Source organism: Paenibacillus validus NBRC 15382, from assembly GCF_004000985.1.
GTDB lineage: Bacteria > Bacillota > Bacilli > Paenibacillales > NBRC-103111 > Paenibacillus_G > Paenibacillus_G validus.
The window spans coordinates 1-57,671 of record NZ_BIMH01000023.1 but is presented as its reverse complement, the minus strand read 5'-3'; the positions used below and the strand labels follow the sequence as shown (position 1 = coordinate 57,671).

Sequence of the window (57,671 nt, the reverse complement as noted above, 5' to 3'; positions counted from 1 at the left end):
ACAGTGGCCGCATACAAAGCGGTCTTGCTCAGGGCCGTCCAGAACTCCTCATTGGCGAATACTTCTTTGTAGTTATCGATACCTACAAAGCTCATCGGATTTAACCCGTCGTACTCGTGAAAGGAATATACAAAACCGATAAGCGTCGGGATCACAATAAACACGGAAAAAATCAAAAAGTTAGGCAAGACAAATAAATACGGAGCTAGTTGTAGCTTTTTTTTCGGCCGCGACTTTTTCTTCATCCCGGTATCCATAGCATGCGCTGACATTATTGCTTCCCCTTTCCTAATAAAAATCAAAGGCTGCCGCCTATCGCAGCAGCCTTCAACCTATTATTTTTTATCGTCTTTCTTATCGTCGCTAATGGCTTTGTCGATCGCTTTAGCTGTTTTATCCATAGCTTCTTTGGCCGTTGATTTGTCGGTGATGACCTCGACCAAATTATTTTTCAAATCGTTGCTGAATTTCGGAACGATGCCTTGCTTGGACCAATCTTCAGCTGCGGCTGGAGCCGTGTTATTCAACTCGTTAGCGAATACTTCGAACATCTCTTTGCCGAATGCATAATCCAGCTTGCTGCTGTCTTTGCGCGGACTCATGAACAAAGATTCTTTATTAAATTTCGAGTTCACTTCCTTGCTGGACAAGTATTCGATGAAGCTCGCCGCTTCTTTCTCTACACCGGAGTTTTTGAAGGCCATCACGAATTTACCGCCAGGAACGGAGGAGCGCTGCTTCGCCTTCGGCATATACGTTACGCCCCACTCGAAGTTGGTAATGTCTTTGTAGTTGCTGACCATCCAGTTTCCGGCCAAATGTGCGGCTACCGTACCGGAACGGAATAGGTTGTTCGGGTTTTCGCCGCCGAGCCAAACGGAAATCGGCATGACGCCATCCTTATGCAGCTTTTTGAAATATTCGGCCGCTTGAACGCCCGCTTCATTGTTAATCGTTGCTTTCGTGCCGTCTTGACTGATCATGCTGCCGCCGAACTGGTACAGCAGCGTGGACCAGCGATGTGGCGTGAAGTCCCATACCATCCCGTATTTGGCTCCGCCCTTTTCCATAACCTGCTTCAAAGCTGCACTGAATTCGTCCCAAGTCCATACAGCATCGGGAGAAGTAGGCACCTTCACTCCGGCTTTGTCAAAAAGCGTCTTGTTATAAATCAATCCGTTTGCCGTCACATCCATCGGAGCGGCAATAACTTTATTGTCGACCACGTAGTAAGGTTTAATGGAATCGATAAATTGCTCTGTAAATTTATCGACGCCTCCGACATAAGTTGCGAGATCCAACGCCTGATTGGAGAACGCCCCGATCTCAGTTGTGCTGATCCGCGCAAGTGCCGGCGGCTTTCCTCCGGCGACCATCGTCTTCATTTTGGTCGATAAATCCTTGTAAGCAATTTCAATTAAATTGATTTTAATGTTCGGATTTTTTCCTTCGTAATCTTTAATAATGTCCTTCATGACTCCGCCTTCGACGCCATCCGAGAACCATACGAAATCAAGCGTCGCATTTTTCTTGCCGTCCGAAGCTGCAGGATCGTCGTCTTTCTTGCCGCAAGCAAGAGACATCAAGGCTAACATAACCAAAACCAGAGTAACCGATACAAATTTGAAGCTTTTTCTCATTGCAATCAACTCCCTCTTATAATCAACATGGTCATTTGCTAACGCTTACTTTTCGAAAAATTTGCGGCGACACTCCGGCATACTGCTTAAACGAACGGCTGAAATGCACCGAAGTGTTGAAGCCGATTTTTTCTGCGATAGCACTAACCGGTTCATTCGTCGTCAGCAACAGCTTCTTGGCCTCTTCAATCCGCTTGCTCATCAAATAATTGTTAACCGTGTATCCCGTGACTTCCTTAAAAGAATGACAAATGTAATATTTGTTCAAATGGAGCGCTTTCGAAAGATCGGCCAGCGTGATGTTTTCTGTGAAATGCTGGTTAATGTACTGCAAAATTCGCCTTACATTCGCCTGACTATGGGACGGCTGTTCAGTAGGCGAAAATTCGACCAGATGCTTGGACTTCCTGTAAATCTTAATTAACAATTGCGCAAGATACGTCTTCAGAATCACTTCGTATCCGAACGCTTCGCGTTCAATTTCTTGCTGTAAAAGTCGGAAACCGCTCTCAATTTCACCTTGCTCGTCGAGTGTCCAGCGAATCAGCAAGCCGCCGGGGGCGTCAAACAACGATAACAATTTCTGATACATCTCGGGCGGTAATTGCTCCTTGAGAAACAATTCCGTAAAGTTAACATAACTCCGGACATAGGGAACGTCTTTCGCAGGATTCACTCTATGAATCGTGCTGCCGCGAAATAGCAGCATGTCACCTGGCGACAAATCATAAATATCCTCACCGATAATGTAATTGGCGCTCCCGCGAATGAAATAATAAATTTCAAAGCCTTCATGCGTATGAACCGGCCAATTATACTGCCATTCGCTTTGATCCGCTCGAACATAAATTCCATTTCTTCGGAGAGCAAGATTCGTCGGAGTGTGAATTATTAAAGAAATCAGTACCACCCCTCAATAGTACTATTTGTATATTTGATTCGACATAAAACGACTGCTACGTGATCAATAATACCACACATGTCAGCCATTGAAATAACGGATATTGCTGTTAATTTAATCAGAATTGCTGAAAATAGGTGAGATTTATTAAACGTTGCGCGCAATCCAAATCCAGTTGAAAGGGAACGCTATTGAAGCCGTATTAGCCATGCTTTTAATGATCCATATGGCCGGCTGGGCGCTTTCAACTTTCTACTACAATTTCAAGATTTAGAAATAAAAAAAACTTATGACCTCATGATCATAAGTTTTTTTGCTGTTCGAACAGTATCTTATCGTTGCAGAGATATTTCCTCGCCGCCTGTTTTTGCCGGTTTCGGCACCGCTTTATTCCGCTTGAAATAACGCCCTAGCCCAACCAGCCCTTTCGGCATAAACCGGATGATTAAGATGACGGCCAGGCCGTAGATGGTCAACTGGTAATCCTGGAAGTTTTGCAGCCATGCCGGTAAAAACACGAGCAGGATCGATCCCAATACCGGGCCGAGCAGCGTTCCCGAACCGCCGATGACAACGGCAAGCAGACACGCCATCGATGCCGCGACGTTGAAGGGCGCCGGGCTGACAAACCCGGTAAAATAGACGTACAAAACCCCGCCCACGCCGGCAAACAAAGCCGACAATACAAATGAAGCCGTCTTGTACACATACAGCGGAACGCCTACGCTGGCCGCCAGCCTGTCATTCGAGCCGATGCCGCGCAGTCCGTAACCGAGTCGCGACTTGCGCAGCCAGGCTACGAATGCGATTGCGAGCAGCATGACCGCCAGCACGAAATAATAGTAGGTCTCTCTCGGCCATGAGCTCGGGAACAAGCCGGGTACTCCGGAGATTCCGAGATTCCCGCCGGTAATGGCCAGATTATGAAAAAGCTCATCCAGAATAAGGGACATCGACAATGTCAGAATCGCAAAGAAATGACCGCTGGTCCGAAACACAATTAAGGCAAGCGTCAAAGCGATCAGACCATTGCCCGCGATGGCGATCAGTGCCGCGGACCAAACGTTCATGCCGAACGTAGTCGCGCAAATAGCCGTTATATAGGCTCCGACGCCGAACAGTCCGCCCTGCACCAGCGACGTATAGCCTGTAAATCCAAGAATAATGTTTAAGCCCTGATTCACCACGATCCATATGAACGTTAATATGAAAAGGCCCTGGTAATAAGAAGACGTGGTGAACAGAGGGATCACGGCGGCCAGAAGGACGAGGGCGATCGACAGCAGGGAGCCGCGGTTCAGGATCGTTTTCATCGCCTGACCTCCTTGGCAAACAACCCCATCGGCTTAAACACAAGAACCAGAATGATCATCACGAAAACCGCTACGGTTGAATAATGGCTCGAAATGTATCCGATGGTCAGAGATTGGAAGATGCCGATAATCAAACAGGATATGATCGTTCCCATGAGGTTGCCCATTCCGGCCAATACGAGCGCCGCAAAACCGAAAAAGATCAGATCGTTGCCCCGGGTCGGGACCAGGGAATACAATCCTCCATACAAGATACCGACGAGGGCGCCTACAGCCGAGGCAAAGCCAAATACAAATGCCGATATGCCTTTGATGCTGATGCCCATCAGCAGGGCTGCTTCACGGTTCTCGGCGACGGCACGAATCGCTGTGCCCAGCTTGCTCTTCTTCAAAATAACGGCTGTCGCCACCGTAATGCTGATTGCGGTCAGGATCAGAATCAAGCGCAGTTCGGTAAGCATAACGGGACCAAGCTTGATCATGCCGCCCGCGTCCAATTTGACCTGGAACTGGTCCGGCCCGAAGATCAGCTGCATCGTATTATTCAGGAACGTCATCAGTCCCAGTGAAATAATAAATATATTGAGGGGAGGCAGCTCATTCGCGTTCTTGTACGGGAGCCGCTCCAGCAGAATGCCCGCTGCCGTTGAAATCGCGATCGCCAGCAGGATGGATATCCAGATGGGAAAGCCCATCCGATTGATAAACACCAAGCCGAAATATCCGCCGAGCACCGCGACCGACCCGAATGCAAAATGAGGAATATGCAGAACCCCGAATACCAAAGACAAACCTAACGCAAGGAGCAGGTACAGGCTGGACATGACCAACCCGTTCGCCAACTGCTGCAAAAGCTCATTCAATATAGTCCCTCCGTTCGAAGCCTATGTTCGTTTGGCCGGACCCGTCCGAAGCGTATCGGCGGCCCGGCCATCCTCGCTTTTGTTTACTTGGACGCGTTTCTGATTTTGGCCAATCCTTCCGAGTATTCTTGGACAGGGCTGTTCATTTCTTTATGGACCTTCTTATCTCCGCCCGTCCATACGAAGCTTGCATTCGGCACATAGGCCTGATTGTTCTTGTCAAACATCTTGCCTTCCACCGGGATCCATTTCATCGTCATATGCTCTTTCGGAACCGGCATCTCGTTCAGCGCTTTCACGACCGCATCCGCGTCCGTCGTTCCAGCCTGCTCGATCGCCGCGGCCAGAATGTTCATCAGATCGTAACCGTAGCCGGTGCTTGGCGGCGCTTCCACGTTATATTCCGCTTTATATTTATCCAGGAAGGTCTGCGCGTATGGACCGTTGATCGAATGATCGGACGGATTGATTTCTGCCGGAATCATGTCGTAGATGCCTTCGAGCACATCGGCGGAAACAATTTTCTCAAACTGTGCCTTCGAGCCTCCGTTGAAACCGAGCAGTCGGCCCTTATATCCCAATTCTTTGGCTTGTTTATAGACGAACGCCGCTGATTCTACGTCGGCCCCGACGTAAATGGCATCCGGTTTCGTCGCGATTGCCGCTGTCAGCTGTGCCGTAATATCCTGATCTCCGACTTTGAAGCCCTGTACCGTTGTGATGCTGCCGCCGGTGGATTGAAGCCCCTGCTGTACACCCTCGATCAGGTCCTTGAAGAACCCTTGGGCGGTCGTACCGACCACAGCCATCGTTTTTACGTTCAGCTCTTCGCCGATAAACCTTCCGCTCGTCAGGCCCGTGAAGTCACTCGGCGGGCGGACGTGGAAGACGTAGGGGTTGTTCGTTGCCGTGATCGCTTTGTCGGGAGCTACGCCGACAAGGGTCGGAAGCTTATTTTCTTTAATGTAAGGAAAGGCGGGCATTACCGAGGAGCCGCTCATGAAACCGACGAGAAACTGGATCTTCTCGTGCTCCACCATTTTCTTGATATTGCTAAGTGCGGTTGTCGGGTTGAATTGATCGTCGAGCGAAACCAGCTCAATCCTATGTTTCTTCCCCCCGACGTCGATTCCGCCCCGCTCATTGATATGTTTGACGGCGAGCTTGATGCTGTTATTTTGCGGCACGCCATAAACGGCAAGCGGTCCGGAAAGCGGCTCGGTCTCCCCGATGACGATCGTCGGTTCGGAAGAAGACGACGACGAGTTCCCGCACCCCGCTGCAAATACAGAAACCAACATTGCTACAATCATAACCAGCCTTGTTTTTTTCATATGTTTGTTCCCCTTTAATGGATTTGTAAGGCTAGACACCCAGATAAACGCTTTGTACGATCGAATCCGTCTTCACCTCTTCGGTCGACCCTCCCTTCACGATGGAACCGGCATCCAGGACATAAGCGTAATCGGAAACCGATAAAGCCATATTGGCATTCTGTTCCACCAGCAGAACGGACGTACCTTCCTCGCGGATCTTGTTCACGATCTCTCCGATTTTCTCGACCATCATAGGGGCCAGCCCCAGAGACGGCTCATCCAGCAGCGCCATCCGGGGCCGCGACATGAGCATTCTCGCCACGGCAAGCATCTGCTGCTCCCCGCCGCTCAAGTTAGCGGCCGGCTGCGTCCAGCGATCCTTCAGAATCGGGAACCATTCGACAAGCCTTTCCACATCGCTCCGGATGGCCGATGCGTCCGACCGGAGATACCCGCCCAGCTCCAGGTTCTCTTTAACCGTAAGCGTGGGGAACACCTGCCTTCCTTCCGGACAGAGCGCAATCCCCTGCAGAATGCGTTCCCGAGGAGACATGCGGGTAATGTCCACGCCGTTGAATGTAATGGACCCCCGGGTGATTCGGGCCAATCCCAGTACCGCCTTCATCGTCGATGTTTTTCCCGCTCCGTTCGGGCCCAGCACAACCGTTGTCTGGCCTTCCTTCGCCGTGAAGCTGATCCCATGCAGCACCTCGAGGCTTCCCCAGGAAACATGCAAATTTTCAACCGTAAGCATGAGCTGCACTTCCCCTTCCCAGATAGGCTTCAACGACGACCGGGTCCCGCTGGACGATCTCCGGTTTGTCGTCGGCTATCACTTTTCCAAAGTTCAGCACAACCATCCTGTCGCAAATTTTGGACAACAAGCGCATATGATGCTCAACAATCAGGATGGAGATGCCCCGGTTTTTAATTTTCAGAAGGAGATGTTGAAAATCGTCGCGCTCCCCGACAATCATCCCTGCCGACGGTTCATCGAGCAGAATGAAGGCCGGATCGCCGACCATCGCCATCGCGACCATAAGCCGCCGCTGATCCGCCGTGCTAAGCTCCGATACGGACCGGTCCGCATAGGCGCTGTCGATCCCGACGAACTCCAGCAGCTCAAGCGATTTATGCTCGATGTTGAGCTGGCTTTGTTTGCGTGTCGTCACATTAAACAATGATCGCTTGTCCTCGAGATGGGAGGCTATGGACAAGTTCTCCAATACCGTACAGTCCTTAAAAAGGCTTGTTGTCTGAAACGTTCTCCGAATACCGGCACGGGCTATCTTCGTCGCGTTGTGACGCGTAATATCTTGGCCGTTGAATACGATGTGGCCGCTTGTCAGAGGGGTATGCCCCGAAATCAGGTCCATCATGGTCGTCTTTCCTGATCCGTTGGGCCCGATCAGACCTACGACTTCGTTCGGATAAACTTTGAAGCTCACCTTATCGACGGCTTTAATGCCGCCGTAGTGCTTGCTCACATCCGTTAACTCCAGCATGCAGGCACCTCCAGGTAATCACCGATGCAGTTCTTGCAGGCGATTATGCGTTTTGTCGTTATTTGAATACCAAATATAAGTCCTCGCCGTCCTGCTCCACGGGATATCCCCTGAGCTTCGTTCCGCTATTCACCAGATGCTCCCCTGTACGGAGGTCGAATTCCCATCCGTGCCAGGGACAGCGCAATATTTCCTGTTCGCGTCCGAATTCATATTCATACACATCTGACGGAAGGTGGGTACCGCACACCATCCCGACACATACCGGCGCGTAGGCATGCGGGCACATGTTGCGCCAAGCGAAGTATTGCCCGTTTACAAGAAAAATCCCGATTTCGATTCCATTCACTGTAACGACCTTCCGGCCGCGCTCCGCCAACTCGGCGACCTTGGCAGCTGCGTACTTGTTCATCTACGTCCTCCTCTACACGGTTGTTGAAACCGCTTCCTTCAATCCGTACAGCTCCATCGCGTTTCCGGCACCTATTTTCTCCCTCATCTCCCTGGGGAAGGGGGCAAGCGCTACCTTAGGGGGATCATAATCCCAATGCGCGTAATCCGAAGAATACATGACGACATCCTCCGCACCGCTCATTTTGTAGATTTGCACCAGATGTTCCGGGCTGACCGGCTCCTCGATCGGCTGCGTAGTCAGCCGGATATGCTCCTTGATATATTCGGACGGCAGTCTCTTCAGCCAGGGAACCGTATCCCGGAGCGCCTTGTAGTTTTTGTCCATCCTCCACATCAGATGCGGAAGCCAGGATACGCCGCCTTCAATGGCGACAAATTTGAATGCCGGGAATTTCTCGAATACCCCTTCGCAGACCAGGCTGTTCACGTGCGTCATAAAGTTGAGGGGAAGCACGTTTTCCCATTCCATAAACCGCGTCGGATAGCCGGATGGGGTAGGAGGATAGGTCGGGCCCAAGCCTTCCAAGCCGGGATGAACGGCGACCGGCAGTCCGTGCCGTTCGGCAGCTTCATAGATCGGATGGTAGAACCGCTGACCGTACGGCACTCTTGCAGCGCTGCACATAATAATTTGGACCATATCTTTATGGCCGGCCATCCGTTCGATTTCCTTGACGGCCGCAGCCGGATCTGAATGGTTCACATGAATGGAGCCTTTATAATGAGGGCTCGCCTTCAACCACGTTTCCACAGTCCAGTCGTTCAGCGCCGACGCGAGCACATTGCCATAGTCCGGATCGTAGCAGAGCGAAATCGCATTCATGTACGGGGTGCCGGTTAAGATCGCGTAATCGATGCCGTATTTGTATATATGGTCCTTCAATACGAAGTAAGGATCGCTTGCCACTGTACCGCCGTTGTCAGGAACGGCGTCTTTGCGCAGCACGCCTACAGGAGACCAGGTTTTGGAGCCTTCCATGCCGTAACCGTACTCCATCCATTGCTGATGCCACGCTTTGGGCAAATACGGAAGCAGGTCCTTCCTGTCGGCCATCGAATTGTGTACGTCCGTATCGATTAACTTAGGGGCTATGCTCATACTTGACATCTCCTTGTCCATTAGCTGCTGACAGCTTTCCTATTTTCGATCCATGCGGCCATCGCGCGGAAAATGATCCAGACGGAGGTGGCTCCGGCATCCTGGTGTCCGATCGCCCGCTCTCCCAGCGCTTTCGCCCGGCCAAACCTGGATACATACTGCTTGGTATTCTCCACGCCGACTCGCGCGCTTTCTTCCGCTGCCTTCAGCGCGTCTAGCAAACTGGCGGATTTATCCGCATATTTCCGCAGCGTGGCAACGGCCGGCTGCAGAGCATCAATCATCGTCTTATCCCCGAGATCGGCCTTTCCGCGTTCCTTGACCGCTTTCAACGCATTTTCCATGATGGTTGACAGCGTTTCCAAATCGATCCGGTCCATGACCGGCATGTTTTTCACGCCGCCTGTAAACATGGTGCCAAAGATGATGCCCGACGCGCCGCCCATGGAGTTGATCATGGACATGCCGATCGTTCTGAAAATATCGTTGATGCTCGTCATCTCGGTTTCGTTCAATTTCTGGATGGCCGCCGTAAAACCGATAGACATGCCGATGCCATGATCGCCGTCGCCGATGGCACCGTCAACCTCCGTAAGGATCGGTTTGCTTTCGATGATCCTCTCGCCGACAAACCGGAACAAATCACAGGTCATCTGTACGTTTAACGTGTTCTCCACGATCATCGCTCCTGTCTGTGCATGTTATGATAAAAAGAGGATTGTGCGGGATGGTTGTAATACCGTTTCAGCTCGTCGTCCAATCGGATCAGCGAGATCGAAACGCCTCCCATTTCCATCGTTGTACAATAATTTCCGATTACAGTGTCATGGATGGCAATGCCGCGCCCGGCCAAAACCCGGGACACTCTGCGATTGACGATCATAAGTTCGATAAGCGTCGTTGAGCCGAGACCGTTGACCAGCACGCAGACTTCATCGCCGCTGGCGAAGGGAAGATCATCCAGCATGTAATCCAGCATGTTGTCCGTCAGTTCGTCCGCCTGCATCAGCTTTGTTCGTTTGATGCCAGGCTCGCCGTGGATGCCCATGCCGAATTCGATTTCGTCGTCCGCGAGCGTAAACGACGGTTTAACCGAGCCGGGTATGGTACCCGGTGACAGCGCAACGGATACGGAGCGGGTGGCCTCGCTTGCTTTCCGGGCGATCCGCACGACTTCATCCAGGCTGTGTCCCTGGTCGGCTGCGGCTCCTGCGACTTTGAGGACAAACAGGAATCCGGCAACGCCTCTCCGGTCATGGATTCTTTCCGGCGGCGCGGAGGCCACATCGTCATATACAGGTACGGTTGCGGTTGTCAGCCCCTCCATGTCCAGCATCTCCGCCGCCATTTCGAAATTCAGCACATCCCCGGCATAGTTCACGATCAGAAACAGGACACCCCTGCCCGAATCGACCGCTTTGGCTACGCCTTGTATGGTGCTCGGAGTCGGCGCAGCGAACACATGGCCGATCGCCGCCCCGTCCGCCAAACCCTCACCCACATAACCGAGAAACAGGGGTTCATGACCGCTGCCGCCCCCGATGACAAGGCCGACTTTGTCTTTTTTGTGTTTAAGGACAATTCCGTTAATGCCGTCCACTTTGGTATAATCGTTTCCAAATGCATGGATGAAGCCTTCTATCATTTCATCTACAACCCGCTCCGGGTTGTTTATCAATTTTTTCACGGCCATCGCTCCTCTGATCATTTTCCAAGCCCTTACACTTAAGTCGATATCGTAAACTGAAAGCCCTTACATAAGGATGGATTTATCTTATAGCATTAATGCAATTAATGTAAAATTAATAATAGTGATCTTTAGTTAAGCAGAAGTTATGGATCAGGCCGGGCAGCTTGCATGACGGCAATCCATGTCATGAAATATGGTATGATGAAGGCATACTGCACTATTAACTCATACGGGGAGTAAGACGATGAATATTGAACAATTGGAATATATCGTTGAAGTGGCCAAAACGAGTTCAATATCGATCGCGGCGGAAAAACTGCATATTTCGCAATCCGGAATCAGCCAGTCGATTACCAGTCTCGAAGAGGAGCTGGGCATTAAAATTTTCAACCGGTCACGAATGGGAACCTACCCAACCGATGAAGGCAAAGTGATCATTAAGAAAGCCTATGAAATTTTAAGCAATCTGCGGGAGCTGAGGCAGGAAGCACACATGCATAAAAGCCTGATAACCGGCGAATTGAAAATTTCGGTCATTCCCAACATGATGATGCTGCTGTTCAACACCCTGTTAGCCTTTAGAAGCGATCACCCCGATATCCATATCGAAATCAACGAAAAAGGAACAAGCGATATTCTCGAGGATTTAAGGCTGCAGCACGCCGAGATTGGCCTGATCACCATTCCTGAGGATCTGCTGAAAACGTATGAAAGTTTTTATTTCGAAAAGCTTCTGGAAGCGAAGATGAAGGTGTATGTAGGGAAAAATACGCCTCTGGCCTTCAACGGTACGATCACTACGGAGGAATTGGCGAAATATCCGCTGGTCCTGTACAAGAGTGAGAATGTGAAACAGTTCGTCAAGGAATTATCCGACAAATACGGGCCGTTTAAGATCCTGTTCACAACGGACAGCAATGATGTGATCAAAAGGGCGACCATTGAAGGCCTGGGCATCGGCATCGGGACCAGCAATATCGTGCATTACGATCCCTACATCATCAACGGGGATATCATTACCGTCGACATCGCGGATTTCGAGCAAAAGCACAGAACGTATTTCGGCTGGATCCGGTCCAAGGATAAACCGCTGTCTCCCGCGGCCAAGAAATTCCTCAATCTGCTGAAGCTGGAGATCCAGAAGGGGAACGGTTGAACGGGTTCTTCGTTGCCGGACTGAACAGTCATTCGTCCACAGATGAATAGACCCTCTTCCAGCTGCACTGGAATAGGGTCTACGGCGTTAATAAACAGGTTATTTCTGCCATCTCCTTTGGCGGGGTTTTATTGAACTTCATTATCCAACTATTTGTAGAGCCTTCTCTAACGCTCCAGATGCACCGAAGCCATCATGATAGTCGATTTTCTTACCCTTTTTTTCCGCGAGCTCGCGCACGGCCCACATCGAAGTATGCTTGATCGCTCCTTTTAAGATTATAATAACATCGGCTTTATTAATGATTCGTTGAAAATAGTTTTCTACAGAGCCTCCACCCGTCTTTCCATTATGATGCACGACGATCAAACCGCGCTTTTCACCCATTTTTTTGTAGGTATCGGTTTGACTGCCTCCGATGATCGCAACTGTCTTCATTTTCAATTCCCCCCTTATCATTGGACTCTTTCAAAACCTGTTAAGGTTATTTTAACTCAATATGTGTAAATGTCAATCGGTTTACTCGGATTATTAGTACCATGAGCAGCGCGGGTGTTTGTCTCAACTAAAACAACCTCATCCGGTTAATCAGCGGTTTACAAGGTAAAGCAAAATAACCGGCTGCAACAGCCGGTTATTTTGCTTGTATAGTTACCTATTCGCTCATTGCGGCAGCGCTTTAGGATTGGGCACTTCAATTCCGTTAAGAATAAGTCTGTACGTGATATCCGCATTCAGTGAATCGGACACAGAGCAGTACTTTTTGCTTCCCAACTCGATGGCGTTCCACACGCGGTAGTCGGGGATCGTCCCATCGACCCTTACCGTCAGCTCGATGGCGTTAAAGCCTTTGGGCGCCGCTTCTCTTCGGGAACCCTCGGCATCGATCTCCAGGTGCTCCACCGTATGCAAGAAATTATTCAAAATCATCGTAATATCTATCCCGATGCAGCCTGCCAAGCCTGCCAGCAGAAGCTCCATCGGCGTCGCCCCCTCTCCGTCTCCGCCGTAAGCCGGCGTTGCGTCCATGCTTATGCTGAACCCGGAAGGGCCTACCGATTGAAATGAGCGTTTGCCTTGCCATTTGGTCGTTACGAGCATCCTTTAAAACCCGCTTTCTCCTGTGAGATCATGGTAATCAATTGGAATTGTTGTTCTTCTCATATAAGTGACAAGCAATATAACGGTTCCCGTCAACCATCCGCCACTCGGGCTGTATGTTCCTGCATTCCGGCTTAACTAGCGGACAACGGGTATGAAAAGCGCATCCCGAAGGAGGATTGCGCGGGCTGGGAACATCCCCGGATAGCACAATTCGCTCCCTGCGCTTGTCCGGGTCCGGTTCGGGGATCGCCGAGATGAGCGCTTGGGTGTAAGGATGAAGCGGGCGCTCAAACAGCTCCTCCGTGGGCCCCATCTCTACCATTCTGCCTAAATACATGACGCCGACCCGATCGCTAATGAATCGAACGACCGACAAATCATGAGAAACGAACAAGTAGGTGAGCGACAAACGGCTTTGCAGATCCTGCATCAAATTCAGAATTTGGGCTTGTATGGATACGTCCAAAGCTGAAACCGGCTCGTCAAGAACCACGAATTTGGGCTGAAGAATCAAAGCCCGCGCAATGCCGATACGCTGCCGTTGTCCTCCGGACAGCTCATGCGGATATCGAAGAGCGTGATGCGAATTTAATCCGACGACTTCCAGCATCTCGCCGACCTTGGCCTTGATGTCTTGAGCGGATAATTTCAAATGGGTGCGAAGCGGCTCCTCCAGCGTCCGTTGAATGGTCCACTTGGGGTCCAACGAACCGTACGGATCCTGGAAAACAATCTGCATGTCGGTTTTCAGCTGACGCAGCTGCTCCGGGCCTAATGAGGTGATATCCGTGCCGTCAAACCGAATGCTCCCTGCGGTCGGCTCTATTAATCGCAGGACCGTTTTGCCAAACGTCGTTTTGCCGCAGCCCGACTCTCCGACGACCGCGAAGGTCTCTCCTTTTTCAATGGACAAGGAAACGCCGTCAAGCGCCTTAGCAGTACCGGCTCCTTTACGGAATATTCCATTCCGAGCGGGATAATGCTTTTTCAAATCACGTACCTCAAGCATCGGGGGCATGCGTATCCCTCCTGTACAGATGACATTTGCACCGGTGGCCGTTTCCAAAGTCGAACGTGCCCGGCTCCTCAATCTCGCAAATATCGATTTTGGAAGGGCATCTCTCCGCAAAACGGCAGCCCTTCGGGTATTCGGAAGGATGGGGTACCTGTCCGGCAATCGAGTATAGGCGCTTTTCGCCGTCCGTGAATTGGGGCACCGATTTCAACAACCCCACCGTGTAAGGATGCTTCGGCTCCCGAAACAAGCTCGCGACGTCTCCCTCCTCGACGATTTGCCCCCCATACATCACGGAAACCCGGTCGCACATCTCGGCGACAACGCCTAAATCATGCGTGATCAGCATGATCGCCATGCCCCGCTCCCGCTTGAGCCTACGCATCAGGTCCAGGATTTGGGCTTGAATCGTGACGTCGAGCGCTGTCGTCGGTTCATCGGCAATTAATATTTCCGGGCTGCTTGCCATAGCCATCGCTATCATCACCCGTTGACGCATTCCTCCCGACAGCTGGTGCGGATAAAGCTTGGCCACTTGTTCAGGCGCCGAAATTTCCACATCTCTCAACAAAGAGACTGCTTCCTTGCGGGCTGTTCTCTTATCTTTGTTTGAATGCTGCCGTATCGCCTCTTCCAGCTGTCTCCCGATTTTGAACACCGGGTTCAATGCCGTCATCGGCTCTTGAAAGATCATGGCGATCCGGTTCCCGCGAACCTTCCTCATCTCGGACTCAGGCAGCTGCGCCAGGTTCTGTCCTTGTAAGCGAATGTCGCCTCCCGTAATCACGGCTTGTTCCGGGAGAAGACGCATGATGGAGAGCGAAGTGATGCTTTTTCCGCTGCCGGATTCTCCGACTATTCCGAGCGTTTCTCCTGAATTCAAATACAGATCGATACCGTCCACTACACGTACCGAGCCCGACGGGGCGGCAAACTCCGTTCTTAAGTTATAAACCTCCAAAAGCTTAGTCATATTCGCCTCCCGTGTAACGAGTAAAGTCCGGCAAAACCCCCGAAGTTAATCGGGGGCTTGTTTATTATTTATAGAGCGAGGCAAATCGGATGATCTCATCCGGATAGAATACATACCCCTTCACGTTCTTATTGAAGCCTGCAATCAGATTGCTTTCGTACAGATAAGCCCATGGGGAATCGGCCGTGATCTTTTTCTGAACTTCCTTGTAAATCGCGGTGCGCTTAGCTTCATCGGTCTCGGAATTGCCCTTAGCCAGCAGGCTGTCGACTTCAGGGTTGTTATAAGCAGCATAGTTCGAAGCGCCCTTGCTGTCCAGCAAAAATCCGTAATGGTACGACGGGTCGTTCACGAGCGACGTATATTTGCCAAGGAACGCAGGCACCGACTTTTTGGTCGTCAGCTCCCGGTATTGTGCCGGCGCCACTTTATTAATATTCAACGTAATTCCGACCTTCTCCAGCTCAGCCTTAAGCAGTACGGCAATATCCTCGTAATCCTGTGTCGCGGAGGAAATGGTCAGATCGAACGTAAAGCCCTTCTCGTAGCCGGCTTCCTTCAATAAGGATTTGGCTTTCTCCACATCATACTTGTATTCATAGCCTTCAGAGGTATGAGCAGGAGACTTGCTTGAGATGGAGCTGGTCATCTTGGAGGCTTGACCAAAGACAACATCCTGCAGCAATTTGTCCTGATTAATCAAGTAATTGATCGCCTGTCTGACCTTCAGGTTGTCAAAAGGCTTGAAATTCGCGTTCATTCCCATATATACGATGCGGTTTGTCGATTCGGAGCTGATAACCAGGTTATCCTTCTTGGATAAGCTCCCCACATCCTTGGCCGGAATATCCAGAGCGACGTCAATATCTCCCTTTTCCAGGAAAAGCTCTCGGTTCGACGCTTCTTTTACGTACTTCACCACCACTTTGTCGACCTTCGGAGCGCCCTTCCAGTAGCTTTTATTCGCTACGAATACGGCTTCCGTGGCGGGGTCCCACTTCTCCAGGGTGAATGCGCCCGAGCCTGCCGAGTTCTGGGTTAAATAACCGTCAGGCTTGCCCTCAACGACGGATGGATCAACGACCGAGAAGGTAAAGGTCGCCAAATATTTCAAGAACAGCGGGTTCGGTGCCGCAAGCTTAAATTCTACAGTTTTGTCATCGATTTTCTTAAACGATTCGATGTTCGAGAGCTTATACAAGCTGCCGCTCTCGCCCTTGCTTTGAAGTCTCTTGAAGGAGAATACAACCGCATCGGCATTCACAGGGTTGCCGCTGTGGAATTTCACGCCGTCGCGCAGCACGAATGTATAAGTTTTCTTATCGTCGGAGATCGTCCACTTCTCAGCCAAGGAAGGCACGATCTGATCCGTACGGCCTACGGTTTTCCCGTCTTTGGTTTCTGTGCCGCTCGTTACCAGCTGATCGTACAAGGCAAACGCATAGGAGGCCGAGGTCAAATCTGCCGCTTCATGAGGATCCATCGTTTGACCTGCACCTTGGGAGTAGGCGATGGTTATCGTTTGACCCGCAGCGGGCGTATCGTTATTCGCGCCAGCTTGAGGCTGCTCGGAGTTATTCGCGCCCGGCTTCGGATTCGCGCTATTCGTGCAGCCTGCCGCCAGCACCAGAATTAATATTGCTGAAATGATCATCATAAGCTTGTTTGGTTTCATTTTCTCTACTCCTTCTTTGCTCTGAATTTATTATCCTTCGAGGAACGAGAGTGCGGATCGAGTATGTCCCGCAGTCCGTCCCCAAGCAGATTAAACCCGAGAATCGTAGTAGCGATGGCTATGCCGGGGAATACCGTCATCCACCATTCGCCGGAAATGATATAATCGCGCCCGTGGGAAATCATCGCCCCCCATTCCGCGGTCGGCGGTCGTACGCCCAGCCCAAGAAAACTTAGACTGGCGGTCGTCAGTACGGCGGATCCCAGACCGAGTGTAACCTGCACCAGCAACGGGGCGAATGCGTTAGGAAAAATATGACCGAACAAGATAGCGCTATGTCTGACGCCTAAGGCCCGGCTAGCCTCGATAAATTCCCGTTCCTTGATCACGACGGTTTGTCCATACATCAGTCGCGCGAACTCAGGAATACCGACAATGCCGACCGCCAGCAGCGCTCCGAACAGCCCTGGACCAATGGAAGCTGCAATGGCCATAGCCAGGATGAGCGAAGGAAACGCAAGCAGCGTATCCATGATGCGCATAATGATATTTCCGCTTCTCCCTCCAAAATAGCCGGCGATGGCTCCCAGCGGAACTCCGATAAAAAAAGCGATGCCGACGGAGACGAATCCTGTCCATACGGTGACTTGAGCACCATATACAATTCTACTAAATATATCTCTGCCATAATTGTCCGTGCCAAACCAATGCGCAGCATTCGGCGGCAGCAGCTTATCTGCTGTTTGAGGCTCGTTAGGCAAATAAGGAGCGACCCAAGGCGCCAGCACGGCCAGCACGACCCAAACGAGTACAAGAATCAGTCCAATACACGTTAACCTGTTGTTCAATACATGATTTATGACGACGATAGCTTGCTTTCGCTTATTCATAACGCACCCTCGGATCCAGCACCCCATACCAAAGCTCTACTATTAGATTCAAAATTCCGTATAACACGGCACTGATCAGCGTTATCGCCTGGATTGGCGCGTAATCGGCCGCCAGAATAGATTCCGTGACGTATTGGCCTACACCCGGCCAGACGAAAACCGTTTCGGTGATCACCGCTCCGCCGAGAAGATATCCGAACTGAAGCCCGACTACCGTTAGGGTCGGTACTAAGCCGTTAATAAGTCCATGCCTGGCAATGACGGCACCGTCCGACAAGCCTTTGGCTTTCGCCGTTCTCATGAAATCCTGCTTGATGACGTCCAGCATGCTGGCTCGAATCATTTTGGTCACAATGGCCATCGTGCCTAAGCTTAAACAAAAAGCCGGCATCAACAAATGAAGGAGGGAATCCTTCAGCGCCACCATATCCAAGCTAAGCAAGCTGTCAATCACATACAATCCGGTTACATGCGTCGGCGGATTGATATCCCCGCTGATTCGGCCAACCGGCGCGGGCAGCCAGCCAAGCTTCGAATAAAACAGGCTGATCAGCAGCAAGCCAAGCCAAAAAATCGGCATGCAGGAGCCTATCAAGGAGAGAATTCGCGTGAAATGGTCAATCACGGAATTTTTTCGGGCAGCAGCCAAGACGCCTAACGGTATGGCAACCATAAGTGCGATCACCATGCTGGCAAGTGTAAGTTCGAGCGTAGCGGGAAACCGTGTGGCGAAATCGGAAGCCACAGAATGTCCCGTATGCCAAGCGTATCCGAGATCTCCTCGGGCCAGCTGCTTGATATACTCCCAAAATTGGATATATAAAGGCTGATTAAATCCGTATTGCTCACGCACCTTCTCCACAAACTCGGGAAGCGCCTGCTCACCGGTTATCATCAAAGCCGGGTCCCCCGGCAGTACCCGTGTCAGGATGAAAGTGACTACGATAATCCCGATGAGACTAGGAACCATCATTGTTAAACGCCGGAGCGAGTATACCAGCAAGTCCCTCGTATCCTCCTTATTAGGCTATTAATAGGGGCCTTCATTTGCTTAGATCCCTAATAAGCCGAAAAATTCGAATCGCACCGTCTCAGCCGCCAGTTCTTCCGCCGTAAGGCGTGCCAAGTCGGAATTCGGATGGATCGGTCCGAACAGCCAACGGGCTATAACTCCTTCGATGAGACTCACTAATAGTGCCGCACGCATATGCAAATTCATTGACCCGGGCAGCATCCCTAGTTCAGTCGCTCTTTCAATATTGCGCCTGAACGCCTCCTCCATGTCGATACGCGTTTCCTTAGAGGCTCTTCGAATCGATTCATCCTCACCTCCGGTTAGCAGCAGCTCCATAAAATACCGGTTTTCATCGGCAAATTGAAAAATATCCTTCAAGAGACGCTGCGAGCCTTCGACCATCTCTGAAACGGAACCGCTTTGGCTGCGGTAGCCTTTCGCAATCACTTGAAGCAGCCGTTCCCGGCCGGAACGTATGATTTCCAGACCGATCGCTTCTTTGCTCTTGAAATACCAATAGAACGTTCCTTGCGCCACGCCGGCATCGGCAACAATATCGGATATCTTCGTATTGTGGTACCCATGCTTGGCAAACCGCTCGACCGCAATTGCCAAAAGCTGTTCCCGGCGCAGATCCCGCTTTGAAGCACTTTTATCGTTATCGTTGGTAATAACAAATACACACTCCTTCAAGATTGACTAGTCAGTCAGTTTTATATAATTTTATATCTTATAGACTTACTTGGAATTTGTCAATACTAATATTTTCACCCCTCATCTGTCTCATCCGGAAAGCTCAGGCTTGTCGCCGGATACTGTTGTTGATGCCATGAAATTTATGGGGCAACTGGCGAAAGCCCTATCAGGCAGGCTCATTCCAGAGAATGAACCACCCAATAGAGCTTGACTCGCAGCTTCTGAGCAATCACATGTAACGTACGTTCTATCCCTTCATGGCGATCATTTCGAACGCTTCTCCGAAGCATACGCCGAGCCGTTATCCAATTGCTCCTGCCATTCCGGGGCCGGCCATCCCGCGACGCGGCCGGATAGCAGCGGGTCCTGCGTTTCCTTCATCCAGGCATCCACTTTACCCCGCAACTCGTGAAGAACATTCGCGTAGTCGGGATTTGCAGCTAAATTATGACGCTCCAACGGATCTGCCTCCAAATCATAGAGCTCCTCTAAAGCATTAGGAACGTAATAATCGTCCCGCACGATTTCGCCTGATAAGCTCCGATGAATATCAAGCGGCAAGTACACGGAAGGGCCGTCCTCGAAATTGCGGATATACTTGTACTGCTGCGTACGAACACCTCTCATCGGATGATACAAGTCATGCCAGGTCAGCTCCGCGAAGAAATGGTCACGGCTTACAGCGCTGGCTTCCGGCTTGAACAATCCGAGGAAGCTTGTCCCGTCCAGCTCTTGCGGAATGTCTCCGCCAACGAGCTGAAGCAGCGTTGGCATCAAGTCCACGTTGCAGAGCAGTTCTTTTACGACCTTCCCGCCTTCGATCAGACCCGGGTAATACATGACGAGGGCCGTCTCCAAGCCGGCGTCCATAAGTGTTCCCTTCGCCCGCGGGAAGGCAATCCCGTGGTCCGTCGTATAAATGACCAGCGTGTCCTTACTTAAACCGGCTTCTTCCAGACCTTGAAGAATGCGGCCGATACTCTGATCGAGTACTTTCACCGAACCGTGAAGCAGCGCAAAATCCTCTCTTACCTGAGGGTGATCGGGTAAGTATGGGGGCGGAGTCACTTGATCCGCGGGGTCCTTCACCGCTTCATACTCGTCAAAATCACGGTGTGTCTCAAAAAAACCGACCGACGCAAAAAACGGTCTCCCCTCGGCAGAGGCACCCTTTTCCTGCAAATATTGTACAACCCGCTCAGCTACTTGAGGTCCACGATCTCCCGGCACCGGCTCCACACGTTCATATCCCAGCTTGTAGGTCGAGGACGTCAGCCGGCTGTCGGGTTCGCCGATCGTTTCGTGGCTAAAGCCGATGAGCGCCGTTTCGTATCCCAGCTTCTGCAGCTCCTTCGGTAAGGTCGTGACCTCGGGTCGTATGGAAAAGCCCAAATGTGCAAGACCGAGCATCCCGTTATTATGCGGATACTGGCCGGTAAGAATACTTGCGCGGCTCGGACTGCACTGCGGGGCCGGACAAAAGTAATTGTCGAAGCGAACCCCTTTCTCTGCAAGCGCATCGATGGCGGGCGTTTCCACCCCTTTACCGTAGCAGCCTAAATAACGTCCGGTATCGTGTGAGATCATAAACAGAATGTTTGGTTTTTTCATGTCGCTCTCCTCTTTATATCGCTGCACGCGCTATTATTCCTTTACGGCGCCTGAAGTTAAGCCGGATACGATTTGCCGTTGAAACAGAAGCACCAGGATCGCGACCGGCACCGTCACGGTTATGGTAGCGGCGGAAATTTCCCCCCAAGGGAAGGTGAATTCTCCTTGAAACATGGCAATGCCGACTGGAACGGTCATCATGCTTTCTTTGGTATTGATTGTTAAAGAAAAGAAAAATTCGTGCCAAGCGTCCACAAACACGATGATCGCCGTCGTGAACAATCCTGGCGCTGCCAATGGCAGCAATATTTTGCGGAACGTCTGCATGATCGAGGCGCCGTCCACTTTGGCTGCTTCCTCCAGCTCATACGGAATTTTTTGAAAAAACGTCGTCATGTACCAGATCGATAACGGAAGCGCAAAAGTCGTATACGGAATAATAAGTCCCAAATACGTGTTGCGCAGCCCGGTAGCCTGCATGAACAGGAAAATCGGGGAAATCGTAGCGATCTGCGGAAACATGGAAACCGCCAGCAGCACACCCAAAAAGAACGTTTTTCCGAAAAATTGAAGACGGGCAATCGCATACGCCGCAAAAGACGCGACAAACAGGCTGTAAAGCATCGTCAAACCGGCTACCGTCAAGCTGTTCAACAGGTAACGGCCGAACGGATGGTTGACGAAGACGCTCACGTAATTGTCCAAGGTGTAGCCCGGCACGATCACATCGAACGCATGCGGCCCATATAAATACTCGGTTTCTTTCACGGAGGCCAGGAATACCCAGAAAAAGGGAAACATGACCGCTGCAATAAAAATGGTTATGCCGACATAAAAAAGCAGACCTGATTTTTTCGCCATGGTTTCCCCTCCTAACCTCCGCGTTTGCTGACCATGTCAGCGCCCAAGAGCTTCACAAAGATCATACAGATGATGGCTATGCACAAAAACACAATGACAGACAACGCGGAGCCGGCTCCGAAATCAAGCTCGGCAAACATCGTTTTGTAAGCATAAATCGAAATGGACTCCGTCGAATTCGCCGGGCCGCCCCCCGTCAGCACATAAATGAGATCGAAGACACGGAAGGCATCCAGCGTACGGAACATCAGCGCGACAAGGAAGGTTGTTTTCAATGAAGGCAGCGTAATATGAACAAACTGTTTCCACCGCGTCGCACCGTCCACTTGAGCCGCTTCATACATCGACCCGGATATCGTCTGCAACCCGGCGAGCAGCAGCAGTGCTACGAAAGGAGCTGTTTTCCATGTATCGGCGAACACGATCGAGAACATCGCTCCCGCTTTCGTCGATAGCAACGTACTCATTTCGGAGATCAAGCCAATTTCGGTAAAAAGCCTGGCAATCACGCCGTTCTGTCCGTCGTACAGAAACTGCCACATCATGGCGGAAATCGCGGTCGGCGTCGCCCAAGGAATAAGAACGGCTGCCCGTACGAGCCCCCGGCCTCGAAAAGAGCGGTTGATAAGCAGGGCGATCAACAGACCGAATAGCATCTCCATCGATACAGCGCACACCGTAAATAAAGAGGTATTTCCAATGGATTGCCATAACCGCGGATCCGCGATAAATCGCTTATAATGGCCCAGGCCGACAAAGTTAGGCTCCATGAAGGTCCCCATTAGCGCCCCGATGAGCCCTATGGGATCGTCGGGGCGCTTCATCAAGCCCTCCTCTTTCACTTGCTTTAAGATCTGAAGCATCTCGCCGAGCTCCGTCCTCAGCTTCAACGCCAATTCCCGGTCCAGCTCGAAGTACTTCAGCTCTTCCGGCACCGGCTGAAAATCGAATAGCAGACGATCAATCTTCTCATATCTGGCTTTAAAGGCCGGATCGGCCTCCAGCTCGTTCTTCATCTCCTCCGCGCGCTGCCGCAGCGGCTCCAGGTGATCTTTAACCGCTCCTCCTTCAGCAGCTTCCGCCCCAAGAATTCTAAGAAGTATCGGCATGGTCTCCGTATACTTCTCCATATTCAGGGCATACTCCGCATGAATCTCCGACTTTGTCGGATCATTGAGCCGGATGTCATATAAGCTGATCCAGAAGGAGCGCAGCACCGGCCAGATGGCAATCGCACAGATGAGCAAGGCGGCCGGCATAATCAACAGGTAAGCCACCCGAGCCTCTTTGGTAAACGCCGTTCGTTTAAACATATTTTCGAAAGACACCGCCTTCGGTCACAGCTATATCGAGAATCGAAATGAATGAAGAGTCGTGTGCCTTGAAGGCTGTAGACTCATTATGTGTTTATTTGCTGCCAATAGCTTGCTTGATTTGGCTTTCCAAGTTGCTCAGCGCCTGCTCCGGTGTTTGCTCCCCAGCGATCGCTTTGGACACCTCGACTTGAATCAGGCCGGAAATTTTGGCATATTGCGGTGTAATTGTTCTTGGGATCGCGCTGCTTAGACCGTTGACAAAGTCGCGGCTCGCGAACAACGGACTCGCTTTTTGTACCTCCGCATCATCAAACAGAGACAAATATGTGGGCGTTTGCGTGCTGTTGACGGCAATGATTTTTTGCCCTTCAGGGCTGACCGCAAATTTCAGGAACTCCCAGGCTTCCTTCGGATGCTTGGAATATTTGTTGATAGCCGCCAACCAGCCGCCAAGAGCTGCTGCTGAACGGGCGTCACCGGCCGGAAGCGCTGCAATACCGACATTGCCTGCAACTTTGGATAGCTTCGGATCGTTGGCCTGTGCGTACAACGCCGGCCAGTGACGGGCAAACACCGCGCTGCCTTCCAAGAAGGCATTCAGCGTCTCTTTCTCGGTAAAGGTGTTTAAATTGGCTGGTACGGACTGAGATTTTTGAATCTCAATGAGCTTCTTCAGCCCTTTCAAAGCTTCCGGACTATTCACCGTTACATTGCCTTTGTCGTCGATAATTTTACCGCCGTAGGCGCTGACGAGCTCCGTAAACCCGACCGTTAACCCTTCATACTGCTTCCCTTGGGTTACGAAACCGTATTTGGTGCCGCCTTGCCCCTTCAACGCCTCCGCTTGCTTGAGAAGATCATCCCACGTTTTCGGAACTTCCTTCACGATATCCTTGCGGTAATATAGCAGCCCCGCATTGTTATAACGCGGAAGAGCCCACTGTTGTCCGTTGAAATAGCCTGCGTCGATGCCGCCCTTCAGATATTTAGTGAGGTCGACCTTATCCTCCTGGATCAACCGGTCGAGCGGAAGAAGGAAACCGGCTTGGGCGAATTCGGCAGGCCAAACGACGTCCAGATTGATCACATCGATTTCAGCCGATTTACCGCCAAGGATGGTAACAAGCTGATCATGCATTTGCGAGGAGTCATTCGGGAAATCGCGTACTTCCACCTCGATGTTCGGGAACTTCGCTTGGAAGGCGGCGACCAGCTTCTTCGTGCCTTCCGTTTGGTCGGCCCCCTGACTGAATACGATCTTTACCTTCTCGGCCGGCTTATTTTCTGCAGCCGGAGCGCTAGGCGTGCTGCTTGGGGCAGGTGCCTGGTCTTGAGGATTCGATCCACCGCAGGCGGACAGCGCAGCAGCTGCCAGCGAGAATACAAGGGTTGTGCTCAGAGCTTTTTTCAACATATGATTGGCCTCCTATTTGGTTTGAGCATGGAAATTATAGCTATCGAGCGGCGTGCAGAAGTGTATCACCCCTTTCAACACAAATGGAAACGTTTGCTGAAAAGCTTTTCAGATTATCGTGAGCTTTAGCTCACTTGGTTTTCACCTAATTGATGTTGATATCTCTCACGGAATGCCGTTCTTCAATCCAATGCGACATGTACGTGCGCAGCTCCTCCAGCTGTTTGCCGTTGATGAGCTGATCCAGCTTCCGGACCGCTTGAAACCCCATTTGGTACAACGGCTGGGCAACGGTGGTCAGCTTCGGGTAGCTCATGCCCGCCATTCTCGTGTTGTCAAAGCCGATGACCGAAACCTGTTCAGGCACTTGAATCCGGTTCTCGTGCAGATAAGATATCGCACCAAGCGCTCTCTCATCACTTGAAGCGAAGACCGCTGTCAGCTCAGGGAATTTCGCATACAGCTTTTTCATGGCTTCGTAGCTTTCTTCAAAGTGATAGTTCGCATATTCAATGCGGATTTCCGGTGTAGCCTCCAGACCATGTGTCCGCAGTGCTCTCATGAATCCTTGAATTCTCGGCAATCCGGATATCGGATCAAGTGTAGACCCGCTAATCATGCCGATGCGCTTGTGTCCCTTGCGAATCAGATACTCCGTCGCATCATACGCAGCTTGCTCGTCGTTCACTCTTACGGAAGGGATCTCGTATTCCAAGCTATGCGTGGCAGCCAAAACAATCGGTATATTCAACTGCCGGAACAGTTCATAGCTGTCCGGATAAATCGGCTCGCTTGTAATGACGATCCCGTCGATCTGCTTTTCGCTTAACACCTTCACGCTTGCCAATCGACGAGCTTGATCGTTAACCGTATTACAAATAATCAGGTTATTTCCGCTTTCATGCGCCGAATCTTCCATCCCGCGGATGACCTCTGCATAAAATAAGTTGGAGATGTCCGGAATGATGACCCCCAGCGTCTGCGTTCTTTTGTGAATTAACCCCCGTGCCAAGGCGTTAGGGGTATAATTAAGCTGCTCGATCGCCTCCAAAATCTTTTCCCGCTTATCTTTGGCCACCAGATCCGGATTATTCAATACCCTGGATACCGTGCTAATAGAAACGTTGGCCATACGCGCTACATCTCTTATGGTTGATTTCATCGGATTCACCTGTCATTTGTCATGAAAAGCTTTTCATGACCATTATATCAAAGGCGCTCCGGCTCCACCATACCTTTTTTGATAACCAACGGGAAATTTGATATGAACTCAATCCTTATACCAAGTATTATACTAGGTATTATATGAATATCAAGATTTTTTTGAAAAAATTTGCGGAATTCAAGAAATCTTTCGGGCGGCAAGAAAAAATAATACAGCGCGTCCTACCGGAGGACACGCTGTATTCCTTAGCTTATTCGGTTATTTTCTTAAAGATTCGATACATGAGCACGGCGGTTTCGGCCCGCGTTATATTCGCCAGCGGTTCAACGCGCCCATTGCTCCCCTCGATGAGTCCAGCCTTCACCATGCCCGCGACAGCCTCCTTAGCATAATCGGCAATCTGCTGCCCGTCGGCGAACGTTTCGAGCGAAGCCGCACCGCTAATTATCGGCGCTTCCGCCGCCTTCAACGCCCGTTCGGTTAGGACAAATGTGTCTTGCCGGGTAATCGGATCGTTCGGTCTGAATGTATCGTTGCCCGAGCCCTCGGCGATTCCCAGCTTCCTTGCAGCCGCGATCGCTTCGTAATAATAATCCCCGGGCTGCACATCCTTGAAGTTTTCTGCCGCTTGCTTCGACTCGAGTCCGAGCGTCTTGACCAGCAGCGTTACAAAATCCGCCCGGGTGATCGGTTTGGCCGGCGAGTATTGCTTCTCGGACGTTCCTTCGATGATGTCTCTGGAGGCCAGCGCCTCGATCGGCCGCTTCGCCCACTCGAGACCGTTCAAGTCGTCGAACGATTTGAATACCAGAGCAACGGCGTACGTACTGAAGTGGGTCGTCTCGAATACGATCGTTTCAGAAGCCAGATCGTATTTGGCGTTCGCTATCACATGGGCCTGACCCTCCGAATCCATGTACAGGACGACCAGATGGTCGCTTTTGCTTCTTTCCTCCGGCGTTGCCTTGTACGGAACCGATACCTTCACTTTCACATCCGGGTTGTTCCAAGCCAGCGTCCGGTCGCCGTCCTTCATCTCCAGCTCAATAACCGGACGGTCACCGACTGACGCGCGGACCTGCTCGCTCAAGCGGCCTTGATCGGCAGCGCCTACCGTTAAAGTGACGGTGGATGAATTGTCGCTACGTCCCGTCAGCATATTGCCGGGGAGCACAACAGTGCCGACGGCCGACACAATCTCGATGCGCCGGGATGGATTATCCTGCATCAACGCTGCCGACGGGAGCGTCAACGCATATGTCCGTACCCCTTCTACGGCATCGAGCTTAACCGTAACGGTCTTCTGCCCGTCCGTTCGCGCTTCCGCCTGTATGAATGCGCTATGGAGCTCCTCGGCCTTCAGCTCCGCTTTGGCTGCAGCTCCTTCCCGAGTCGGCTTCACGGTCAGACGGCCGTCCTCGTCCGGCTTGGGCTGCTCTCCCGCAGGCTGTTGTCCCGCAGGCTGTTGCGGGCCAGAGCCAACATGACCGACATTATTTTCTTCGTCATCGTCGGAATTGCTGCTTGGTCCCGTCTTGAAATTCCAAATCCCGGAGACGCTGCGGCCGCCGAAATCATCCTCCGCGACAGCGTACCACTGCTGCAGGGTCTTCGCCGGGAGACGGTTCCAGACGACTTCAGCCTTGGAGCCGCTCGCGACTTGCTCCACCTGGCCAATCCGTTGATCCGTATACACATTAACGCCCATGTAATCGGTCGCTACGCGCTTCTTCTTCGGCTGCAAATCGAGCGTTAACGTAAATTCGTCCTTGTTTGGATACTCCACGGGATCGTAATAGTTGTAATCGTCCAAATAAGGGGAATAGGTTTTAATATTGAGCTTATTGTTATCCGTATCAAATTGCATTAACCGAATGTATCCTTGTCCCCCTTCGGGGCCGCCTTGATAATCGGCCAGCATTTGATATACGTTCCGGTCCTTGACGCCGTCTCCGTCGTCATCGATTTCATCGACCAGCAGCTCGGCGTCATGATAATGCCCGGATAAGACGGCAATGACATTTTTATTCGGTACTACGACCCGCTCAAACACCTTATCGGCAATCGGCGCGCGGTTGCCCGACACCAGCAGGTATTCGTGGAAATTCAAGATGGCCATCCGGTCCGGATACTGCTTCAGCACATCGTCCATCCACTGGATTTCTTTGTCGCCAAGCCCCCAGCCCATATACAGCACGATAAAATCGTTGCCGTGGGACGATATGAGGTCATAATGCCCTCGGTTGTTATCGTACGACCCGCCGAAGGTCGGCTGCTTCTTGAAGCGGTCCTCGCCGAAATAATTCCAATAATGATCGTAAGCGCCCAGCTTATGATCCACGTCATGGTTCCCTGCAAGCACCCCATAAGGAACGCCTGCCTTCTCCAGCACCGCCATATCGTCCGAAGCGCGCTGCCACTGTATCGGTTTATCCGCTTCATCAACCAGGTCGCCGGTGTGGATGACATATTTAATGTTCATCTCATCCTTCTTATCCGCAATCCAATTCACAATATCCTCATAGATATGAGGATAGCTTTCGGAATAATACTGCGTATCCGACATCCAAACGAAGGAATAATCATAATCGTCGGGCGTAGGAGAGATTTCGTCCTGAATCAGCACATCGATGGTGTGCGAGCGGGCATATTTCCCGGCTTCGAAGGTCGCGTACAGCTCAAAATCCTCTGCACCCGCCACATGTTGGGCAAGCTTCTCCCACTCCTGCTTGGTCTCATCCCATGCGTACATGGTTACTTTGCGTCCTTCCAGCGAAGCTCCCTGCCACTTCAGCTCAACGGTATCGGTTGCTTTCACCGACGGATCCAGCTGCACTTGCAACCTTTGGTACGGGAACTGCGTGTCGCTGTCCGTTGTTACATATTGTCCGTCCTTGGCCGCAATCGCCATATAGTCCGCTTCACCAAAAGCTGTTTCTCCTGCCGGAACCTGCTGCTTCGGCGGCTCGTAATCGACCGTATTCCGATAGCCTGCGAGCTTTCCAGGTGCGCCGCCTCCATACGCGTAGCCCTTGTAGAACGAAACCTTCATGGCATCACCGGTCGGATCGGTCACCTTCACGGCGAGGGATACGTCGGTCTTAGCAGTTCCATTGCCCTGCTGCGGCGCGATGAGTTCCGGCTGCGAAGGGTGTTCGTTAGGCGTAAAGAAGGTAATCTTGGATTCCGAACGATTCCCCACCTTATCGCTGGCTTGAATGATCAGCGTATGCTCCCCGGGCTGCAGCTTGGAAGAGGAGGTGGCATACGGGAACGTAATAGGCGCGCCGTCGAGCCGGGTCTCCACCTTCTCCAAACCGGATGAAGCATCGCTAACGGCTGCATCAATGATAAACGGTCCTTTATACGTCTCTCCTTCTACCACCGTTGGTTGAATGGATGGAGCCGTGTTGTCCACATTGACGGTGGCCGTGCGTTCCCCGCCTCCCGATTGGATAACCTTGACGGTGTAACTTCCGTCGGCCCACTTTGTCGTATCCCATTCATAAGCCTTTGATCTAAACTTCTCCTCCGTAATGTGGAACTTGAAATCGATCACCGGGAATCTGCCACTGCTGTCCCCCATCTTGATTTCCTGCTCGCGGTCCGTATAACGGTCATCATACAGCTCCGTTCCGTCAGCGAGAACAAGGCGAATGTTCTTCACCTGGAAATCGTCCTTGTTTTCTTCCTGCCGAGTATCAAACGGCGAGGCTTTGGAGCCTGCCCGAATGGAAAGGACATTATCCCCGATTCCCAAACGGTCCGGGTTGATCGGAACGGTTAACGTCGTCCAATCATTAATCGTATCATCGAACGTGAACAGAATCTCCTGCCCGTCGGTCACCGCATTTTTGAACCAATAATTGACCGCGGTCACATCAAAGGCGAAATACGCCTCATTCTCCAGCGCAATGCTTGTAGGGGCGGCCGGCTCGTTATCAATCGCGACGCTCAGCTCGCTCGGGGCGGCCGACTGCGACGTAGTCTTCAACAAGTACCGGCCAGATAACGTGTCTCCGTCCTTCACGTTCATTCGAAGCGGCGATGTATCCAAGCCTCCGGTAATAAGCAGTCGATACGTCGGGCTTGTAGTCGTATTCGTGCCGTCTGAAGCTGCAAAGTAATAGTCAACATAAGTCCGTCCGATCAGCTCTGGCGAAAAGACCTTGTGATGATACATCGTATCGCTGAAGCTCTCTTTCAGGTAACGCTTGGTGTACGCAGACTGCTGATCCGTTTTGTAAAAGACCGCTACCGTCTTCACGCCCTGATCGTCCTTGGCATCCGCAACGAGCTCGACATCCTGCCATTGCTCCACCTCCGTTTTTCCCGTCAAGACTTCAATCGTCGGTGCTGTCGTATCCACAGGCAGCATCACCGGAAGGAGCGGCACTTGATGGCCGGCTACCGTACCCGGCGTCGCCGCTTCCAGACCCGCGCTGTACTTGATCATCGTAGCGGCGCCGTTGGCGGCGTACTTATAGAAGATGCCTTTGTTCGCCTCCGTTTCTTCGTCGTTGTCGTAGAGCGCAACCGATATCTCTTTGTGGGTGTTCGTGGCAATGACGATGCCCCGCTTGCCACCGTTGGCCATCCCGTCACTGCGCATCTTCATGATGTTCACGTTTTCCTGCAGATTCGTGCCATAGATCGCGTTAAAATCAGCGACGGTTTTGGACTGGTTCTGCGCGTTGATAATCCAGAATACCATCGTTTGCTTAGCTGGAAGGATGAAGTCCTCTACGTCCGTCGGCCAAACGACATCGGCGTCCGGACCGGAGTCTGTATAACGATAATAAATTTTATAATCTTTAAAGTTAACGTCCTTGTCGGAGTTGTTATAAATCTCGATAAACTCATACCCGTCAGCCGACCCTACGTTCGTCGAATCGGGCACAAGCTCGGTAACCATTAACGGCGGCAGCGCATTGAAGTCGATATCCGGCATTGCAATCTGCACCGTATACGTATCTGTTTTTACAGTATTGGCGCTGTCCTTAGCCTGAATATAGTACTGAAGCTGCGCCTCCTTCAGCTCTGTTCCAGGAATCGCTGCGCTGAAGTCGGTACCCGTCATTTTTACAAGCGGTACAGATAAGAAGGTCGGTTCCGAAATCGATTTATAGTATACCGCCGCCGTTACAATATCGTTGTAGGTGGCCCCAGCGACCGTATCCTCCGGATTCGTAATGCTCGCCGTGATGATTACATCGTTCTCCACATTTGCAGCCGTTACCGGCGTGTGCGTGATGACCGGCGGCTCGTTATCCGGCAGGTGCACCGGAGTATCCGGAACCTGACCGGGGGAAAGCGTCCCTGGCGTCGGCGCCTGCAGGACGGCAAGCTTCGCTTGTTCCGTTCCCGCTAGTGGAGATCTATAATAAACGCCTAATCCGGTGCCAATGTCTTCTGTGACGTAGATCGCTCTTGTGATCTCGTTGGCGGCCGCGTCTCGAATGACCACGCCGCGGCTGCCACTGTTCGCCAGTCCGGTAAAACCGGTCCCGGTAATTTCTGCGATCTGATCGGGGTTAAGCGACGTTCCGTACTTGGAGTTAAAGTCTGCGACCGTCTTCGCGCTCTTGTTGTACCAAAGAACAACCGTTTGCCCAGAGGGCAGCGACACCTCAGGGAATTGGAACGGAATCGTAGATCCATCTGAGGGATAATAGTACCTAACAGAATAATCGTTTAGCTTAAGCGTCCGATCAGAGTTATTATAGATTTCAATAAACTCGTAATCGTCATCCCCCGTATTATTCGGATGAATTTCCGTCACGAGCAGCACCGGCGCGCTCGACTCTGCCGCCGCAACTGCAGCAACGGGTCCAAAGGGTGACAAACAGCTTAGCAGCAAACTGCCAGCCGCCACGGCTGATATGTATGTTTTCAACAACTTACGTATGCTTCTCACCATTCGCTTCTCCTTTATATTGAAAATACGCGTTCGATAAACCAGAAGACGCCGAATAAGCCGATCAAACCCGAGGCGCCTGGAAGCCAGCGGTCGTAGGCTTTCTTCAGGCTTCGATGAAACACCCACAGCAAGGGAAGCACAATCGCTACCACCGCAAGCTGACCGAGCTCTACCCCAAGGTTAAAGGAGAACAAGGGCAGTGCAATGTGACCGGCCAGCGTTCCCTGCAAAATCTCGGCAAACCCGAAGCCGTGAACGAGTCCAAACAGCGCCGTCAGCGTCGTCCGGTTCATCGGGATCTTCCGGGTCCAATTTAGATTCTCCATCGCTACATATACAATGCTAAGGGCGATGAGCGGTTCAACAAGAATCGGCGACAATGAGGCCAACTCCAATGCGGCCAAAACCAAGGTCACACTGTGACCCACGGTAAAAGCCGTAATTAGGCGGACGACCTCCTTCCGGTTTCGCGTGGCAACAATAAGACCGGCGACGAACAAAAGATGATCGGCCCCGCCCCATATGTGCTCCATCCCCATCCGCACGTACTCCATGAGCGTCAGGTACCAAGGGTTGGAAGCGGAGCCTTGCGAGGCCGGCTGCACGCCTTTGAAGCTTGTCTTCTCCTCTGCCGCCCCCGCTTGCCCGCTCTCCTGCGTCTGCGAAGAGCCTTGAATTTGCAGGATGGCGTTGTTCTGGTTCAACACCTGAGTGACGGTTTGTCCACCCAGAAGAATCGTTGCGAAGCTTCGATGGTCCGAGTTCGTTCCGTTGTAAAAGAACCCGTACTGCACCTGAAAGCGTTCAACCTTGCCGGGAAACGCGTACACCAAATCGAGTTCGACCATTGGCATTTTGGCCCGCAGCGTTTTCTTTACCTGTTTGATCGCGGCTTGTCCGACCTTGCCGTCCCCTGTCACAATCAGTCCGTCGTTCACAAATGCCTTCAAGCTTTCCGACGCATCGCTTAATTCTTGTTCGGAAAGCTTTCCGTCCCCGTCCTGATCAAGCTTGAGCGCTTCCATCAGATCATGCTCGCCAAAGGAAAGCAAATATTGAAGCTCCTGTTCCTTGACGGTGATATCCGAATACCCGGTAGAGGTGAAATGTGCTTCCGCGCCGGGCGGAAGAAATAGCCCCAAACCCATCGCCAACAGCAGAACAACAGCCGCCAGCCCTCTACGGTAAATGGGACCGTACCTATTCGCGAGCATCATTTAACATGATCAACCTCCCTTCTTTGTGTCCAACTCTTTAGCAGCAGGCGGTTCATTAATTAAATTGTAGTCATTTATGTTCGCTCGATGTTAACGCAGCGTTAAGAAATTATGAAGAACCGACAAAAATCGATTCCTCACGACAAAAAGCCCTTCAAATGAAGAGCAACTGGGCATGACTCATGCAGTTGAACGGGGCAAGGGGATCAACTCCCTATACCATCCCATTATTACGACCGCACGCCAACACGCTAGATGTTACCCGCAGGTTTCTCTAAGGGGGTACACCCTTCTCCCAATTTAAAGCACCAAAGGAAATAGGCCAATCAGAAGTTTCTGACTGACCTAATAATTCGCAAGGGCCCTTTCGGGTTCCTTGACGGTGAGCGGTTGTAAAATTAATATCCATTGCGCCGTGACTTGCGAATTAGTCGAACGACGGTAAAAATAACAACGATCCATAAAGCGAGGCTTAGCAGTGAAAGCAAAGGAAACCCGAGCGAAAAACCGGCAAATGGATTGAACAGTGATCCTAGAATCGTCCCCAAAGCTAATCCACCGAATAGTCCGCCAAAAAATCCACCAAAACCGGTTCGCGGAGATGGCGTCGTTCTCGGAGGCGCTGGATTACGTACCGCATTATCCGGTCTAGCAGGAGTTGTACGGCCGGGGCTCCCGATCCCGGGATTATAGCTTCCCCGAGGCGAACGATATCCGCCCCGTTTAAAAGGCTCAACAGTACCCGACGGTTTGACTTCCTCTTGCATTTCATACGACAAACTGTAAACTTCCGCCGGCGAATTTCCAAAAACCAATGTGCCCAATAGGACCAGTACCAAGATCTTTCTCATTTTGTTTGTTCACACCTCCACCAGTAGATTGCCCCAATCGGCGGATGGAAATATTACGAATATTCAGGGAATAAGTGGACATATTAGAATTACTTTCAACAAGGGTCGCAAACATTGGAGCACTGAAGTACCACGTTACTTCAATAAAACAAGCAAACTGCCGCGGCATCTGCTTGTAAATGAAACTTACTCTTTTGTTCACACATGATTATATATAGAATGTCATGTTTTTCTTTTCATCCTTATAATATTGGATTCGCTTTTGCAAATTTCCAGTGTGAAATTCAAATTTATGTCCATCAGGGTCCGTAAAATAAATTGATTTTCCTTCTCTTGCTTCATCACGATTACGCCCATCCAGGATACTTACACCTTGATTCTTAAGTTGCTGTTCAATATGTTCAAAATCATGTTCATCTACTGTAAAAGCTATGTGGGTATACGATGAATGAATATCATTTCTTGGAATATCCATTTGTACATTTAAAGCAAGCCAAATACCATGTAAATCAAAATAAGCCATCTTTTCTGCTTTAACCATAAGTTTCGCTTTAAGCGCTTGCTCATAAAATAAGATTGATTTCTCAAGGTTAGATACGGAGATAGTGATATGGTTTAATCCTTTGATTTCCATTTTGTTAAACCCCTCCCCTTCATATAATCATGCTTTTATACATGACATCATACGATGCATCTATTCAAAAAGCCTGCTGGCCTTTTTAAAATGCAAAAAAGACAGCTTTGGACTGCCTTTTTTGGTCATTCATTACGATACTGTGTGAGTTCGTGCAGTGATCCATAGCAGAAAGAACCATCCCTAACGCTTCTATTATCATGTGCCGCAAAAGGTTCGGTAAGGACGGTTTGATTGCGCAGGCAGTGTCGAGTAATCAGCCTGTTCGGGGGAATGCGCGTAAGGGCTTGAAAGAACATCAAGAAGCCGCTCCATCACGCTGTAGTCTCCTTGTTTCACTGCGGCTTCTAGTGCGGCTTCTACCCGGTGGTTCCGAGGGATTAGCGCAGGATTGCTGTTCCGCATCAACTGATGCGAGGAGGCTTTCGTTTCCTGCTGCCTGCCTAATCTCGCCTGCCACAGCTCGTGCCACTGAGCAAATTCCGGGGTCGTAAACAGAACCGTATCCTCCGCCGTATCAAAAGTTAATGAGCGGAAGGTATTGGTATAGTCCGCACGATACTTTTGCATCATACTGAGCAGGTCTTCAATAAGGGATTCATCCTCTATCTCTTCGTTAAATATCCCCAGTTTTGCTCTCATTCCCGCGAGCCAATTCAAGTGATACCACTCCGTAAAATTTGAAATCGCATCCTGGGCCAGTTCGACAGCCTGCTCCTGATTTTCATGCAGCAGCGGCAATAGCGCTTCAGCAAATCGCGCGAGATTCCACGCGGCAATATGCGGCTGATTGCCATAGGCATAGCGGCCTTGAGTGTCAATGGAACTGAATACCGTTGCCGGGTCATAGGCATCCATGAAGGCGCAAGGACCATAATCAATGGCTTCTCCACTAATGGCCATGTTGTCGGTGTTCATCACCCCGTGAATAAAGCCAACCAGCTGCCATTTGGCAATCAGCACGGCCTGACGCTTAATCACTTCCTGAAGTAGGAAAAGATAGCGATTCTGGGCAGCGTCAACGTCTGGAAAATGTCGTTGCAATGTATAATCAGCCAGGACCCGGAGATCCTCGGCAGTGCCCCATTTTGAAACGTATTGAAAGGTGCCGACGCGCAGATGACTGGCAGCCACGCGAGTCAAAATTGCGCCAGACAGGTCGGTTTCACGGATTACCGACTCACCCGTTGTCACCACCGCTAGGCTGCGGGTAGTCGCAATACCAAGCGCATGCATGGCTTCGCTGATGATGTATTCGCGCAGCATCGGTCCAAGTGCCGCTCGACCATCACCCCTACGGGAGTATGGCGTTCTACCTGAACCCTTAAGCTGAATGTCAACCCGCTCACCGAAGGGAGTGATCTGCTCGCCAAGCAGCAGAGCCCGGCCGTCCCCTAACATGGTAAAATGCCCGAATTGATGCCCCGCGTAAGCTTGAGCAAGAGGCAAAGCACCTTCGGGAATCCGGTTGCCGGCAAGCACCGCTACGCCATCTTCGCTTTGCAGCGCCTGGACGTTCAACCCCAGGGATGTTGCCAACGGATTATTGAGAATGATCAACTTCGGTGAGCGTACTGGGGTTGGGTTGGTGACGGTAAAAAATGATTCCGGCAGACGGGCATAACTGTTGTCGAAGTTCCATCCTGTCTCTATTATTTCTTTTCCCTTTGTCATCGTATCTCCTGTTCTTCTTCAGTCTTTTTGTATCCTAGTTTTTTACATGGACAAAAATCATTGGCATTCTATTGCATTTTTTAGTTTTTTGTTTCCAGATTAACACAAGACAGGCCCTGTTAGTGTATACTTCTTCCAATTTATTATACCCTTTCTACACAAAGATGGCGCCTTATAAATATTATTTAGTAGTGAAATCATTCCCCCTCTATTCCTACGCGCAATACCAATTACGCGAAATTATACAGGCTCAAACCCTGTATACCGCTTAATACAAGGGCTATTGGCTTTCAATCAACACACTCCACATGAGACGTACGGAAACAACATACAATCTAGCCGCATCTATTGATAGGGTAAACTAATTCATAACAAAGAGGCCCTCACAGTCAAACCTAAAAATGGTCGAATCCTACATCTTGCCTAGAATGCGACGACGGCATCCAGCACGTTGTCAACCCGGGTGCTCACGTTTCAATCCACGCATCCGTATAGGATGCGACGGACAACGTTCGATAATTTCAACTCAACGCAATTCCTGTTTCAATCCACGCATCCGTATTTTTGTCAGCAATAAAATCTTTAACTGCAAATTTGATAAGCATAAAAAAGCACACCTCCTAATTGTTTAGTGAACAATCAGTTAGTGTGCTTTTTTTATGAAATCCGGTTTTAATGTGACCACTTAACACTTTTATCAAAAAATCCTCTATAAGCGGGTGATGGGAATCGAACCCACGCCACCAGCTTGGGAAGCTGATATTGCGGGTCTGATGGCTTCCGATTAAGTCGGAAAAAGCCTGATTTTACTGGGGTTATACAAACCACTCTCTGATGTATTGGGGTACAATCTGGGGACAAATGTTTAATTTCGTCCCCAATTCGTCCCCATCATATCCGTAGGTTGGAGTGTTAAACGTATACCATATGGTGGATTCGTCACTGAGTTTTTTTGAATCCGTTAATCGTTAGATGAAGCCTCGATTTTACTGGATTCTTAAGAATTACTCTCGGTCATAATAGTGTTTTCTAATTATAAAGTTGTTTAAAATGGTCACGGAAAATACAGTAAACCACTGCCTATGTTGCGTATCTGGTCAGAAATAAAGTTGTTTAAAAACATTGAACTTTAGGACGCCCACTCCTTTCTTTATTTTCTGCATTGCCTAATGATTAAGAGTTCCAGCCCGGTAATGGCTGGGGTACTTTTGTTATTTATCGCTCGGATCTTTTACTTTCAAGTGACCGGTTTTTCTCATTTCCATATCTGGGGTATTTTCGGCTTTGATTAATTTAAACTTGGGGCTGATCTCTTTTTTGTCCCAGGGAGTCCAGACTTTGGTACCATACTTGATCCGTTCTTACAATAAGATATCACCTAATTCAAGATATAGCGCCTCCATAAAGTACCTGACTTGTTACCAGGTTCTTGAAGCTCGACTGAAAATCCTAGCTTCGGAGCGATATCCCAAATTTTAACGTAGGCACGTCCTGCATAAACAATAAGATTATCTTTATCGTTCAGATTATAAGTTAATGTAGCATTGTTATATCCAACGGTTACATTAATACCATCCACAGTAATCTTTCCATGTATACTGTCTATAAAGTCTCTCAATGGAATATAAGTTGTGTAATCTTCTGTTATGAATGTTCCTTGTCCACTGTATTTCACACTTTCTCCTCGGATAGATACTTCAATAGGATCGGCCATTGTAATTAGGTTTTCGGGATTAAAATTATAATATGTATTTTGGACATCTGAATGTGAATAGGTAATCAGACTATCATTCTTCAAGGTGACTATTCCTGTAGGCAAATGCAAAAAGGGTAGTTCCGCTTCGCCATCAAAATAATACTGTTTCTTTAAAATAATTGAATTTCCAAACCAGCTATATCTTGGAAAAACACCCCGATATAATGCATAATTTTTGATTGACTTCACAACTCGTTGAGAATTTGTATCATAAATCAATAGTGTTTCATCATTATTGTCTATCGCATTTCTAATTAATAGGTTCTTTTTATCGGGCGAGAAATAACCGAGACATGACCGATCTTCACACAATGTCTCGTATGAACCATTTTCGAAAGTGACAAGCATATTTTTGAATTTCCCATATTTATCCGATACATTTTCGTACAAACTATTGCCTAAGTGTATGCCAACATGTTGAAGTTTAATCGCATCCTCCATTGTCCCATCTTTTCGAATAATATAATATTTATTTGTTTGATCGGGATCATTTGCAATATAATCACCGATTTCCGCAGAAGGATTGTAGGTTTCTGGAAAACCACCTGAATTATCGAACAACCGTAGCCCTGCTTTGATTGGAAGCGCAAATAAATGCCTGTGATCAACCAACGAATAATAATTATTGCTGTCGCTCCCCCTAACACCATAAACCTTGATACCAGGGAGTACGTTTACTAAGTACAAGTCATTACTTTCTAGTTGATTTTTGATACTTAACTTTTTTGTAGCCATATCAAATTCAAATAGAGTCGTTACCGCCGGCCTTGTATAACTTTTATCAGAAACTTTTTCATTTTTAAAAAATACCCTCGATAAAACAAAATATGCCTTTAGTCCGTCTTCAGTATTAATAAAAGACCCCTGAAACCCGTCAGAAAAACCACTTGATCCATTAAACAGATGACGACCGTTATAGGATAACACTTCGGTTTCTGATGCCCAATAGTCTTCATATGATATTTTCTGCTTAGTGAAGCCTTTAGGAATTTCTAATGCGTATTCTGGAAATGGATATTTTTCAAAAAAAACGCGCCCTGTTTGAAAATCAACTTTTTTAACGCTGACAGTTGGGATTAATTTCGATTTTTTTTCATCCTCGACAGTAAAAATATTTGCTTGAACTCTAAACTGACTAGGCTCTTCTTTGCTGTATTCATTCGATTGTTTGTTTTCGGCTGAAACATTTTGAGTAGGGAGAAGAGAAATCACAAGTAATAATAGCCATATCGAAAAACTTTTTTTCAAGGTGGATTCTCCTTATTTGAAGTGACATAGTTCTAGCCTGCTAAACATTTTGTAAAATATCTTTATTATAAGAACCTTTTTTAAACTTTAAGTATGCGGAATTGTGTCACAAGTTTGTTAAAAACTACTATCGATAATAACCACTAGATACACTTTTAAAATAAAAAAATCATTTATTGCTGCCACGGATTCCAACTGACCTCTCTAATTTCCGGATCTCTTTCTTTTAACGATCCATTCCCCTGAATTCCCGCATAATCAAATTTTAGAAAGGAAAGGTATTATGGCGTCAATCGAAAAAAGGGGACCTAATTCATACCGACTCATTGTTGAAGCCGGTTATGATGCAAACGGTAAAAGAATCAAAAAGATGAAAACAGTTCGTACAAATACGAAAAAAGAGGCTATGTCAGAGCTTGCAAAATTCCAGATAGAGGTCGAGGTAGGAGAGTATATCTCTCCAGAGAAAATAACATTATCAACTTTTGTTGACGAGTGGAAAGAAAAACATGCAGCAAGGAACCTAGCCCCCTCCACAATGAAAGTGTATATGGAACATATTAGACAACACACCCTCCCTAAATTTGGCCATTTGCAGATCAATCAGATAAGAACCATACAAGTTGTAACTTTTATTGATGATCTTAGTAAATCTGTTTCGAATTCTAAACCACTGTCCGATTCAACCGTGCTTTACATATGCAAAGTATTAAAACATTTGCTTAATAAAGCTGTAGAATGGAGATTGCTTCAGAAAAATCCAATCGATGGGGTAAAGCAGCCAAAAGTTCAAAGAAAGAAAATGAATTATTATGACGAGAAGGAAGCACGGGATTTAATAGCGGCGCTTTCTAATCGTCAAAAGACATCAGTTAAAGAACATCCGTTTACACGATCTCAGACACAGCGCCGCGACACTCCTAATTGAGGAAAATGCATCGCTCAAAGCGATTCAGGAGCGGCTTGGTCATTCCAAGTTTGAGGTAACAGCTGATTTTTATGCTCACGTCACTAAGAAGGTCTCTCGGGATACGGCGGATAAGTTAGAAAAGTTCAACCCAAAAAATTTCGTCCCCAATTCGTCCCCAACCGAGAAATCAGTCGAGTTTTAACATTCAAGTGGAATGAAAAAAACCTTGATCTCTCAAGGTTTTCTAGTAAGCGGGTGATGGGAATCGAACCCACGCCACCAGCTTGGGAAGCTGGAGTTCTGCCATTGAACTACACCCGCGGGTGAAACAGCTAGTTCACATTATACGCGCTGTGGGGCCATTTGTCTAGATGGAACTGCTGAAGCAGAGGGAACTCTGCGAAAACGCTAACATTTGAACTCCCGTCCGGAAACCGATATGATTTACATATATCATTTTCCAATCCATTCCAAGGAGGAATCGATTTATGAAGTACCGGGTACTAGGCAAAACAAACCTGAAGGTGTCCGTCATCGGCGTCGGCACTTGGCAGCTCGGCGGTGAATGGGGTAAGCCCTACACGCAAAGCGAGGCGGACGCCATTCTCGATGAAGCGCGCGAATGCGGCATCAACCTGATCGATACGGCCGAATGCTACGGCGATCATACATCGGAGAAGCTGATCGGCCAGTACATCGCTCGCAGCCGGCGCGAGGATTGGGTGATCGCGACGAAGTTCGGCCATCACTTCCATGAGAATTTCACCCGTTCGCAGGTATGGTCGGCGGACGAAGTGCTGGCGCAGCTCGATGCGTCGTTGAAGGCGCTGCAGACCGATTACATCGACATCTACCAGTTCCATTCCGGAACGAACGAGGTGTTCGACAACGAAGCGCTCTGGACGATGCTGAACAAGCAGGTGCAGGCCGGGAAAATCCGCCACCTCGGGACGTCGATCGCCAGCAACGATAATTTACATCAGGTCGAAGCGTCTTCCCGGGTAGGCTCGGAAGTGATTCAAGTCGTGTACAACCGGCTCGACCGCAAGCCAGAGGAGCGCGTCTTCCCTTCATGCGAATCGCAGCAGCTGGGCGTACTGGCGCGCGTGCCGCTAGCCAGCGGTTACTTGAGCGGCAAGTACAAGCCCGGCGCCGTATTCGCCGCCAATGACGTGCGCTCTCGTCATGAGGCGGAGCAAACGCGCCTCAAGCTCGAGGAAGTCGAACAAATCCGCCGTAACGAAGTACCGGCCGGCCTGGACATGTCGACGTGGGCGCTCGCTTGGTGCTTGAAGCATCCGGCCGTCACCGCCGTCATCCCAGGCTGCAAAAGCCCTGAGCAAGTGAGAGCTAATGCCGCTGCGGCCGACTATGTCGGCGAAGGGCATCCGCAAAATTGGAAGGAATAGCTCCTTCCGACACATACTCCCGTTCGGCCACCGTTTGTGGAGACGGGAGTTTTTGTTTCACACGGAAGGAATACGTGCCTTTCATGAACCGGAGACGACAAGTTGGACGTCCTCAGGCAGACTCACTTTTTTAGGTAAGTACATCCACGCCAAAAAACCGCTTCACATCTTAATAAATGTGAGCGGTCTTATTTCTTTGCTTCCTGGGACTGTGGTTAATAAACAAGAGGCTTGAGCTCAGCAAAAGCAATGCCGCATCCTCTCTCCTTCATACAGCAGCTCCACCACTGCTCGATACCCGCTGCAGTAAATTCGTAAACTCCATTGCCGGAATCGGCCTTGAGTAGATAAAACCCTGGATCTCGCGGCACTTGACATCCAGAAGGAACGAAAGCTGCTCCTCCGTCTCCACGCCTTCGGCAATGACGTTCAGCTTCAAGCTGTGAGCCATCGCCATAATCGCTTGCACGATGGCGGCATCGTCGGGGTCGTCCGTAATGTCGCGGACAAACTGCTGCGCGATCTTCAGCTTGTTGATCGGGAATTTCTTTAAGTAGCTCAGCGACGAATAGCCCGTGCCGAAGTCGTCCATGGATATATGTACGCCTAATTCCCGCAGCGTTTGCAGCTTTTCGATAACCCGATCGACGTGATACATCGCGATGCTTTCAGTAACTTCAAGCTCCAAATAATGCGGTTCCAACCCGCTGTCTTGGAGCGCCCTTAGCACGATATCGACGAAGTTCTGCTGATGGAATTGGAGCGGCGAGATATTGACCGCCATCTTCAATGGAGTAAAGCCGGCAAGCTGCCAGGCTTTGTTTTGCTTGCAGGCCGTGCGCAATACCCACTCCCCGATGGGAAGGATTAGGCCGGTTTCTTCCGCAAGCGGAATGAACTCACTGGGAGAAATGAAGCCCAGACGCGGATGATTCCAGCGTAGCAGCGCTTCCATTCCGTTAATTCGGCTGCTGAAAATATCGACCTGCGGCTGGTAGTACAGCACAAACTCTTCCTTTTCCAGCGCCTGGTTAAGCCACTCCTCCATCACCAGCTTCTGGATGACGGTGTCGTTCATTTCCTCTTGATAGAACTGATAGCCGTTCTTGCCGCCGTCCTTCGCGCGATACAGCGCGGCATCGGCATTCTTCATCAGCGTGATCGCATCTTCGCCGTCCTGCGGGTACATGGCGATCCCGATGCTGCAGCCGACGCGAAGCACATGTCCTTCCATCGAGAACGGTTGGTTCAGCAGGCCGATGATTTTTTGCGCGACCTTCTCCGCATCGCCGGCTAGCACAGTATCTTCAACAAGCACGGTGAACTCATCGCCGCCTTGCCGGGAAACGACATCTCCCGCTCGCAGGCCGACTTTCAAGCGTTCCGCAGCTTCAATCAGCAGCAAATCGCCGAAAGCATGACCGAACGTCTCATTCACATGCTTGAAGCGGTCCAAATCGATCAGCATGACCGACAGTTGCCGGTTGGACGTTCGGGCAGCCTCGATGGCTAGCGACAGCGACTGTAGAAACATTTGACGGTTAGGCAGCCCGGTCAGTTGATCGTGATAGGCCAAATAGGTAAGCTGACGGACCGTTTTTTCACGTTGGCGAATTTCGCCGGCGACCGCGTATAACAAAGGTCCTGTCACAAGCAAGAGAAACACCATATCGAACAGATCCGCGGACCACTTTCTCTCTCTCATGACAAACAAACGTAACATCATTTCTAAGAGGTCCAAAGCCATCATACAACCGACGATGACCAGCACCATATTCAAAAGACGGCTGGAACGAATACGCTTCATGGTTTTGTAAAGAACCGGAGCGGCGACAAGCGAAATTGCAGCTAACCGGATGTAATCCAATGAATCGTTCGTCCAGCCGATAACTTCCTTCAAGGAAAGCAGAACGATTTCAGTTCCGACTAGAATGAACCACAATCGCAGAAAGATGAAATGTTCGTGCCACTTCGTCTCCCGCCTCGGATTCGTATCCGAAGTATTGTGCATTTGTACCATGACAAGCCTCTGCTTCCTCTTCTTAAAGGTATATAACCTATTGTAATGTTCCTAGTTCGAAAGGACAAGATTTTTTTGGTCTATAAGTCCTATCTAAAGGCTAGAAAACCGAGGGCAGAAGGCAGAATTATGTCGAAATCCGTTTGGTTCAATAGATCCGGATTTCATTGTGATATACCGTTTCATCATCGTTGGAATCCATGACACGCACTTCCAGCTGCCATGTCCCCGCATACGGGAGATACGCCCCCCGTGCCTTATAGGTGTATCGTTTCATCCCGAAAGATTCTTCGACACTATTATCCTCCGCCGGTTCCAGCGGCACCTGAAACGGGGCAACGTCCGGCATTTCCTTGGCATGCAGCTTCATCAGCACCTGCTTCGGCTCCCCCAGCTTCTCCGGCAGCCATACCTTCACCGTAAAATCGTTCACGCCCGGCGCATTCGGGCTAATTTGCGCCGTCATATGCTGCTTCTCGCCCATCACATGCCAGCGCAGCGGCTCATTGGGCGGCAGCGGAGTCATATACGTGAAGATGCCGACGATGACAACAATGCAAGCCATAAGACCAGCGTCAATTCGCACGAGAACCCCCAGCGTGCGCTCGCGTTTGCGCTTGAATAGGCGGCGAATAACGGCCGCTGTCAAGACAACAAGCAGGACGAGGGCGGTTTTGGCGAGCAGCCATAACCCCCAGCTCGTCTCCAGGACGTAGCTGATGTCCGGCAAGAAAATGAATACGGACATCGCGCCCGATACGGCGAGCAGCAAAACGCTCCAGAGCGCCGCGGAAGAAAACATCGGCAGAAATACCCGAAACGCTTCTTTCTTCGCACTAGCGAAGTAAAGAAGCATGACCAAACCGCCGACCCATACGGAAGCGGCTCCCAAGTGAAGCCAATCGAGGAGCAGCGTCTGTCCTCGAGGCTCGAACGCGGCGGCATGGCCGAGCAAGCTTTTGGCAAACCAAACGAGCGCCACCCACGCATAATCGAGCCATGCCCGGTGGTACAGGCATACGAAGGAAAGCAGGGCCAGCAGCAGGCCGCCGAGCCAAGCGTAGCCAATCGTCGTTTGCGTAAACAGCCGAACGAGACTGTCCGTTCCGCCGTCCCCGATCAAATCGCCCAAATGCGCGCCCATAAATAAGATGTAAACGATCGTGTACGTTTGCTGCAAGCCGACTGCGATTCTTTTTAAGGAAAGACGAAGGTCATCCGGACGGTCGACCCCGAACCAACGCATCCACATCAGCCAGCCGGTCAGCGCCAGCATCGTCATATAAAAGGCAATACGGGCCGCGTACTGCAGCACGTCTTTCGTGCCGAAAGCGTCCAGCAGACCGTCATGGCGGTGCATGTGTTCCATCGAAGCATCGGGCTGCGTGCCGGACGGCGTATCCAGGGTTTGTCCGACGGCGAACAAATAGCTGCCCTCAACCGGGTGCCCGTCTGCGGAGATCACGTGGTACGTCGTTAAATAGGTCCCCTTCTCCAGCGGCGGCAGCTGCAGCGTCAATACGGTGTGCGCTTCGTTCAAAACGGCGGGCTGTTCCGTCACCCTCCGCTTGTTAGAATCATAGACGCGTAAATAATAGAGTCCTTCCTCCAGCCGTTCATTAAAGGTTAGTGCGACGGCAGCCGGGGACTCCCGCAGCTCGCTGTTCGCATCCGGTACCGCCTGGACGAGACCTGCATGCGCGCTGACCGGCTGCGCCGGCATAAAGCTGAGCAATAAGATCGCTACAAGGCCTATATAGTAAAATAATCGCTTCAACATCATTCCTCCTCTGCCCGGGCAACGCACGCCCGATAACCTGGCGCTTGTGTTCCCAACCTTAAATGTAGCATAAACGTGTAAGCTAAACCAAATCCGCGTTAACTTCCAAAGCAGTTCTATGAATAGACAAATTCCAGCGAAATAAGAGATTGACAGAACGACGTGCAATCATGTAAATTCATCTTATCGCCCAAACGGAACAACTATATATTGTGGGGCGAATAACCAAATACCACGATATATTGTGTGGAATTTAACAAAATCGAAATTTTCTCCGGAAATCTTCACACACGGAATTCCGCGAAATTCGACGTAATTCAACAAGAGATCGACAACATCGAGATGATGCACTGGCATGCTGCCGCCGAGCAAATCGGCTGCGGCGTGCTTTTTATTCGCCTTGCCGTTTGACCCGCCCTACCATTTTACGTTTAGAGGAGCTGGATTTATGATTATCGTAAAACGCGACGGCACGAAAGAAGAACTCGTGTTCGCCAAGATGAAAAAGGTCATTGATTTCGCTTGTGAAACTTACCCGGAGTGCGATCCGCTCGAGCTTGAGACGGCGCTCCTTCCTTTATTCCGAAACGGCATTACAACGAAAGAAATTCAACGACTGCTCATTCAAGTGGCTGTTGAGAAAACTAGCGTGGAACAGCCGAACTGGCAGTACGTGGCCGCCAAGCTGCTCGCCTACGACCTGTATAAAGAAGCTCGCTTGAACCGCAAATACGGTCACTTCGGTTACGGCGACCTGTATTCCTTGGTTACATACTTGACCGATTTGGGCCTGTACGGTACTTATATCCTCGAGCACTACACGCGCGACGAAATCAACGAGCTCGGCGCTTACATCAAGCCGGAGCGAGATTACCTGCTCAACTATATCGGACTCAAAACGTTGTCCGACCGCTACCTGATCCGCGGCTTGGACAAGGAAGTGCTTGAGCTGCCGCAAGAGCTGTTCATGGGAGTGGCGATGCATCTGGCCATGAAGGAATCGGACAAGCTGCGCTGGGCGAAGCAGTTCTACGACGTGCTCAGCAGCCTTGAGATGACCGTGGCGACGCCGACGCTTGCGAACGCGCGCAAGCCGCTGCATCAATTGTCCAGCTGCTTCATCGACACCGTGCCGGACAACCTATGGGGCATTTACAATGTCGACCAAAGCTTCGCGCAAGTGTCGAAGCATGGCGGCGGCATGGGGATATACGTCGGGAAGGTGCGCAGCCGCGGCTCCAACATCCGCGGATACAAGGGTGTCGCCGGCGGCGTCGTGCCGTGGATTAAAAACTACAACAACACCGCCGTCGCCGTCGACCAACTCGGCGTCCGCTCCGGAGCCGTTGCGGTATACCTCGACGTATGGCATAAAGACATTCTCGACTTCTTGAACCTGAAGACGAACAACGGCGACGATCGGATGAAGGCGCACGATATTTTCCCGGGCGTTTGTATCCCCGACTTGTTCATGAAGACGGTACAGGAGCGCGGCTCCTGGTATTTGTTCGATCCGCACGAAGTGCGCAAAAACAAAGGCTACTCGCTCGAGGATTCGTACGGCGAGCAGTGGGAAGAACGCTACCTCGAGTGCGTGAACGACGAGAAGATATCCAGGGATGAAATCCCGGCGATCGATATTATGAAGCGTATTTTGACGAGCTCGTTCGAAACCGGAACGCCGTTCATCTTTTTCCGCGACACCGTGAACCGAGCCAACCCGAACAAGCATAAAGGCATGATCTACTGCTCCAACCTGTGCACGGAAATTTGCCAAAACATGAGCCCGACCGAGATCATCCAGACGACGCATGAAGACGGCATTATCACTTCGCAAGTGAAATCCGGCGATTTCGTGGTGTGCAACCTGTCCTCCACCAACTTGGGACGTGTGTACACGAAGGAAGATATCGAGCGCGTCGTTACGACGCAAATGCGCATGATGGACAACGTCATCGACTTGAACTACTACCCGATTCCGCAAGCGGAAATTACGAATAAGAAATACCGTGCCGTCGGCCTCGGCTCCAGCGGCTACCACCAAATGCTGGCGCAGCTGAAAATCAACTGGGAGTCCGACGAGCATGTGGCGAAAGCCGACGAAGTGTACGAGTGGATGAACTACTACGCCATTAAAGCATCGATGGAAATTGCGAAGGAGAAGGGCACCTACCCGGCCTTCGAAGGCAGCGAATGGCAATCCGGCGCTTACTTCGAGTCCAGAGGCTACAACAGCCCGGAATGGCTGGCGTTAAAAGAGGAAGTTGCGAAATACGGCGTCCGCAACGGCTGGATGTTCGCGATCGCCCCTACGGCGTCGACTTCGCTCATCGCCGGATCGACGGCAGGCATTGATCCGATCTTCAACAAATTTTTCGTGGAAGAGAAGAAAAATGCGGTCATTCCGCAAACGGCGCCGAATTTGTCGCAGGAAACGATGTGGTACTATAAGGAAGCCCATCGAATCGACCAGTTGTGGAGCATCAAGGCTGCAGGCGCACGTCAGCGGCATATCGATCAATCGCAATCGTTCAACCTGTACATCACGCCCGAGCTGTCGGCGCGCGAATTCCTCGAGCTGTACATGGCGGCTTGGGAGAACGGCCTGAAAACCGTCTATTACGTCCGCAACAAAAGCTTGGAAGTCGAAGATTGCGTCAGCTGCAGCGCATAAGCAAGCCGGAATCATGCATACGAACCATCAGGATATGAAATGCTAGACAGGGGCTTTGCCCCTGTTTGCATGGTTAAGCATAGATAGGCTTAGTAAGCGACAGAGCGTCATACAATGGGAGGGTTTGATAGCCATGGATTTGCAGAAGAAAAAGCTCTTTAACGAGAACGGCGACCGGGACTGGGGCAAACGCCGCATGATTGGCGGCAATACGACGAACCTGATCGAGCTGAATAACGTTAAATACGACTGGGCGACGAAGATGTACCGGACGATGATGAACAACTTCTGGATTCCGGAGGAAATTCCGCTCGCCCAGGATGCGAAGGATTATAAATTTCTATCTCCCGCGGAACGGCAAAGCTATGATAAAATTATCAGCTTCCTGATCTTCCTCGATTCGCTGCAAACGGCCAATTTGCCTAACATCAACGAATACATTACCGCGCCCGAGGTGAACCTGTGCCTGACCGTGCAGACGTTCCAGGAAGCGGTACACAGCCAAAGCTACTCCTACATCCTGGACAGCGTCTGCTCCGCAGAAGTGCGTGACGACATTTACAACCAGTGGCGCGAGGATAAACATTTGGCACGCCGCAACCGGTTCATTACCGACCTGTATGAGCGGTTTATCGAGAATCCGACTACGGACAACCTGATGCGCACGATCATGGCCAACTACATTCTCGAAGGCTTGTACTTTTACAGCGGGTTCAGCTTCTTCTACGCCCTTGGACGCCAAGGCAAGATGCTTGGCACCGTCTCCGAGATCAAGTACATCCAGCGGGACGAACTGACGCACCTGGCGCTGTTCCAGAATATTTTCCGGGAAATACGCAAAGAAAATCCGGAGATATTTACCGACGAGCTGGTCGAGGACCTGCGCAACATGATGCGGACCGCCGTTCAACACGAAATCGAATGGGGCCAATACATCACCGACAACAAAATCAACGGCCTGAGCAACGAAATTTTGGATCAGTATATCAAGTACCTTTCCAACGAACGTCTGCGCAAGCTGGGACTGGACATTTTATATCCGGAGGTCGTCGAACATCCGATGAAATGGGTCGAAAGCTTCAGCAACATGAACAGCATGAAGACCGACTTCTTCGAGCAAAAGGTAACAAACTACAGCAAATCGTCGAATCTGAACTGGGACGATCTATAAGCGGAAATTGGGTATCAGGATTGTCCGCTGATAAGGATAAGTACCTGCGTTCGGCTACTGTTGAGAAGTTGCCGTGTTCTGGGCCGTTCTAATGTCAAAAATAGAAGCCTTCCTTGTCGAACATGGAAGGCTTCTTATTTTGTTAACGAACCTTACTTCTACCCCAATCGGCCAAATCAAGCGCCACTGTACCTCGATTCCCCGATTCGAGCGGACGCTTGATCCAGACGGCCTTGACGCAGTGCCCTGCTTGCGTCAGCGACGACTACCGCTTTTCGTTTCGGAACGCCTCATCCTTCAATCCGCTGCAGACAGCCTCCAATTCATGCGCCAGCCGGTTCAATCCCTCCGTCGCGGTCGTGATGGACTCCATTGCTTTCAACTGATGCTGCGACGAGAGGAGCACCTTCTGGACGCCCGAAGCATGATCTTCGGAAAGCCGCGCCACTTCGTTCAGCGAGGCCGACACTTCCTCCGTTCCCGCCGACATTTGCTCAGCCGTTGCAGAGATTTCTTGAATTTGATCGCATACTTTGCGCGATTCTTCGACGATCAGCTTAAAGACTTCCCCGGCCTCGTTCACAGCGCTATGGCTCGTCTCCACCTCCACCGAACCCAAGCTCATCACGCGCACGGCCGAAGTCGTCGCTTCTTGAATCTCCTCGATCAACGTCTTGATCTGCCTGGCCGACAATTCGGATTGTTCGGCCAGCTTGCGAACCTCGTGTGCGACGACGGCAAAGCCGCTGCCGTGCTCACCGGCGCGCGCCGCTTCAATAGCCGCGTTCAACGCCAGCAAATTCGTCTGCGACGCGATCCCCGAAATGAGCGTTGCAATTTCGCCGATTTGCATCGATTGCCGCTCCAATCGCTCCAGTTCGGCGGACACCTCCTGCGAAGTGTGCCTCAGCGAATCTAACTGCCGCACCGCATGCTCGATCGTGCTGCTTCCCTTCTCCGCCTCGCGTACCATGCCGAGCGACGCTTCGGTCACCGTACCGGACGATTCCGCCACCCGCTGCACGCCAATCGCCATTTCCTCCATCGCGCGAGCGCTGTCCTTACTGTTGTGCGCCTGCTCTTCGGTGGCCGCTGCCATCCGCTCCATCGCGTCTGTGATGCTGCGGTTTTCCGCCAATGTACGGTCCGCGTTGCCGTTCAAATGCTCCACATATTGAACCAGCTGACCCGAGCTGGCGTTCAGCCGCTCAAGTGTCCGAAGCAGCAGCTGAAGCTTCTGTGCCTTGTCGGCCTCCAGCAGGTCAACAGTCACTTTCTTCTTGGAAATTTGCCAGATGGTCGTGCCCGCCGTCAGCAGCAGGAAGACCAGGTCGACGGCCAGCAGGATCCACCCATACCCTTCCGAGCCGAAGACGAGCGCCGGATAAAATACGTAAGCCGATACATACTGCAGGGCGAATACCGCCGTCATCATCCAGATGAGCGCGGTGCTTTCATAGAACGCCATCAAAGCGATGACCATAAAGACCGAGAAGAAAAACTCCACCATGCCTCCGGCTACGAAAATCATCGACACGCTCGAGAACGTCATCGCGAGTGCGTTGGCTACCGGCACGTAGCGCTGACGTCCCATCGCAAATAAAACCGCGCCGGCCGCCAGGAACAGAACGGGGGCGACCAGCAATCCGTTCAGGACGAGCGCATAATGGGCGAGATCGACGCCGTGGTGCGTGTGAAGCACCTCTACCCAACGGAATAAAACATGGGTAAGCAGCGCTAACAAATACGTGCCCAAGGTAACTGGCAAAGTCATTCGATTTTTAATCGTGAGCATATCGAGCGGTTTGGACATATTCGACACATCCTTTTTCGTTCTTTCGGTCCTATGAAACCAAGCCCTTTATCCTGTATATCGGCATTTTATCATGCGGCATAAGTGAAGAAAATGCAAAGACCGTGAACGTTCTGAGAACAAACGCACACGGTCTTTCGATCATTTAGGATAAGTTCAGCATTTCTTTAACCCGCAGCTCCAGCTCCACCATCGAGAACGGCTTGTGCATGTAGGCGTCGGCACCCAGCTTCAGCCCCAGGCTAATATCTTCTTCCCGGCTCCTTCCCGACAGCACGAGCACCTTCATCTCTTCAGGACGGTTCCCCTGCTCTTTCATCCGGGCAAGCATTTCGAAACCGTTCAACTGTGGCATGACGCCGTCCAAAATACACAGATCCACCGGCCTTCGCAGCAGCGATTGATACGCTTCCTCCCCGTTCGCCGCTTCGCAAAAATCGACGGGTAAATGTTTGAGCTTCGCGATCAGGATCGAACGCAGGATGTTATCGTCGTCGGCGATCATCACCGTCTTACGGGAACCGGGGCTCGCGACTTGCGCGCCTGCCGCTTCGCCCGGCGGAGTACCCGCGTACAGGATGGTACGGTTACGGCCTCCTTGCTTGGCTTCATACATCGCCCCGTCTGCAAGCCCGATCCAATCCTTGACGGACATACCGGCGCTCCATTCGGCAATACCGGCCGAGAATGTGATGTGGAACGCTTGTCCTTCGTTCTGGGCAACCGGTCCGTGGTGCGCCTGCCGGAGAATGTCGTCAATCGCTTTCTTCGCATCCGGTCCGGTCGTATTCGGCAGCACAAGGATGAACTCCTCGCCTCCGAAACGAGCCAGCATATCCGTAGCCCGCAAGTTATTTTGCAGCAGATGCGCCAATCCTTGCAGCACCTGGTCGCCGACACGATGACCGTACGTATCGTTAATCGATTTGAACCCGTCGATATCGATAAACACGAGCGAGATCGGGGCCGGATAACGGGCAATGCGCTCCAGCTCGACTTGAATTTGATGATCGAAAAACCGCCGGTTATACACGCCTGTCAGCGGATCGCGAAAAGCCATCTGCTCGAACGTCTTGGTCCGGCTCAGCAGGCTGTAGATCCGGGCACCCAGCTCTTCGTATTGAAAAGGCTTCGTGACATAATCGTCGGCACCCAGATAAAAGCAGCGCACCTTGTCGTTGACATCGTTCCGGCCGGATAAGACGATAAGCGGCAGCCACTTCAATGTCGGGTCGTTCTTCAGAAATTCGAACAGCTCATACCCGCTGTCCGGATGCATCATCAGATCGAGCGTAATCAAATGGTACGAATTCTCCCGAAGCAGCTTCATCGCAGTAGCAACGTCCGCCGCTTCATCCACCTTGTAACCGTCCATCCGCAAGCGGCGAACCAAGTACGAACGGAGCACCTCGTCGTCGTCAAGGACCAGAAGACGTTCTCCGTTCGGCTGCAGAAAGGAGCTGTTCACCTGCTCCTGCTGCTCGTCCAGCTCCAGTTCCCGCTTGTAAACTTCGAGCTCGAGTTCCAGCTCGCGAAGAAGCGGTTGCGACTGCTCCGCGCAGCGACCGAACGGCAGAGCTGTCATCGGGCCGGAAGCCTCCGCCTTCTCGCGCTGCGTCCACTCCCACAGCTCGACCAGACGCTGCGCAACGCTGCCGATGCGGACAAATTCGAACATCGGCGCGCTTCCTTTAAGCGTATGGACAATGCGGTAAATGTGCTTTGCCGTCTCAAGCGGCGATTCCGGCTCGGTCAAGCCGCAGCCTTCTCGCAGCTGAATCAATTGCTTGCCCAGCTCGGCAATATATTTTTTCTTTCCTTCTTTTAAAAGTCGTTGTTCTCTGCCGATTCTGTCATTACCCGATGCCACCGCACGAATTCACTTCCGTTCTTTAACGAGGTATGTATGCAAGGAAAGGATTTATTCGTTCGCACCCGCCCGAATCAGTTCTTCCACGGTATCCAGCAGCTGCAGCGGACTGAACGGCTTTACGATATATCGGGTCGCGCCGGCCGCCTTGGCCCGCTCCCGGTCTTTCTCCAAAGCTTTGGCGGTCAGTAAAATAACGGGCGCGTGACGGTTCGGATTGTCATGGCTTCGCAGCCATTCGCAAACTTCGACTCCGGTTCGCTCTGGCATCATATAGTCCAAAATGACCAAATCGAATACGGCTTCCTGCAGCCGTTCGGCCGCTTCCTTACCGTCGGCCGCTTCCGTAATGACGTACCCTTCGTCGGCCAACGTTTCCGTTAACAAAAAGCGCAGCACCGCTTCGTCGTCCGCGAGTAAAATTTTATAGTTGGCCATAGCAACTCATCCGCTCCCAAAAATCGTCCATCTCGATTGCGTTCATTATAACATGAACCGGATTTTTATTGGAGGGAAAACGAAAGAAATAGCCGTCACATATATGCCAAAAGTATGATTCATATGCCCGAAGGACTATGATATTATGTTTATAAAGAAAATTTAATAAAAATTTTGGACGAAATAGGAAGTACATCCTATTTGAGGGGATGAGCATAATGAGTTCCATCGAGTATTTAATTCGGAAAGTATCCCGGTATGTAACCTTCGGGCAGCCTGTTTCTTCGGGTTCCGTAATCAGCCAGCGACTGTCGGATCCGCGTATCCCGATGTTGGCTTATTACTTGGGCCTTCAAGAGCAAAACAAGGAGAACCAGTATTACCATGAGGTTTGGTTGAAGAAGGAAGGCACGTTCGCCTTAACCGAAGCGTGGTACAAGGGCAGCATGGTCACCCGCAAGCTCTACAAGGACAACCTGTCTTTCGAACAGTTGACCGGCATAATCGGCGAGGAAGACGCCAATGCCATCATCATGCGTTTCAACGAAATCATGAAGAAATCGGAAAAAGACGATTGGAGACCCTATTCCTTACGGGTTTAAATACCGCAAGAACGTTGGAATCATGGGTTATGGGTCGCTAAGTGCCGGCTGTGGCCGAGATGACGCCGCCATGAGCCGCTTTCAATAAGCGGACACCCCCGTGAATGCGTCCATACATACACCCAGCCTTCACGTTCTTCGCAATTGCCGTCACGAATCCAGATCCGCTCGTAATCATTGGTCCCGCCAGGACCCTCATATTCCTCCAATGCATCCATATGACGGAGTCCTTCCGGCATCACGACGAGCCACTCGCCTTCCACCATGCGGGAGCCGTCCGACCCGGAAAGCACCATGGCCGGATAAGCGCCGGCATCGTACAGCTTGCCCCGCACGACCCCCGGCCGTACGGACTCTACATAAGGTGCAACGACATGATGGTTCGCTTCCCCGACCAACAACGTTCCATAGACAAACACCGGGATCAAGACGCCCACTCCTTTCAGACCTTGCGCCATCGCTTCTTTACTATATCATATTCATTCAACCGATTTCCCATGAGAAGGGGACGATCCTGGGCAGGGAACCTGCCGAAGGGCTGCCGAATATATTGAGCATAAACTCGGCACCCGCCGGGAAGGGAGGGAATCTCATGATCAGTCCTGAGGACGCGAACAAAATCATCCGATTTTTGTCCGCCGCCTACTACTGTACCGAGTCGGAGGAAGCGCGCCGCGAATTTAACCGTCTGGCCAACGAGCTTCGCAAAGCGTCCGGACAGCCAATACAATAACGGATGGAACCGGTATCCGACAGCGCGTCCCGATTGGTACGAAAACGCCCTTCGACGCGAAGCGGCGTTTTTTTCATTCATCAATACGCGATACGCGCAGCGGAACCGGTAAACGTTCATCTCTTGCAATTGACGCATCAATCCTGAGAAAAAAACAATTGCATATAGGTTAACTAGGAATTATAATGTGAATGACCGACAAGATCGCTTGAGGTGGAGATAATCATGGAACTTAATATTGTTTTGATGGGAGCGCTTGTTGGCCTTCTCGTCGGCTTGACCGGCGTGGGCGGAGCCGCTTTGCTGACTCCTTTGCTCGTATTTTTGGGTATTCAACCGACCGTTGCGGTGGCTACGGATTTGTTCTACAACTCGATCACGAAGCTGTTCGGCAGCATTCAACACGTCCGGCAAAAGACAGTGAACATGACGCTGGTCAAACATCTGGCCATGGGCAGTGTCCCCAGCGCCATAGTGGCCGTGCTGCTGCTGAAATATTTCCCGCCGCTGCAAGGCTATCAGGACGCGATCATCAAGCATGCATTAGGTATCGTACTGATTATCGTCGCTATTCTCAGCATCGTGAAGGTCTGGTTCACACCAAACCAATCAAACAAGCTTCAGGAGAAGTCGCTGCAGGAGAAAAAAGCGGTGACCATCCTGATTGGCATACTGTTAGGCTTTATCGTCGGCTTGACTTCCATCGGCTCGGGCTCGCTGTTCGCCCTTGCGATGATGTTCTTCTACCGCTTGAAGGCGGCGGAGCTCGTCGGCACCGATATCGTACACGCGTTCCTGCTCGTTTCGGCAGCCGGCATCATGCATGCGGGCTTCGGGAACATCGATTATATGCTTGCGTTCAACCTGCTCATCGGCTCCGTCCCCGGCGTACTGCTTGGCAGCAGCTTGTCGGCGAAGGTGCCGGCCAAACCGCTGCGGACTGTCATGGCCACCATCATCCTGATCAGCGGAATTAAATTGATCTAATGCGTAATTCATAAATTGCCTACCGGGCCGGAGCTTCTAGGGAGCCTGCACCGATACGCCTTCCTCCAGCAATTGCTGACGAAGCGTACGTGCCAGTTCCAAAGCATCCGGCCCGTCGCCATGTATGCAGAATGTGTCTGCGCGCAGGGCGACCGCTTCGCCCAAGGGCGTCAGCACCTCTCCCCGCTTGAGAATATCGAGCACCTGCCGCACCGCCTGACGGGGATCGTGAATGACCGCATCCGGCTCGCTCCGCGGGGTAAGGGTCCCGTCGGCGCGATAGGTGCGATCGGCGAACGCTTCCGCTGCGGTCCGCAGGCCTTTGGACTCGGCGGCCCGAATCAGTTCGCTGCCGGCGAGACCGAATAGCGTCAGCTCCGGATCCAGGCGGAGGACGGCCTCCGCTATCGCATCCGCTAACGGCCTCTGCACCGCCGCCATATTATATAAAGCGCCATGAGGCTTGACATGCCGCATCCGGCCGCCTTCGGCGCGCGCGATCGCTTGCAGGGCACCGCCCTGGTACAAGATTAGCTCATACGCCTCCTGCGGGGTGACCGCCATATTGCGGCGCCCGAAGCCTTGCAAATCCGGCAGGCCCGGATGCGCCCCGATCGATACGCCCGCTTGCAGGCACAACCGGACCGTTCGAACCATGTGGCCGGGGTCGCCGGCGTGGAAGCCGCAAGCGATATTAGCCGAAGTGACATACCGGACGAGCTCGTCGTCCTGTCCGAGCCGATACATACCGAAGCTCTCGCCCATATCCCCGTTAAGGTCGATCCGGATAGGTAACTGTTCCAAGTGAAGCCCTCCTTTGCAACCATCCGATCGCATGGTCCTTTTGTGTGCACCCCCGTATGCCGGTGAGTGTGGAAAGAAAAAAGCCAAAAGCATCCACTTCCGGCTTCGTTCGCGTATTCGTCTGTCCTCTGCGTCTATACGTCTATTCGTCTATGCAGCGGCCTTCCCATGCGGCCTGGCGCGCCGGGCCGGTTATGCGGCGTGTCTGCTTCCTGCTGCGCAGCCCGGTTCCTGCCGACCCCGATCCCCGCGCCCCCGGCTATTGTCTTGCTGCAAGTCCGCGCGTTTTGACGATGATTTTGCGAATGCTGTCTTCGCTTAAATGAAATTTGCCGATCAGCTCCGACACGGAATAACCGTTCTGATACAGCCGGTATATTTCGTGGTTCCGGCGCTGGATCGTCTGCCGCGTGCCGTTGTTCTCGCCCCAGCCTGCGCGGGTTTGCTCCTTCTTCGGAACGTAGATGATCTCGCCCTGGATGTAATCCTGCAGCTGCTTCAGCAAGTTAGGCGGTAAAATGTCCTTTCCGTTCTTGTACCCCACCGATGAATGCCTCCTTTCGCGCCGTTATGGCTGACTTACCGAAAGTTATAAGCATTTTCATCTTCACACCTCCTAGGAATGTGCCTTGGGAACACCGGATACGTAGGCCTGAGGGGCATTAAAAATAAAAAAAACACGATCTGCCGATGCGTGCCCGAATGCCTCTTATGTTCAGTTCCTGTAAAAGACGGGGTTCAGGTGACGGTGATGGAGAAAATGCTTATTCACTTGTTACAAATCCTCTTGCCATCATGGTCCACGTGTTCATTACCCGCATCACACGTCACTCCCTTCTTCAAAGTCAAATATGGTTTCAAGCTCACGGACTATTATACCCATTGTTTCCCATCATGTCCATGTCTTATTCGCATGAGCCGCTTCTATTCGAGGGACCCGAAGGTCCCCGGTCGGCTACAAGTTTTATTAACTCACAAACGTCCTGCCGCCGACAAGGTGATAAAATTGTTATAACGATTTTATCCGTTCGCCCGCATCCTTACGGCGGCGGCGATCCGGCGAAGTTCCAGCTCCTGCCGGATATAGAGGGCCTGCGCCTCGGCATGCGTGATCTCGACGAAGCGCACCGTAGCGCCGGGCCGCGTCTGCGCCAGCAGCGGCAAGTCCACGGCGGCGATATGCGCAATCCGCGGATAGCCGCCGGTCGTCTGCGCATCGGCCAGCAGCGCGATCGGCTGGCCGTGCGGCGGCACTTGGACGGTGCCGGGCACCGCGGCTTCCGAGCGCATCTCCAGCGACTCGCGCAGCGCGAGCCGCGGACCTTCCAGTCGGCAGCCCATGCGGTCCGACTGCGGGGTCAGCTTGTACGGCGCGGCGAAGAACGCTTCGAGGCTGACAGCCTCGAAGCGTTCGGCCTCGCGACCGCGCACCGCGCGGACCGCCGGATGCTCGGCGTAGCGCGGCCTTGCGCCCGGCGCAAGCGCCCACGGCGCAGCGGCGAACGGCGCTTCGCGCGCCGCCCCGGCC

At 51.2% G+C, this 57,671-nt stretch carries 49 protein-coding genes and 1 tRNA gene (1 of these 50 running past the window's edge); 10 read left to right on the top strand and 40 right to left on the bottom strand.

Annotated elements, in window-relative coordinates:
* The 12 genes from PVA01S_RS15855 to PVA01S_RS26685 form a co-directional block, all read right to left on the bottom strand.
* Window positions 1-272 carry the 5' end (the start) of a carbohydrate ABC transporter permease gene (locus PVA01S_RS15855; RefSeq protein WP_127608425.1) on the bottom strand. Its footprint begins 634 nt before the window's first position, so only the first 272 of its 906 coding nucleotides appear in the window; it begins with the start codon at window positions 270-272; the stop codon falls past the left edge of the window.
* A 63-nt stretch (window positions 273-335) separates the two neighbouring features.
* A complete protein-coding gene (locus PVA01S_RS15850; RefSeq protein WP_127608424.1) occupies window positions 336-1,640 on the bottom strand; it encodes an ABC transporter substrate-binding protein in 1,305 nt (434 codons plus the stop codon).
* Window positions 1,641-1,671: 31 nt separating this feature from the next.
* Window positions 1,672-2,550: an AraC family transcriptional regulator gene (locus PVA01S_RS15845; protein WP_244932973.1), complete on the bottom strand. Its 879-nt coding sequence runs from the start codon at window positions 2,548-2,550 to the stop codon at window positions 1,672-1,674.
* Window positions 2,551-2,873: 323 nt separating this feature from the next.
* Window positions 2,874-3,854 (bottom strand): branched-chain amino acid ABC transporter permease, encoded by a 981-nt coding sequence (locus PVA01S_RS15840; protein WP_127608423.1) that lies wholly within the window; start codon window positions 3,852-3,854, stop codon window positions 2,874-2,876.
* A complete protein-coding gene (locus tag PVA01S_RS15835) occupies window positions 3,851-4,717 on the bottom strand; it encodes a branched-chain amino acid ABC transporter permease (RefSeq protein WP_054799388.1) in 867 nt (288 codons plus the stop codon). Before PVA01S_RS15835 ends, PVA01S_RS15840 begins: the two co-directional genes overlap by 4 nt.
* Before the next feature lie 83 nt (window positions 4,718-4,800).
* The gene (locus PVA01S_RS15830) at window positions 4,801-6,051 is read right to left on the bottom strand and encodes an ABC transporter substrate-binding protein (RefSeq protein WP_127608422.1); all 1,251 of its coding nucleotides are present in this window, start codon (window positions 6,049-6,051) and stop codon (window positions 4,801-4,803) included.
* Between the two features lie 31 nt (window positions 6,052-6,082).
* Window positions 6,083-6,787, bottom strand: coding sequence for an ABC transporter ATP-binding protein (locus PVA01S_RS15825; RefSeq protein WP_127608421.1), 705 nt, complete (start codon window positions 6,785-6,787; stop codon window positions 6,083-6,085).
* Complete coding sequence (locus tag PVA01S_RS15820) at window positions 6,774-7,538, bottom strand: ABC transporter ATP-binding protein (RefSeq protein WP_127608420.1); 765 nt, start codon at window positions 7,536-7,538, stop codon at window positions 6,774-6,776. Before PVA01S_RS15820 ends, PVA01S_RS15825 begins: the two co-directional genes overlap by 14 nt.
* A 58-nt stretch (window positions 7,539-7,596) precedes the next feature.
* On the bottom strand, window positions 7,597-7,950 hold the full coding sequence (locus tag PVA01S_RS15815) for a Rieske (2Fe-2S) protein (RefSeq protein WP_127608419.1): 354 nt from the start codon (window positions 7,948-7,950) through the stop codon (window positions 7,597-7,599).
* 12 nt (window positions 7,951-7,962) lie between these two features.
* The gene (locus PVA01S_RS15810; RefSeq protein WP_230876055.1) at window positions 7,963-9,051 is read right to left on the bottom strand and encodes an amidohydrolase family protein; all 1,089 of its coding nucleotides are present in this window, start codon (window positions 9,049-9,051) and stop codon (window positions 7,963-7,965) included.
* 20 nt (window positions 9,052-9,071) lie between these two features.
* Window positions 9,072-9,734 carry a dihydroxyacetone kinase subunit DhaL gene (dhaL, locus tag PVA01S_RS26690; protein WP_164751858.1) on the bottom strand — a complete coding sequence of 221 codons (663 nt, stop codon included), beginning with the start codon at window positions 9,732-9,734 and terminating at the stop codon, window positions 9,072-9,074.
* Entirely contained in the window at window positions 9,731-10,738 is a 1,008-nt protein-coding gene (locus tag PVA01S_RS26685; RefSeq protein WP_201319252.1) for a dihydroxyacetone kinase subunit DhaK, read from the bottom strand. The genes dhaL and PVA01S_RS26685 overlap by 4 nt, the downstream gene beginning before the upstream one ends.
* 247 nt (window positions 10,739-10,985) lie before the next feature.
* Here PVA01S_RS26685 and PVA01S_RS15800 point away from each other — a divergent pair, with 247 nt between their 5' ends.
* Window positions 10,986-11,897 (top strand): LysR family transcriptional regulator, encoded by a 912-nt coding sequence (locus PVA01S_RS15800; protein ID WP_127608418.1) that lies wholly within the window; start codon window positions 10,986-10,988, stop codon window positions 11,895-11,897.
* A 141-nt stretch (window positions 11,898-12,038) separates the two neighbouring features.
* On the opposite strand, the gene PVA01S_RS15795 is transcribed toward PVA01S_RS15800, so the two are convergent.
* The 18 genes from PVA01S_RS15795 to PVA01S_RS15705 all read right to left on the bottom strand — a co-directional run bounded on the left by PVA01S_RS15795 (window position 12,039) and on the right by PVA01S_RS15705 (window position 38,932).
* Window positions 12,039-12,335 carry a DUF2325 domain-containing protein gene (locus tag PVA01S_RS15795; protein WP_230876056.1) on the bottom strand — a complete coding sequence of 99 codons (297 nt, stop codon included), beginning with the start codon at window positions 12,333-12,335 and terminating at the stop codon, window positions 12,039-12,041.
* Window positions 12,336-12,560: 225 nt separating this feature from the next.
* Complete coding sequence (locus PVA01S_RS15790; protein WP_127608416.1) at window positions 12,561-12,998, bottom strand: OsmC family protein; 438 nt, start codon at window positions 12,996-12,998, stop codon at window positions 12,561-12,563.
* A 37-nt stretch (window positions 12,999-13,035) separates the two neighbouring features.
* Window positions 13,036-14,019, bottom strand: coding sequence for an ABC transporter ATP-binding protein (locus PVA01S_RS15785; RefSeq protein WP_127608415.1), 984 nt, complete (start codon window positions 14,017-14,019; stop codon window positions 13,036-13,038).
* Window positions 14,003-14,989 carry an ABC transporter ATP-binding protein gene (locus PVA01S_RS15780; RefSeq protein ID WP_054797712.1) on the bottom strand — a complete coding sequence of 329 codons (987 nt, stop codon included), beginning with the start codon at window positions 14,987-14,989 and terminating at the stop codon, window positions 14,003-14,005. The genes PVA01S_RS15785 and PVA01S_RS15780 overlap by 17 nt, the downstream gene beginning before the upstream one ends.
* A gap of 64 nt (window positions 14,990-15,053) precedes the next feature.
* Window positions 15,054-16,664 carry an ABC transporter substrate-binding protein gene (locus PVA01S_RS15775; RefSeq protein WP_127608414.1) on the bottom strand — a complete coding sequence of 537 codons (1,611 nt, stop codon included), beginning with the start codon at window positions 16,662-16,664 and terminating at the stop codon, window positions 15,054-15,056.
* Between the two features lie 5 nt (window positions 16,665-16,669).
* Window positions 16,670-17,554, bottom strand: a complete 885-nt coding sequence (locus tag PVA01S_RS15770; RefSeq protein WP_127608413.1) for an ABC transporter permease — start codon at window positions 17,552-17,554, stop codon at window positions 16,670-16,672.
* Window positions 17,547-18,557: an ABC transporter permease gene (locus tag PVA01S_RS15765; protein WP_127608412.1), complete on the bottom strand. Its 1,011-nt coding sequence runs from the start codon at window positions 18,555-18,557 to the stop codon at window positions 17,547-17,549. The genes PVA01S_RS15770 and PVA01S_RS15765 overlap by 8 nt, the downstream gene beginning before the upstream one ends.
* A 48-nt stretch (window positions 18,558-18,605) precedes the next feature.
* A complete protein-coding gene (locus PVA01S_RS15760) occupies window positions 18,606-19,184 on the bottom strand; it encodes a TetR/AcrR family transcriptional regulator (RefSeq protein WP_230876057.1) in 579 nt (192 codons plus the stop codon).
* Between the two features lie 345 nt (window positions 19,185-19,529).
* Entirely contained in the window at window positions 19,530-20,876 is a 1,347-nt protein-coding gene (locus PVA01S_RS15755) for a sulfatase family protein (protein ID WP_127608411.1), read from the bottom strand.
* Window positions 20,877-20,909: 33 nt separating this feature from the next.
* Window positions 20,910-21,737 (bottom strand): carbohydrate ABC transporter permease, encoded by an 828-nt coding sequence (locus PVA01S_RS15750; protein ID WP_127608410.1) that lies wholly within the window; start codon window positions 21,735-21,737, stop codon window positions 20,910-20,912.
* 11 nt (window positions 21,738-21,748) lie between these two features.
* The gene (locus tag PVA01S_RS15745) at window positions 21,749-23,050 is read right to left on the bottom strand and encodes a carbohydrate ABC transporter permease (RefSeq protein WP_127608409.1); all 1,302 of its coding nucleotides are present in this window, start codon (window positions 23,048-23,050) and stop codon (window positions 21,749-21,751) included.
* Window positions 23,051-23,144: 94 nt separating this feature from the next.
* A complete protein-coding gene (locus PVA01S_RS15740) occupies window positions 23,145-24,467 on the bottom strand; it encodes an ABC transporter substrate-binding protein (RefSeq protein WP_127608408.1) in 1,323 nt (440 codons plus the stop codon).
* 145 nt (window positions 24,468-24,612) lie between these two features.
* Window positions 24,613-25,629, bottom strand: coding sequence for a LacI family DNA-binding transcriptional regulator (locus tag PVA01S_RS15735; protein ID WP_127608407.1), 1,017 nt, complete (start codon window positions 25,627-25,629; stop codon window positions 24,613-24,615).
* A gap of 253 nt (window positions 25,630-25,882) precedes the next feature.
* Complete coding sequence (locus PVA01S_RS15730; protein WP_164751857.1) at window positions 25,883-31,549, bottom strand: S-layer homology domain-containing protein; 5,667 nt, start codon at window positions 31,547-31,549, stop codon at window positions 25,883-25,885.
* Between the two features lie 14 nt (window positions 31,550-31,563).
* Complete coding sequence (locus tag PVA01S_RS15725) at window positions 31,564-32,769, bottom strand: HupE/UreJ family protein (protein WP_127608405.1); 1,206 nt, start codon at window positions 32,767-32,769, stop codon at window positions 31,564-31,566.
* Window positions 32,770-33,828: 1,059 nt separating this feature from the next.
* On the bottom strand, window positions 33,829-34,254 hold the full coding sequence (gene fosB / locus PVA01S_RS15715) for a metallothiol transferase FosB (RefSeq protein WP_127608403.1): 426 nt from the start codon (window positions 34,252-34,254) through the stop codon (window positions 33,829-33,831).
* A 198-nt stretch (window positions 34,255-34,452) separates the two neighbouring features.
* On the bottom strand, window positions 34,453-35,928 hold the full coding sequence (locus PVA01S_RS15710) for a protein adenylyltransferase SelO (RefSeq protein ID WP_054797585.1): 1,476 nt from the start codon (window positions 35,926-35,928) through the stop codon (window positions 34,453-34,455).
* 1,378 nt (window positions 35,929-37,306) lie between these two features.
* Window positions 37,307-38,932 (bottom strand): hypothetical protein, encoded by a 1,626-nt coding sequence (locus PVA01S_RS15705; protein ID WP_127608402.1) that lies wholly within the window; start codon window positions 38,930-38,932, stop codon window positions 37,307-37,309.
* 283 nt (window positions 38,933-39,215) lie between these two features.
* On the opposite strand from PVA01S_RS15705, the gene PVA01S_RS15700 reads away from it, so the two are divergent.
* Entirely contained in the window at window positions 39,216-39,860 is a 645-nt protein-coding gene (locus PVA01S_RS15700; RefSeq protein ID WP_244932971.1) for a tyrosine-type recombinase/integrase, read from the top strand.
* Window positions 39,787-40,044 carry a tyrosine-type recombinase/integrase gene (locus tag PVA01S_RS27280; RefSeq protein WP_307720686.1) on the top strand — a complete coding sequence of 86 codons (258 nt, stop codon included), beginning with the start codon at window positions 39,787-39,789 and terminating at the stop codon, window positions 40,042-40,044. Before PVA01S_RS15700 ends, PVA01S_RS27280 begins: the two co-directional genes overlap by 74 nt.
* A 48-nt stretch (window positions 40,045-40,092) precedes the next feature.
* On the opposite strand, the gene PVA01S_RS15695 is transcribed toward PVA01S_RS27280, so the two are convergent.
* Window positions 40,093-40,163: transfer RNA gene (locus PVA01S_RS15695), tRNA-Gly, on the bottom strand.
* 167 nt (window positions 40,164-40,330) lie between these two features.
* Here PVA01S_RS15695 and PVA01S_RS15690 point away from each other — a divergent pair.
* The gene (locus PVA01S_RS15690; RefSeq protein WP_127608401.1) at window positions 40,331-41,251 is read left to right on the top strand and encodes an aldo/keto reductase; all 921 of its coding nucleotides are present in this window, start codon (window positions 40,331-40,333) and stop codon (window positions 41,249-41,251) included.
* 268 nt (window positions 41,252-41,519) lie between these two features.
* Here the strand turns inward: PVA01S_RS15690 and PVA01S_RS15685 are convergent, their stop codons facing one another.
* Window positions 41,520-43,271 (bottom strand): putative bifunctional diguanylate cyclase/phosphodiesterase, encoded by a 1,752-nt coding sequence (locus PVA01S_RS15685; protein ID WP_127608400.1) that lies wholly within the window; start codon window positions 43,269-43,271, stop codon window positions 41,520-41,522.
* 148 nt (window positions 43,272-43,419) lie between these two features.
* On the bottom strand, window positions 43,420-45,051 hold the full coding sequence (locus PVA01S_RS15680; RefSeq protein ID WP_412761067.1) for a copper resistance CopC/CopD family protein: 1,632 nt from the start codon (window positions 45,049-45,051) through the stop codon (window positions 43,420-43,422).
* A 246-nt stretch (window positions 45,052-45,297) separates the two neighbouring features.
* On the opposite strand from PVA01S_RS15680, the gene PVA01S_RS26680 reads away from it, so the two are divergent.
* The 3 genes from PVA01S_RS26680 (at window position 45,298) to PVA01S_RS15670 (ending at window position 48,896) form a co-directional block, all read left to right on the top strand.
* Complete coding sequence (locus tag PVA01S_RS26680; protein WP_155614566.1) at window positions 45,298-45,462, top strand: hypothetical protein; 165 nt, start codon at window positions 45,298-45,300, stop codon at window positions 45,460-45,462.
* A gap of 37 nt (window positions 45,463-45,499) precedes the next feature.
* Window positions 45,500-47,725: a ribonucleoside-diphosphate reductase subunit alpha gene (locus PVA01S_RS15675; protein WP_127608398.1), complete on the top strand. Its 2,226-nt coding sequence runs from the start codon at window positions 45,500-45,502 to the stop codon at window positions 47,723-47,725.
* Window positions 47,726-47,858: 133 nt separating this feature from the next.
* Window positions 47,859-48,896: a ribonucleotide-diphosphate reductase subunit beta gene (locus PVA01S_RS15670; RefSeq protein WP_054797595.1), complete on the top strand. Its 1,038-nt coding sequence runs from the start codon at window positions 47,859-47,861 to the stop codon at window positions 48,894-48,896.
* Window positions 48,897-49,161: 265 nt separating this feature from the next.
* On the opposite strand, the gene PVA01S_RS15665 is transcribed toward PVA01S_RS15670, so the two are convergent.
* The 3 genes from PVA01S_RS15665 to PVA01S_RS15655 all read right to left on the bottom strand — a co-directional run bounded on the left by PVA01S_RS15665 (window position 49,162) and on the right by PVA01S_RS15655 (window position 53,017).
* Window positions 49,162-50,709, bottom strand: a complete 1,548-nt coding sequence (locus PVA01S_RS15665; protein WP_127608397.1) for a methyl-accepting chemotaxis protein — start codon at window positions 50,707-50,709, stop codon at window positions 49,162-49,164.
* 145 nt (window positions 50,710-50,854) lie between these two features.
* Complete coding sequence (locus PVA01S_RS15660; protein WP_127608396.1) at window positions 50,855-52,579, bottom strand: diguanylate cyclase; 1,725 nt, start codon at window positions 52,577-52,579, stop codon at window positions 50,855-50,857.
* Window positions 52,580-52,630: 51 nt separating this feature from the next.
* Window positions 52,631-53,017: a response regulator gene (locus tag PVA01S_RS15655; RefSeq protein WP_127608395.1), complete on the bottom strand. Its 387-nt coding sequence runs from the start codon at window positions 53,015-53,017 to the stop codon at window positions 52,631-52,633.
* A 218-nt stretch (window positions 53,018-53,235) separates the two neighbouring features.
* On the opposite strand from PVA01S_RS15655, the gene PVA01S_RS15650 reads away from it, so the two are divergent.
* On the top strand, window positions 53,236-53,619 hold the full coding sequence (locus PVA01S_RS15650; RefSeq protein ID WP_127608394.1) for a hypothetical protein: 384 nt from the start codon (window positions 53,236-53,238) through the stop codon (window positions 53,617-53,619).
* Between the two features lie 20 nt (window positions 53,620-53,639).
* Here PVA01S_RS15650 and PVA01S_RS15645 read toward each other — a convergent pair whose 3' ends face one another.
* Window positions 53,640-54,047, bottom strand: a complete 408-nt coding sequence (locus tag PVA01S_RS15645) for a gamma-glutamylcyclotransferase family protein (protein ID WP_054797598.1) — start codon at window positions 54,045-54,047, stop codon at window positions 53,640-53,642.
* A 164-nt stretch (window positions 54,048-54,211) separates the two neighbouring features.
* Between PVA01S_RS15645 and PVA01S_RS15640 the strand changes: the two genes are divergently transcribed.
* A complete protein-coding gene (locus tag PVA01S_RS15640; protein ID WP_127608393.1) occupies window positions 54,212-54,352 on the top strand; it encodes an N-acetylmuramoyl-L-alanine amidase in 141 nt (46 codons plus the stop codon).
* Window positions 54,353-54,577: 225 nt separating this feature from the next.
* On the top strand, window positions 54,578-55,339 hold the full coding sequence (locus PVA01S_RS15635; protein ID WP_127608392.1) for a sulfite exporter TauE/SafE family protein: 762 nt from the start codon (window positions 54,578-54,580) through the stop codon (window positions 55,337-55,339).
* 36 nt (window positions 55,340-55,375) lie between these two features.
* Here PVA01S_RS15635 and PVA01S_RS15630 read toward each other — a convergent pair whose 3' ends face one another.
* The 3 genes from PVA01S_RS15630 to PVA01S_RS15620 form a co-directional block, all read right to left on the bottom strand.
* Window positions 55,376-56,176 carry a LamB/YcsF family protein gene (locus tag PVA01S_RS15630; protein ID WP_127608391.1) on the bottom strand — a complete coding sequence of 267 codons (801 nt, stop codon included), beginning with the start codon at window positions 56,174-56,176 and terminating at the stop codon, window positions 55,376-55,378.
* A 226-nt stretch (window positions 56,177-56,402) separates the two neighbouring features.
* The gene (locus tag PVA01S_RS15625) at window positions 56,403-56,687 is read right to left on the bottom strand and encodes a CD3324 family protein (protein ID WP_054798707.1); all 285 of its coding nucleotides are present in this window, start codon (window positions 56,685-56,687) and stop codon (window positions 56,403-56,405) included.
* 476 nt (window positions 56,688-57,163) lie between these two features.
* Window positions 57,164-57,671, bottom strand: a 508-nt coding sequence (locus tag PVA01S_RS15620) for a 5-oxoprolinase subunit C family protein (protein ID WP_482194159.1), incomplete at its 5' end; no start/stop codon positions are given.

Coding starts and splice junctions, on each gene's coding strand:
- PVA01S_RS15850 (WP_127608424.1), bottom strand. CDS start 1,640: ATGAGAAAAAGCTTCAAATTTGTATCGGTTACTCTGGTTTTGGTTATG.
- PVA01S_RS15840 (WP_127608423.1), bottom strand. CDS start 3,854: ATGAAAACGATCCTGAACCGCGGCTCCCTGCTGTCGATCGCCCTCGTC.
- PVA01S_RS15830 (WP_127608422.1), bottom strand. CDS start 6,051: ATGAAAAAAACAAGGCTGGTTATGATTGTAGCAATGTTGGTTTCTGTA.
- PVA01S_RS15825 (WP_127608421.1), bottom strand. CDS start 6,787: ATGCTTACGGTTGAAAATTTGCATGTTTCCTGGGGAAGCCTCGAGGTG.
- PVA01S_RS15820 (WP_127608420.1), bottom strand. CDS start 7,538: ATGCTGGAGTTAACGGATGTGAGCAAGCACTACGGCGGCATTAAAGCC.
- PVA01S_RS15815 (WP_127608419.1), bottom strand. CDS start 7,950: ATGAACAAGTACGCAGCTGCCAAGGTCGCCGAGTTGGCGGAGCGCGGC.
- PVA01S_RS15810 (WP_230876055.1), bottom strand. CDS start 9,051: ATGAGCATAGCCCCTAAGTTAATCGATACGGACGTACACAATTCGATG.
- dhaL (WP_164751858.1), bottom strand. CDS start 9,734: ATGATCGTGGAGAACACGTTAAACGTACAGATGACCTGTGATTTGTTC.
- PVA01S_RS15800 (WP_127608418.1), top strand. CDS start 10,986: ATGAATATTGAACAATTGGAATATATCGTTGAAGTGGCCAAAACGAGT.
- PVA01S_RS15795 (WP_230876056.1), bottom strand. CDS start 12,335: ATGAAGACAGTTGCGATCATCGGAGGCAGTCAAACCGATACCTACAAA.
- PVA01S_RS15790 (WP_127608416.1), bottom strand. CDS start 12,998: ATGCTCGTAACGACCAAATGGCAAGGCAAACGCTCATTTCAATCGGTA.
- PVA01S_RS15785 (WP_127608415.1), bottom strand. CDS start 14,019: ATGCCCCCGATGCTTGAGGTACGTGATTTGAAAAAGCATTATCCCGCT.
- PVA01S_RS15780 (WP_054797712.1), bottom strand. CDS start 14,989: ATGACTAAGCTTTTGGAGGTTTATAACTTAAGAACGGAGTTTGCCGCC.
- PVA01S_RS15775 (WP_127608414.1), bottom strand. CDS start 16,664: ATGAAACCAAACAAGCTTATGATGATCATTTCAGCAATATTAATTCTG.
- PVA01S_RS15770 (WP_127608413.1), bottom strand. CDS start 17,554: ATGAATAAGCGAAAGCAAGCTATCGTCGTCATAAATCATGTATTGAAC.
- PVA01S_RS15755 (WP_127608411.1), bottom strand. CDS start 20,876: ATGAAAAAACCAAACATTCTGTTTATGATCTCACACGATACCGGACGT.
- PVA01S_RS15750 (WP_127608410.1), bottom strand. CDS start 21,737: ATGGCGAAAAAATCAGGTCTGCTTTTTTATGTCGGCATAACCATTTTT.
- PVA01S_RS15745 (WP_127608409.1), bottom strand. CDS start 23,050: ATGTTTAAACGAACGGCGTTTACCAAAGAGGCTCGGGTGGCTTACCTG.
- PVA01S_RS15740 (WP_127608408.1), bottom strand. CDS start 24,467: ATGTTGAAAAAAGCTCTGAGCACAACCCTTGTATTCTCGCTGGCAGCT.
- PVA01S_RS15735 (WP_127608407.1), bottom strand. CDS start 25,629: ATGAAATCAACCATAAGAGATGTAGCGCGTATGGCCAACGTTTCTATT.
- PVA01S_RS15725 (WP_127608405.1), bottom strand. CDS start 32,769: ATGATGCTCGCGAATAGGTACGGTCCCATTTACCGTAGAGGGCTGGCG.
- fosB (WP_127608403.1), bottom strand. CDS start 34,254: ATGGAAATCAAAGGATTAAACCATATCACTATCTCCGTATCTAACCTT.
- PVA01S_RS15710 (WP_054797585.1), bottom strand. CDS start 35,928: ATGACAAAGGGAAAAGAAATAATAGAGACAGGATGGAACTTCGACAAC.
- PVA01S_RS15700 (WP_244932971.1), top strand. CDS start 39,216: ATGGCGTCAATCGAAAAAAGGGGACCTAATTCATACCGACTCATTGTT.
- PVA01S_RS15690 (WP_127608401.1), top strand. CDS start 40,331: ATGAAGTACCGGGTACTAGGCAAAACAAACCTGAAGGTGTCCGTCATC.
- PVA01S_RS15685 (WP_127608400.1), bottom strand. CDS start 43,271: ATGGTACAAATGCACAATACTTCGGATACGAATCCGAGGCGGGAGACG.
- PVA01S_RS15680 (WP_412761067.1), bottom strand. CDS start 45,051: ATGTTGAAGCGATTATTTTACTATATAGGCCTTGTAGCGATCTTATTG.
- PVA01S_RS15675 (WP_127608398.1), top strand. CDS start 45,500: ATGATTATCGTAAAACGCGACGGCACGAAAGAAGAACTCGTGTTCGCC.
- PVA01S_RS15670 (WP_054797595.1), top strand. CDS start 47,859: ATGGATTTGCAGAAGAAAAAGCTCTTTAACGAGAACGGCGACCGGGAC.
- PVA01S_RS15665 (WP_127608397.1), bottom strand. CDS start 50,709: ATGTCCAAACCGCTCGATATGCTCACGATTAAAAATCGAATGACTTTG.
- PVA01S_RS15655 (WP_127608395.1), bottom strand. CDS start 53,017: ATGGCCAACTATAAAATTTTACTCGCGGACGACGAAGCGGTGCTGCGC.
- PVA01S_RS15650 (WP_127608394.1), top strand. CDS start 53,236: ATGAGTTCCATCGAGTATTTAATTCGGAAAGTATCCCGGTATGTAACC.
- PVA01S_RS15640 (WP_127608393.1), top strand. CDS start 54,212: ATGATCAGTCCTGAGGACGCGAACAAAATCATCCGATTTTTGTCCGCC.
- PVA01S_RS15635 (WP_127608392.1), top strand. CDS start 54,578: ATGGAACTTAATATTGTTTTGATGGGAGCGCTTGTTGGCCTTCTCGTC.
- PVA01S_RS15630 (WP_127608391.1), bottom strand. CDS start 56,176: ATGCGATCGGATGGTTGCAAAGGAGGGCTTCACTTGGAACAGTTACCT.